We start from the raw sequence: 56,819 nt of genomic DNA, 5'->3' as shown, positions 1-56,819 counted from the left end.
ACCGGGTTCGAGAGCTCCGGCACGAGCAGGCCGATCACGCCGGTGCGTTGCAGCGCCCCGAGTCCGCGCGGGGTGTACGGCATCTCCGCGAGGACCGACAGCACGCGCTGCCGGGTCTCCTCGTTCACACCCGCGCGCCTGTTGAGAACACGGCTCACGGTCGAGATGGACACCCCGGCTGCCCTGGCGATCTCGGACAGTCCGGACACGTTGCCTCCCAGCTCAGATCAGGTTCGGCGCAAGCCTGCCGTGTCCAGAAAAATTTTGCAACGAGCGTTTGCAAGACAGCGCCGTTACGGCTTGGTTACGGTCCATGTCTTGACCTGACCATGGTTCTGGTAGTGAAATCGCCCGCAACATTCTCGCAAAAACTTGCAAGACCCTCGTCTCACTCGGAGATGAGGCCCCAGCTGGAGGGAACGGCAGCAACGATGCGACGGACAACCCTCGTGACCGCCATGGCGACGGGTGTCGCCCTCGTGCTCACCGCCTGCGGAAGCGGTGGATCGAGCAGCAACAGCGGATCCGACTCGGGTGAGGTGACCTTCTGGGACACCAGTGGTCCCAACGAGAGCCCGGTCTTCAAGAAGATCGCGGAAGGCTGTGCCACCAAGGACGGCTACAAGGTCAAGGTTGAGACGCAGGCGTTCGACGGCGCGCTCAACAACTACAAGACCGCTGCTCAGGGCGGTCAGGGGCCCGACGTCTTCCGCTCCGAGGTCGCGTGGGTGCCGCAGCTCGCGAAGCTGGGTTACGTCGCCGACCTGTCGGACACCGACCTCGCCAAGGACACCTCCGACTTCCTGGAGGCCCCGCTCGGCTCCACGAAGTACGAGGGCAAGACCTACGCGGTGCCGCAGGTGACCGACTCGCTCGCGTTGCTCTACAACAAGAAGAAGCTCGCCGACGCCGGTGTCGAGCCGCCGAAGACGTGGGACGAGCTCAAGGCCGCCGCCGCGAAGCTGGGCGGCGAGAAGTCGTTCTTCCTCAACAACGACGCGTACTACGCGCTGCCGTTCATCTACGGCGAGGGAGGCGACCTGGTCGACGCCTCCGCCAAGAAGATCGTCGTGAACTCCGCGCAGAACGTGAAGGCGCTGGAGACCGCGAAGAGCCTGCTCGACGGCAAGGCCGCCACCACGGCTCTCGACGCGACGAACTCGTACTCGAACATGCAGGCCGCGTTCTCGTCCGGTGACGCCGCGATGGTCGTCAACGGTCCGTGGGCCGTCGCCGACTACCTCAAGGGCGCCGCGTTCAGCGACCCGGCGAACCTCGGCATCGCCCCCGTCCCCGGCCCGTCCGCGGGCAAGGGCAGCGCGCCGGTCGGTGGCCACGACTACGTGGTCCGCCAGGGCACCAAGGCGAAGCAGTCGTCCATCAAGTTCATCACCTGCATGGCGTCGGTCGAGTCGCAGGCGACCATCGCCAAGGAGCTGGGCCTGCTGCCGACCCGCAAGTCGGCCTACCAGAACGCCGACGTCAAGGCCAACGCCGTCGTCGCCGCGTTCGAGCCGGTCACCAAGGTCGCGCACGAGCGCCCGTGGATCCCGGAGGGCGGCGAGCTGTTCGACCCGCTGAAGGTCGGTTACGCCGACTTCCTGGCCGGCAAGAAGGACGCCAAGACCGCTCTGGACGACGTCGCGAAGGCGTACAAGGAGAAGGTCGTCACCGAGTACTCGATCGGCTGATCGTGTTGAGCGGCCGGGGTTTCACGACCCCGGCCGTTCGCCGGAAGGGGAGTCTCGGTGCGTCGGTTCCTGGACAGGTACTGGTACGCGTATGCGATGGTGCTGCCGGTCGTGGTGGTCATCGCGGTGTTGGTGCTCTACCCGCTCGCGCAGGGCGTGTTCTTCACCTTCACGAACATCAACGAGGGCAACATCGCCAACCCGATCCTCGAGCGGCCGGCGAGCTACGACGTGGTGGGGTTCAAGAACTACCTCAACGTGCTGTCCGGCGGTGAGTCGTTCGGTGCGTTCTGGGGGACTTTGGTCCGCACGCTGATCTGGACGTTCTCGTGCGTGTTCTTCCACTACACCATCGGTCTCGGCCTGGCGATGCTGTTGAACCGCCAGGTGAAGGGCCGCACGCTCTACCGCGTGCTGCTGATCCTGCCGTGGGCCGTGCCCGGCTTCATCAGCGCGTTCTCGTGGAAGTACATGTTCAACGCGCAGTACGGGATCATCAACCAGCTCCTGCGCGCGGTCGGCCTGCCGGACCCGGTGTGGCTCGGCCAGTCGAACTGGGCGCTGGTGTCGGTGATCATCGTGAACGTCTGGCTGGGTACGCCGTTCATGATGGTGGCGCTCCTCGGTGGCCTGCAGTCGATTCCCGGCGACCTCTACGAGGCGGCCGAGGTGGACGGCGCCACGCCGTGGCAGCGCTTCCGGCACGTCACGCTGCCGGGCCTGCGTTCGGTGTCGTCGACGGTGATCCTGCTGGGCATCATCTGGACGTTCAACATGTTCCCGGTCATCTACCTGATCGCCGGGCCCAACCCGAACGCCCGGATCCTGGTCACCTACGCGTTCGAGCGCTTCTTCTCCGGCGCGTCCCGCGACTACGCCATCGCGTCGACCTACGGCGTGCTGATCCTTTCGGTGTTGTTGGTGTTCGCCACGATCTACCGGCGGGCGCTGCGCAAGCAGGGCGAGGTGTGGTGACGTGACGCTCGACGCTTCGTCTCTGAAGATGGTGCAGGCCGGCGGTGCCCGGCCGCGCAGGACCGACAGGTCCAAGGGCGCCTCGATCGCGTTGCACGCCACGCTGATCGTCGCGTCGGTCATCGCGGTGTTCCCGGTCTTCTGGGTGTTCGTCACGTCCCTGAAGCCGGACGCGCGCGCGGTCGAGCCGACCCCGAAGCTGTTCAACGAGTCCTCTTTGGACAACTACACCCGCGTGCTGTCGGGCGAGAAGGGCGACTTCCTCGCCTGGTTCGGCAACTCCGTGCTGATCGCGCTGATGACGACCGTCGTCGGCGTCTTCATCTCGGCCACCGCCGGGTACGCGGCCTCGCGGTTCCGGTTCCCCGGCAAGCGCGGCCTGATGATGTCGTTCCTGCTGGTGCAGATGTTCCCGTTCGCGGTGCTCATCGTGCCGCTGTACAACATCCTCATCGCGTTGGGGCTCAACGGAAGCTCCATCGGCCTGGTGCTGGTGTACTGCACGACCGCGGTGCCGTTCTGCACGTACATGTTGAAGGGCTACTTCGACACGGTGCCCTCCGACATCGACGAGGCCGGCCGCGTGGACGGGCTGTCGCCGTTCGGCGTGTTCTGGCGGCTGATCATGCCGCTGGCCAAGCCGGGTCTCGCGGTCACGGCGTTCTACGCGTTCCTCACGGCCTGGGGCGAGGTGGCGTTCGCGTCCGCGTTCCTGTCCGCGGCGGACGAGTCGAAGACGCTGGCCGTCGGCCTGCAGGTGTTCGTGCAGCAGAACAGGACGGAGTGGGGGCACCTCGCCGCCGCGTCGATCCTGGTGGCGATCCCGGCGATCGTCGTGTTCTACCTGGTGCAGCGGTTCCTGGTGCAGGGGCTCGCGTCCGGCGCCGTCAAGGGCTGATCTGCGGGGCTGGAGGTGGCTTCAGGGCCGCCTCCAGCCCTGTTCTGTTCTCGGCGACCCACGTCTGTGCGTTCCGCACGGATCGCACGGCGCCTGATTCGCGCAGCCGCGCCAGCGCGGGGTCGTTCTCGATGCCTTCGGCGCAGCGGTCCTGCCACCACAGGATCATCTCCACGACCTGGCTCCTGTCGTCGAGCCCGTAGGCGTCGCACAGCACACGAAGCTGTTCTCCCGTTGCGGCGAGGTCGTCCACCGCCGGTCCGAGGTCCAGGTACTGCCAGCACATGTGCGCCACGTCGTGGATGCGCGCGCCCGGTGCGGCGAGGTCCCAGTCGAGGACCGCGACCGGCACGCCGTCGCGGTACACGGTGTTCCTCGGGGCCAGGTCGTTGTGGCACACGACCTCCTGGTCGCCGGCCAGCGCGGTGCCGGCGGTCAGGTCGTGGAACCGCCGTACCAGCCGCGCCAGTTCGGCCAGGTCCCCGGTGGACCGCGCGGGAACGTGACCTTCGAGGAACGTCAGCACCTCCCGGCCCTGCCCGTCGATGCCGAGGAACCTCGGCGCGCCCGGCCACCCGTGCCGTTCGAGGTGGAGCAGCAGCCGGTGGACGAAGTCGGAGCGCTCCGACGTCCTGCGTCGCACCGTGTCCCCGACGCGGACCACCTCGTTGACGAATCCGCCCGGCAGCGGTTGTTCGTTCACGCTCCTGAACGCCGCGGGGCCAACCCGTCCAGCACGACGCCGACGGCTCCGTCCACAACGGACCGATCGCCGCGGGTGTTCGCCAGCGCCCTGATCAGCACGTAGACCTCGTCCACCGTGGTGTCGGCCCGCACCTCCCCGGCCTCCTGTCCGCGGGACAGCAGCACCTCGACGGCGTCGCGCAACCGGAGGGCCGCGGCCCTCACCTCGTCGGCGGAGTCGTCCGGAGCGCCGGTCCGTTCGCGCAACGCGAGCAGCGCGAGTTTCGCCGGGGCGCCCGAGATCAGCTCCCGGAACGTCGTCCGGAACGCCTCCCCGGCCTCGCCGCCGTCCTCCGCCCGCGCCCGCGCCGTGGCGGTGAGCAGCGCGAGGTGCCGCACGACGGTGGCCTCGACCAGCAGTTGTTTCGTCGGGAAGTGCCGGAACACGGTGCCGATCCCGACGCCGGCGCGACGGGCGATCTCCTCGGTCGACCCGGCTTCGCCCGACTCGCCGAAGACCTCCTCCGCCGCGGCCAGCACCCGGTCCCGATTCGCCTGCGCGTCGCTCCGCATCCCGCCATCCTCGCGCTTGTCATCCGGAGTCTCGACTCCGTATATTCCGGAGTCCAGACTCCGGAAAGGAGAACATCGCTGATGCGCACCGCAGAAGAGACGTTCCGCGCCCTGCTCGACAGCGTCTGCCGCCTGCAGAACGGCGACGGGAGCCAGGTCGACGTGCTGGCCGGGTTCTACGCGGAGGAGACCGACGTCCGGCACCCGATGGCCCCGCTCGGCGACACCCCGCTGCTCGGTCGCGAGGCGCTCCGGCGGCACTTCGGCGCGGCGGGACCGCCGGCTCCGGCCGGGTTCCGCGTCGAGGACGTCCACGTCCACCGGACCGACGACCCCGAGGTGGTCGTCGGCGAGTTCACCTACCGCGGCGACGGCGACTGGGCCGCGTCGAGCGTCATCGTCCTGCGGGTCCGCGACGGGGTGATCGTCGAGTCGCGGGACTACCTCGACCACTTGGGACTCGCGCGGGCCAGGGGGCGGCTCGGCGCCCTCTGCGAAGCGCTCGTGTCACCACGCGCCTGAACGTAAGCGCTTACGTTGCGAACCCGTGCAACGTAAGCGCTTTCGTCTGTTCACGTAAGCGCTTGCAACACCTAACGTCGCGTCCAGACAAGGGTGAAAGGTGCGTCACATGGCAGAGGTGTCCTACGTCAAGGCTTCGCGCGTGTTCTCCGGCAACCCGCCGGTCCGCGCCGTCGACGAGCTGTCCCTGGAGGTCGCGGACGGCGAGTTCCTGGTGCTGGTCGGTCCGTCCGGTTCCGGCAAGTCGACCGCGCTGCGCATGCTCGCGGGCCTGGAGGACATCGACGAGGGCGCCATCCACATCGGTGGCAAGGACGTCACCAACGTGCCGCCGAAGGGCCGGGACATCGCGATGGTGTTCCAGTCCTACGCGCTGTACCCGCACATGACCGTCGCGGAGAACATGGGCTTCGCGCTCAAGCTGCGCGGTGTGGCGAAGACCGAGATCAAGGCGAAGGTCGAAGAGGCCGCCAAGATGCTCGACCTCACCAAGTACCTGGAGCGCAAGCCGAAGGCGCTCTCCGGTGGTCAGCGCCAGCGCGTCGCCATGGGTCGCGCCATCGTCCGCGAGCCCTCCGTGTTCCTCATGGACGAGCCGCTGTCCAACCTGGACGCCAAGCTGCGCGTCGAGACGCGTGCGAACATCGCCGCCCTCCAGCAGCGCCTCGGCACCACCACGATCTACGTCACGCACGACCAGGTCGAGGCCATGACGATGGGCCACCGGGTCGCGGTGCTCAAGGACGGCCTGCTGCAGCAGTGCGACACGCCTCGCGCGCTGTACGACCGCCCGGCCAACGCGTTCGTCGCGGGCTTCATCGGCTCGCCGGCCATGAACCTCAAGACCGTCCCGATCAGCGCGGAGGGCGCCAAGCTCGACGGCATCGTCGTGCCGCTGTCGCGTGCCGCGCTCGACGCCGCCGGTGGTCTGGACGAGGTCACCTTCGGCATTCGCCCCGAGGCGCTCGGCATCGTGCCGTCGGGCGAGGAGGGCATGGAGATGACCGTCGAGCTCGTCGAGGAGCTCGGTGCCGACGCGCTCGTGCACGGCGCCGTGAAGATCGGTGAGTCGTCGCAGCGCTTCGTCGTCCGCGTCGACGGCCGCACGCCTCCGACCCTGGGTCAGCACGTCAAGGTCGCCGTCCGCGACCACAGCGAGATCCACCTGTTCCACCCCGAGTCGGGCGAGCGCCTGGAGTCCTGAGTCACACGTTCGAGCCCCCGGCGTGACCGCCGGGGGCTTTTTCGTGTCGTAATATGAACTCGACAACGGTTTCCATTACCTGATCGAGGGACGGCGTGATGACTCTCCGCAACGCTCTGGTCGGCACTCTCGCCGTCGTGAGCCTGGCTGCCTGTGGCACCTCCACGCCGTCCGCCGACAGCGGCAAGATCCAGGTCGTCGCCTCCACGAACGTCTGGGGCAGCGTCGTCAAGGCCGTCGGCGGCGACGCGGTCGAGGTCAAGGCCCTGCTGGACGACCCGTCGGCCGACCCGCACTCGTACGAGAGCAAGCCCGCGGACGCCGCGCTGGTCAAGGACGCCAAGCTGGTCGTGTTCAACGGCGGCGGCTACGACGACTTCTTCGCCAAGCTGATCACCAGCGACGCCACCAAGAAGGTCGAGGCGTTCCCGCTCGCCGACAACCACGCCGAGCCGTCGACCGGCACGCCCGACGCCGACGGTCACGACCACAGCGTGAACGAGCACGTCTGGTACGACCTGCACACCGTCCAGGCGGTGGCCGAGGCCGCGGCGAACGAGCTCGGCGCCATCGCGCCGGACAAGAAGACGACGTTCGAGAAGAACACCGCCGACTTCTCCGCCAAGCTGGAGGAGCTCGAGAAGAAGATCGCGGGCGTCGGCCAGGGCAAGAAGGTCGTCGCGACCGAGCCCATCGCGCACTACCTGCTTGAGGAGTCCGGCGCGCAGGACGTGACGCCTGAGGCGTTCAGCAAGGCGATCGAGGAGGAGTCGGACGTGCCGGCGGCCGCCCTCGCGGAGATGAACCAGCTGGTCGAGGGCAAGCAGGTCAACGTGCTGGTGGAGAACACCCAGACCGAGAACCAGGTCACGAAGGGCGTCGTCGAGAAGGCTCGCACGGCCGGCGTCGCCGTCGTCGCGGTCACCGAGACGTTGCCCGAGGGCGTGACCGGCTACCTTGACTGGATGAGCAAGCAGGTTGACGCGCTTTCGCAGGCGCTCAAGGCATGACCGCGATCTCGCTGCGCGGGGCACGGCTGTCCTACGGGGACAGAGTGCTGTGGGACGGGCTCGACCTCGACGTCGAGCCCGGTGAGTTCCTGGCGGTCCTGGGGCCCAACGGTTCCGGCAAGACCAGCCTGATGCGCGTGCTGCTCGGCCTGCAGCCGCTGTCGTCCGGCACGGTCAAGATCGCCGGCGGCAACCACGCCATCGGGTACGTCCCGCAGCAGCGAGCGCTGGACCAGTCCATGACGTTGCGCGGCCGCGACCTCGTCGGCCTGGGCCTGGACGGCCACGCGTGGGGCTTCGGCCTGCGCGGCCGCCGCGAACGCCGGATCCGCGTCGACGCGGCCATCGAGGCGGTCGGCGGCACCCGGTACGCGGACTCGCCCATCGGACTGCTGTCCGGCGGTGAACAGCAACGGCTGCGCGTCGCCCAGGCCCTGGTCGGCGACCCCTCCGTGCTGCTGTGCGACGAGCCGTTGCTGTCCCTGGACCTCGCGAACCAGCGCGTCGTGTCCGAGCTGATCGACAAGCGCCGCCGCGAGTCCGACACGGCCGTCCTGTTCGTGACGCACGAGCTGAACCCGGTGCTGCCGCTGGTAGACCGGGTCCTGTACCTGGTCGGCGGCCGGTTCCGGATCGGCACGCCGGAAGAGGTCATGAACTCGCGGACGCTGTCCGAGCTGTACCGGACGCCGGTCGAGGTCGTGCGGGTGCGCGACCAGATCCTGGTGGTCGGCGCGGGCGCCTGCGAGGAGCAGACGCACCACCTGACGGCGGAGGCCGCGTCGTGAGCTTCCTCGACCTGCTGTCGCTCGACTTCGTCCAGACCGCGCTGATCGCGGCCGCCGTGCTGGGACTCGTGGCCGGCGTGCTCGGGCCTTTGGTGGTCACGCGCAAGATGGCCTTCGCGGTGCACGGCACCAGCGAGCTCGCGTTCACCGGTGGTGCGGCGGCGTTGTTGCTGGGCATCGGGATCGGCTACGGCGCACTGGCCGGGTCGATCATCGCCGCGGTGTTGCTCGGCGTGTTGTCGCGGCGGGAGAGCGATCGCGACTCGGTGATCGGGGCGATTCTCGCGTTCGGGCTCGGGCTGGGGATTCTGATGCTCGCCCTGTACAAGGGGCGGGCCAGCAACAAGTTCGGGCTGTTGACCGGGCAGATCGTCGGGGTCGACTCGACCGACCTGAACCTGCTGGTCGTCTCTTCTGTCGTGGTGCTCGTGGTGCTGGCCTTCATCTACCGGCCGTTGTTCTTCGCTTCGGTGGACCCGGATGTCGCTGTGTCGCGCGGGGTTCCGGTGCGGGCGTTGTCGATCGTGTTCGCGGTGCTGGTCGGGATCGCTACCGCGTTGTCGGTTCAGGTCGTTGGGGCGTTGTTGGTGCTGGCGTTGATGATCACGCCTGCTGCTGCGGCCATGCGGGTTACCGCTTCTCCTTTGCGGGCCACGGTTTTGTCCGTGGTGTTCGCTGAGGTTGCTGCTGTGGGTGGGATTTTGCTGTCGTTGCAGCCTGGGTTGCCGGTTTCCGCTCTGGTTACCGCGGTCAGCTTTGTGATCTACCTGGTTTGTCGTGGGGTTGGGGCTGTTCGGCGGCGGGCTGCTTGAAACCCTGGGGCTCCGCCCCAGACCCCGCCAATCTGATCAAAAGCCGGGGCCAGCGCCCTCGGCAGGTAGATGGCACGCCCGTTGCTTTTGGCGGCTGCGCGTTGCGTTGGTTGGTTGCGTTCCGTGGGGTGGCTTCGTCACGAGTCGCACCAAGAGCGGGCCACATCAGAGGAGGGGTGTCAAACCGCCGAAGAGCGTGGCGGTTTGACACCCCTCCTCTGATGCAGCAAGTGCTGTGGCACGACTCGTGACGAAGCCACCCCACCCAGGCATCTTGGTAAGGACGGCTCGCCTGCGGCATCGCGTTCGATCTGCGCTCACCCGGCCGTTGGCGTCCCGCTGCCGCGCCGCCCTCCCCCCGCCCGTCGTCCCGCTGCGCCGTCACCCCAGCCGCGCCGTCACCCCAGCCGCGCCGTGCCGCCACCCCGGACACCACGTCGTCCCCCACCAGGCCCCGTCCCCACCAGGCCCCAGCCCCACCCACCGCGCCGCGATCAAGCCATCCGTCGCGGACTGCTCCCCAACCCGCCTGCCGCGGCGCCGTTCAGCACCGTCCCCTCCGGATAGCCGAGCGGCAGGTACATCCACACGTCGTCCCACCGCTCACCCCCCACCGCGATCGCATTGGGCATCCGCCCGCACTCCCGGAACCCAAGCCCCTCATACAGCTCGATGGCCCCGTGGTTGTTCCCACGCACCCCGAGCATCAAGATCTCAAGACCTGCCGCGCGGGCGTTCGACACCAACCCCTCCACCACGAGCCGCCCGAGCCCCAGCCCGCGTGCCGAAGGGTGCGCCATGATCTGCTGGATCTCGGCCCGGTGCTGGAACACGGCGGTCGAGCCCCGCCGCCACAAACCCACGGCTCGCACCACACCGTCCACACAGGCGACGGCGAAGGCCGCGTCGCCGTCTCGGACCTGCTTCAGCACGCCGTCCAGCCAAGTGGAGATCCGGTCCGGGCCAGGGGGTTCGTGGTAGCCGACCGCGCCGCCCGCCGCCACCACGTCGTGCACCACCGCGTGGATCTCGGTGCGGAGGTGGTCGTCTGCTTCCGAGAGCCAGCGCAAGGTCGTGGACATGCGCTGATCGTAATTGCGTCGAGAATTGTCAGACCCGTTCGTTACCGTCGGGTGGGTGGACAACCTCGTTGAGGCCAAGGCTCTGACCAAGCACTTCGGATCGTTCGAGGCCGTGCGCGGCATCGACGTCGAGGTGCGGCGGGGTGAGGCGTTCGGGTTTCTCGGGCCCAACGGGGCCGGGAAGTCGTCGACCATGCGGATGATCTCGTGCGTGTCCGGGCGGACCGGGGGAGATCTCACGGTTCTCGGCATGGACCCCGCCACGGAGGGGCCGAAGATCCGGGCGCGGCTCGGGGTGGTGCCGCAGCTCGACAACCTCGACACGGAGTTGACGGTCCGGCAGAACCTGCAGATCTACGGGCGGTACTTCGGGATGTCGCGGCAGAAGTGTCGTGAGAAGGCCGAGGAGTTGCTGGAGTTCGCGCAGCTCTCGGACCGGGCCGACCACGAGGTCGAGCCGCTCAGCGGTGGGATGAAGCGGCGGCTCACGATCGCGCGGTCGTTGGTCAACGATCCGGAGCTGCTGTTGCTCGACGAGCCGACGACCGGGTTGGACCCGCAGGCGCGACATCTGTTGTGGGACAGGCTGTTCAGGCTCAAACAAGACGGTGTCACGCTCATCATCACGACCCACTACATGGACGAGGCGGAGCAGCTGTGCGACCGGCTCGTGGTCATGGACGGCGGGCGGATCGCGGCCGAGGGGTCGCCCAGCGAGCTGATCAACCGGTACTCGACGCGGGAGGTGCTGGAGCTGCGGTTCCAGCCGGGGGCCGAGAAGCCTGACCTGGAGAGGTTCGCCGAGCGGGTCGAGGTGTTGCCGGACCGGTTGTTGCTCTACACGCAGGACGGCGAGCACACGCTGAACGTGGTGCACGAGCAAGGGGTGCAGCCGGTGCAGAGCCTGGTGCGGCGCAGTTCGCTGGAGGACGTGTTCCTGAGGCTCACCGGCCGGACGTTGGTGGACTGATGGAGACGTTGAGGGCTTCCTGGTTCGGGTTCGAGAAGACCTGGACGTGGTACCGGCGCAACTGGCGGGCCACGGCGGTGTCGAGCTTCCTGACGCCGGTGCTGTTCCTGCTGGCGCTCGGGCTGGGGTTCGGGTCGCAGGTGCAGTCGACGGCGTTGATCGGGGGCGTGCCGTACCTGCAGTACCTCGCGCCCGCGCTGGTCGTGGTCACGGCGGTGCAGGGGGCGACGTTCGAGTCGACTTTCCCCGTCATGTCGCAGTTCATGTGGCAGAAGTCGTTCATCGCCATGGTGGCCACGCCGATCACGCCTGCGCAGGTGCTCTACTCGCAGGTGATGTGGATCGGCTCGCAACTGTTGCTGCGGTCGATCGTGTTCGTGGGCATCGCCGCTCTCCTCGGTGCGGCGGCCGGGCCGGGGATCCTGCTGGCCATTCCGGTCGCGACGCTGGCGGGGCTGGCGTTCAGTGCGCCGCTCGTGGCGTACAGCGCGACGTTGGACAAACCCGAGGCCTTCAACAACATCTTCCGGTTCGTGCTGATGCCGATGACGTTGTTCACCGGCGCGTTCTTCCCGGTCAGCCAGCTGCCGGACTGGTTGCTGCCGCTGGTGTGGCTCACGCCGGCGTGGCACGGCATCGAGCTCGCGCGCGGCGCGACGTTCGGCACGCTGGACCTCTTACCGGCGTTGGGGCACATCGCGTACCTCGGCGCGTTGGTCGCCGTTGGCGTCGCGCTCGGCGTTCGCTTCTTCCACCGGAGGCTGGCGGTATGACGCAGACACTCGACCGCGCCGATCAGGCGAAACCCGCCAGCGTGGGGCTGTTGTGGCGGGTGATCCCGCCGGGGCTCTACGGCAGGCGCGCGAGCATGCTCGTCGAACGGTCCGCCGTGGTGAACAAACGCGCGTGGTTCGTGCTGGTCGGCGGGGCGTTCGAGCCGATGCTGTTCCTGTGGTCGCTGGGCCTCGGGTTCGGGCAGATGGTGACGGCGGTGGCCGGGCCGGACGGGCGGCCGATCAGCTACGCCGCGTTCGTGGCGCCCGCGTTGCTGGCGGCCAGCGCGATGAACGGGGCCGTGTACGACGCGACGTTCAACGTGTTCTTCAAGTTCAAGTACGCGAAGCTCTACGACGCGATGCTCACGACCCCGATGGGGCCGATGGACATCGCGATCGGCGAGATCTCCTGGGCGTTGCTGCGGGGTGGTCTGTACTCGGCGGGGTTCCTCGGCGTGATGCTCGGGATGGGGCTCATCGCCTCGCCGTGGGCCTTGCTGGCCCTGCCCGCGGCGCTGCTGGTCGCGTTCGCGTTCGCGGCGGTGGGCATGGCGGCGACGACGTTCATGCGCTCGTGGCAGGACTTCGACCTCGTGCAACTCGCGGTGCTGCCGCTGTTCCTGTTCTCGACGACGTTCTACCCGCTGTCGGTTTACCCGGGCTGGCTGCAGACGGTGGTGACGTGGACGCCGCTCTACCACGCCATCGAGCTCATGCGCGGCCTCACGCTGGGCGTGGTCGGCTGGGGCATGCTCGGTCACCTCGCGTACTTCGCGGTGCTGGCGGCCGCCGGAACGGTCGTGGCGGCCCGGCGTTTGGGCAAGTTGTTGCTGGACTGAGGCGCGATTCGGCCCCCGGCTGTGGGGGCCGTTACTCTGGTCGTGTGAGTGTCGAGTCTGTTTTCCCCAGGTTGGAGCCACTGCTGCCGCGGATCTCCAAGCCGGTGCAGTACGTCGGCGGGGAGCTCAACGCGACCGTCAAGGACTGGGACGCGGCGTCCGTGCGCTGGGCTTTGATGTACCCCGACGCGTATGAGGTCGGGCTGCCCAACCAGGGCGTCATGATCCTCTACGAGATCCTCAACGAGCTGCCGGACGTGCTCGCCGAGCGCACGTACGCCGTGTGGCCGGACCTCGAAGCGCTGATGCGCGAGCACGACGTCCCGCAGTTCACGGTCGACGGGCACCGCCCGCTGAAGGCGTTCGACCTGATGGGCATCAGCTTCGCGACGGAGCTGGGCTACACGAACATGCTGACGGCGCTGGACCTCGCGGGCATCCCGTTGCACGCCGAGGACCGCACCGAGGACCACCCCATCGTGGTCGCCGGCGGGCACGCGGCGTTCAACCCCGAGCCGATCGCGGACTTCGTGGACGCGGCGGTGCTCGGCGACGGCGAAGAGGCCGTCCTGGAGATCACCGAGATCGTCCGCGCGTGGAAGGCCGAGGGCAGCCCCGGCGGCCGCGACGAGGTGCTGACCAGGCTCGCCGAGACCGGCGGCGTGTACATCCCGCGCTTCTACGACGTGGAGTACCTGCCGGACGGCCGCATCCAGCGCGTCGTGCCGAACCGCGACCGGGTCCCGTACCGCGTCTTCAAGCGCACCACGATGGACCTCGACGCGTGGCCGTACCCGAAGCAGCCGCTGGTGCCGCTCGCCGAGAGCGTCCACGAGCGGATGAGCGTCGAGATCTTCCGCGGCTGCACCCGAGGCTGCCGCTTCTGCCAGGCGGGCATGATCACCCGCCCGGTGCGCGAGCGGTCCATCGAGGGCATCGGCGCCATGGTCCAGAAGGGCCTGGAGGCGACGGGCTTCGAAGAGGTCGGCCTGCTGTCGTTGTCGAGCGCCGACCACAGCGAGATCGCCGAGATCACCAAGGGCCTCGCCGACCGCTACGAGGGCACGAACACGGGCCTGAGCCTGCCGAGCACCCGCGTGGACGCGTTCAACATCGACCTCGCGAACGAGCTCTCCCGCAACGGAAGGCGCTCGGGCCTCACCTTCGCGCCCGAGGGCGGCAGCGAGCGGATGCGCCGCGTCATCAACAAGATGGTGTCCGAGGAGGACCTCATCCGGACGGTGTCGGCCGCGTTCTCCAACGGCTGGCGGCAGGTGAAGCTCTACTTCATGTGCGGCCTCCCGACCGAGGAGGACGAGGACGTCCTGCAGATCGCGGAGATGGCGAAGAACGTCATCCGAGCCGGCCGTCAGGCCAGCGGCCGCAACGACGTCCGCTGCACCATCTCGATCGGCGGTTTCGTGCCCAAGCCGCACACGCCGTTCCAGTGGGCCCCGCAGTGCGACCCGGACGTCGTCGACGACAGGTTGCGCAAGCTCCGCGAGGCCGTCAACGCCGACCGCAGCCTCGGCCGCAACATCGGCATGCGCTACCACGACGGCAAGCCGAGCCTCATCGAAGGCCTGCTCAGCCGCGGTGACCGCCGCATCGGCAAGGTCATCGAGGCCGTGTGGCGCGACGGCGGCCGGTTCGACGGCTGGAGCGAACACTTCAGCTACGACCGCTGGACCGCCATGGCCGCGCGGGAGCTGGAACCGCTCGGCGTAGACCTGGCCTGGTACACGACCCGCGAGCGCGAGGAGCTGGAGGTCCTGCCCTGGGACCACCTCGACTCGGGCCTCGACAAGGAATGGCTCTGGGCCGACTGGCAGGACGCGCTCGACGAGCGCGAGCAGGACGACTGCCGCTGGACCCCGTGCTTCGACTGCGGCGTCTGCCCGGCCATGGGCACGGACATCGAGGTCGGCCCGACGGGCCGCAAGCTGCTGCCGATCTCGCCGGTGGGCGTCGGTTCGCCGGTGAAGAACCCGGCACTGACGCCGTAACCGGCCTCTGGCGGGGTACGAGCCGACGACAGGGCCCGCGAAAGCGGGCCCTGTTTCGTGTCGGGCGGCTTCGTGATGGTGGCAGGCGCTTCCGCGACCGCGCACACCGCGTTCGCACCGCCCGCGCACGCCGCCCCGGCCGCGCAGCCGCTACGCGCGCATCCGTGCTCTACGCGAGCACGCCGGTGCTACGAGCGCACGCCGGTGCTACGAGCGCAGCCTTGCTACCCGTACAGGTCGCCTGACGCGCGGCGCAGCGCGATCCACGTCCTCATGCGCGCGCAGCCGCTCTACAGCGCACAGCCGCTCTGCGCGCACGGGTCGCCCTTGCGCTACCACCCGTCTGTGTCTCACGCGCGCACGGCCTTCTCACGCGCGCACGGCCGCGCCACCGCCTGTTCGAGGCCCTCACACGCGTGCGGTCGTTTCACGCGCGTACGGCCGCGCCACCGCCCGTGCGCGGCCTCACACGCGTGCGGCGGTCCTCACACGCGCACGGCCGCCCTACGCGCGCACAGCCTCACTCCGCGCCCGATCCCGCCACGTGCCCGTCCGCACCTCAACCGAGCCGCGTGCCCGTCCGCAGCCCAACGCGCGCACAAAAGGACGCCCGCGCCGCCCATCCCAGCCACCAACCGGGCCCTACTTCGTCACCGCGGCCAGAGCGTCCACAAGCCCGTGCCCGTAGAACGAGTTGTACTCCGAGTACCCGGTGCAGAAAGCGTCCTGCACCCCGGTCCCGTTCAAGTCGTAGTCCCCAGGACAAGCCAAAGTCTCAGCCTGAGCGTTCAACATCCGCCCCAACGACACAGCATCCGTCTCGGGGTGCGTAGAAGCGATCAACGCGGCCACCCCGGCCGCGTGCGGCGCCGCCATCGACGTCCCGCACGAGTAGTCGTAGCCGGACGGCACGGTCGACAACACGCACCCGGTCGGCGTCCGCGCGTCACCGCCCGGCGCCGTCACGTCGATCGCGCCCAGCCCGTACGAGCTGTACCCCGCCTTGGTCTTGGTCGACTCCACCGCCGACACGCCGACCACGTTCTTGAGCTGGGCGGGCAGCACCACGCACGTCGAGTCGACCGGCCTCGTCTGCGACTCGCCGTTCGTCGGCGACATCGAGTCGCGTCCGGGGCGGGAGAGGTCCGCGGCGGCGTTGCCCGCGGCGGCGACGGTCAGCACGTTCTGCGAGGTCGCGTAGTCCACGGCGCGGCGCACGGCCTCGTAGATGACGCGCTGGCCCGGCTCGCTCTGGCACGTGAACAGGTACGGGTCGATGAAGTAGCTGTTGTTGGTGATGGTCATGCCCTGCGCGGCGGCCCACATGAAGCCGCACACCGCGTACTCGGGGTAGATGAAGCCCTCGTCGTCGACGACCTTCACGGACGCGATGCGCACGCCCGGTGCGACGCCCGTGGTGCCGCGGCCGTCGTCCGCGGCGGCGATGGTGCCGGCGACGTGCGTGCCGTGGGCCGAGGTCGTCGGGGCCCACGAGGACGGCGACGTGTCGGGCTTGCCGGTCAGGCATCCGGCGGACAGCTCCGGTGCCAGCGCGTCCACCAGGTCCGGGTGGCGGGCGTCGACGCCCGAGTCCAGCACGCCCACGACGACGGACTTGGAACCAGTCGAGATCTCGTGCGCGGCGGAGGTCTTGATGAGATCCATGTCCCATTGCTCGCCCGAGCGCACGCCGGACGGACGGAGCAGTTCCGTGTCGTCCTTCTTGCGCTTCGGCGACCGCTTCACGCTCTCGGCCTGGGCGCTGTACGCGCGCTGCGGGCCGATCAGCTTGAGGAACGACGGGTCCGGCGAGGTCGCGACGGCGACCGAGATCTCGGGGTAGTAGACGGTCGTGGTGCCGCACGCCTCCGTGATCTCCGCGTCCGCCATCTCAGGGGTCGTGAGCTGCGAGAACACCACCAGGTAGCGCAGCAGCGGACCGGGCTGGATGCATTCGGGGGTCACGGGGGAGACCCAGGGCTGCGCGGCCGCGGGCAGGGACGCCGCCAAGCACCCGGCCGCGAGCAGTGCGGTCATCGCCGCCACTCGAGCGCGGTGGAGCAGAGGCACCAGTGACCTCCAGTCAGGCAGGGCGTCCAGTCAGCCGGACCGTAGCCACGCGCAACGATCTAGACAAGCTGAACGTTCTGAATCAGGTTCACGGTACCGTCCTACTGGACGAACAGCCTGCGCCGATGGGACCGCTCACCCGTCGGAACACCACTCGGGAGCACCGCTGAGCCGCAACCTGCCCAACAACCCCTCCGCCGCGGCGGTGCAGAAACTGCGCCTCCGCTACACCAAGCGGGGGAGGTTGCGTTTCACTTCGCACCGCGACATCGCTCGCACGTTCGAACGTGCGCTGCGCAGGGCAGGCGTACCCATGGCCTACTCCCAGGGGTTCAGTCCTCACCCGAAGGTGTCGTGGGTCGGCGCCGCGCCGACCGGTGTCGCCAGCGAGGCGGAGTACGTCGAGGTGTCCGTGGTCGAGAGGCTCGACCCGGTGGCGCTGAGGGCCGCGCTCGACGAGGCGTTGCCACCCGGCATCGACGTCGTCGAGATCGTCCAGGCGCAAGGTGGCAACCTCACCGAGCGCATCGACGCGAGCGAGTGGCGGATCGAGCTCGACGGGGTCGACCCGGACGAGCTCGCGAAGGCGGTGAGCGTCTTCCTCTCGGCGGAGTCCGTCGAGGTCGAACGGCTCACCAAGAACGGCACGAAGATGCTCGACGTGCGGCCCGCCGTCGTGTCGGCGCTGGTCGAACCACGTTCGAGCGACGCCCGACACGATGACACCGCTTTGTCACAACCGTGTGGGATACTCATGACGGTCGTGCGGCAGGTAACGCCTACCGTCCGACCCGACGACGTGCTGAATGCGCTTCGCGTCGTGGCCGATCTCGTGCCGCCGGTACCTGCGAGAGCAACCCGGATGGCGCAGGGAAGGCTCGACGGCGAAGGCGGTCTGGTGGACCCGCTCCAGCAGGACAGAGAGTCCTGACGAGCGAAGACAGTGTCCGATCAACCGCTGTTCGCCGGGACGCGCAAACAGGAGGAGCGGCGCTGACAGCGGCGTCGTCGTGGGACCTGCGCAAGCGTGCGCCCGGTGAGGCGCCACGCCACTGCGCGCGAGGCAAGGATTCCCGCCGCGAGCAGCGGTGGAGAGACAAAAGAGAGGCCCCTGCGCGGCCGCGTCCTCACGGGACGCGCCCGGGGGTGGAGGAGCTGCATGTCGAACAAGGAACAGCCTGCCGGTGGGACCGGCGGGCAGGGTGTCGTTGCCGCGCGCCCTGAACTGGCGGACCTGCCGGACAAGCTGCGGGTCCACGCACTGGCGAAGCTGCTGTCCGTCAGCAGCAAGGACGTGATGACGGCGCTGGCCGACCTCGGTGAGGTCGCCCGCAGCGCGCAGTCGAGCGTCAGCCGCGACGTGGCGCTGAAGGTCGCCGAGACCCTCGTCGACTGGGACGACGTCGTCACCGGTGAGGTCACCGAGGACTACGAGGCCCCCGCGATCCCGGCGTTCGAGGCACCGGCGCTCGCGCCGATCTTCGCCGCGCCGAGCGCGGTCTTCCTGCCGCCGACGCCGGTCGAGCGCCCCAAGGCGCCCGTCTCGCCGTTCGTGGTCGAGGAGGAGCCGGTCGCCGAGGAGAAGTCCGTCGGTGAGATCGCCGCGGACGAGCTCGACGCCGCCGAGGCCGAGACCGAGGCGGACGCCGATGCCGACGCCGACGGTGACGACGAGAGCGACAGCCGCCGTCGCCGCCGCCGGGGCCGTCGTGGCCGCGGCCGCGGCAAGGGCACCGACGCCGAGGCGGGCGACGAGACCGACGAGGCCTCGGCCGAGGAGGCTCCCGAGACCACCGAGTCCGACGACGACGCCGCCGAGGCCGAGGACGAGGGCGACGAGAGCTCGACCCGCCGTCGCCGCCGCCGTCGCCGCCGCAAGACCGGCACCGACGAGGACGTGTCGTCCGAGGACGACCCGCCGAACACGGTCGTGCACGTGCGTGACGCACGCGACGACAAGGCCGACTCCGAGGCCGCGCAGAGCGAGGTGCGCAGCATCCGCGGCTCCACGCGCCTGGAGGCCAAGCGCCAGCGCCGCCGCGACGGTCGCGAGGCCGGCCGCCGCCGTGCCCCGGTGCTGACCGAGGCCGAGTTCCTGGCCCGCCGCGAGGCCGTGGCCCGCACGATGGTCGTCCGCGAGCGCGGCGACCGCACCCAGATCGGCGTGCTGGAAGACGGCGTGCTGGTCGAGCACTTCGTCACGTCGTCGGGCACCGGCTCGATCGTGGGCAACGTCTACCTCGGCCGCGTGCAGAACGTGCTGCCGAGCATGGAGGCCGCGTTCATCGACATCGGCCGCGGCCGCAACGCCGTGCTGTACGCCGGTGAGGTCGACTGGGACGCCGCCGGTCTCGAAGGCAAGTCCCGCAAGATCGAACAGGCGCTGAGCAGCGGCGACTCCGTGCTCGTCCAGGTCACCAAGGACCCGGTCGGCCACAAGGGCGCGCGCCTCACCACCCAGATCAGCCTCCCGGGCCGCTTCCTCGTCTACGTGCCGGGCGGCGGTGCCACGGGCATCAGCCGCAAGCTGCCGGACAACGAGCGCAAGCGCCTCAAGGACATCCTCAAGCGCGTCGTCCCCGAGGACGCCGGCGTGATCATCCGCACCGCCTCGGAGGGCATCTCCGAGGAGGAACTCGGCCGCGACGTCACGCGTCTGCAGGCCCAGTGGAAGGTCATCAAGGAGAAGTCCGACAGCACCTCCACCAAGGCGCCGACGCTGCTCTACGAGGAGCCGGACCTGCTGGTGAAGGTCGTTCGCGACCTGTTCACCGAGGACTTCGCGCAGCTCGTCGTCCAGGGCGACGAGGCGTGGGAGGTCATCGACTCCTACGTCCGCCACGTGGCGCCTGACCTGCAGGACCGCCTGAAGAAGCACGTCGGCAACAGCGACTCCTTCGTGGAGTACCGCATCGACGAGCAGCTGATGAAGGCGCTCGACCGCAAGGTCTGGCTGCCCTCGGGCGGCTACCTGATCATCGACCGCACCGAGGCGATGACGGTCATCGACGTCAACACCGGCAAGTTCACCGGGTCGGGCGGCAACCTCGAGGAGACCGTCACGCGCAACAACCTGGAGTCGGCGGAGGAGATCGTCCGCCAGCTCCGGCTGCGCGACATCGGCGGCATCATCGTCATCGACTTCATCGACATGGTCCTGGAGTCGAACCGCGACCTGGTGCTGCGCCGCCTGACCGAGTGCCTCGGCCGCGACCGCACGCGTCACCAGGTCGCCGAGGTCACCTCGCTGGGCCTCGTGCAGATGACCCGCAAGCGGGTCGGCACCGGCCTGCTGGAGGCGTTCAGCCAGACGTGCGAGCACTGCCGCGGCCGTGGCGTCGTCGTGTCCACCGAGCCCGTGCACTCGCACGGCGGTGGCAACGGAGGCGGCCAGCAGCAGGCCCAGGGCGGTGGCCGCAAGTCGCGCCGCAACAAGGGCGGCGGCGAGCAGGCGGCCGAGACCACCGAGGTCGTCGAGGCGTCGGTCGAAGCCCCCGAGGCCCCGGTCGAGCCCGAGGTCGTCGAGCCGGGCGAGCCCGAGGACACCTCCGAGGACGCCGTCGCGGCCGACCAGGAGCACGAGGCCCACGGGCGCCGTCGCCGTCGCCGCCGTGGTCGTGACAAGGAGCCGCAGGCCGTCGTCGACGCGGTCGTGGTCGAGGAGCAGGCGCTCAACGGCCACGTGCCGCACGAGGTCGCCGAGGACCCGGCACCGGTCGAGGTCGACCCGGTCGTGGTCGCCGAGCCCGAGCCCGTCGTGATCGAGGAGACGGCCGAGGAGCTCGTCGAGCCGGTCGCCCAGGAGCCCGTCGAGCCGCCGGCCGTGACGGGCCGCATCGGCTCGCAGCAGCCTGCCGTGACCGGTCGCATTGGCTCGCAGCAGCCCGCTGTCACCGGTCGTATCGGCTCGCAGCTGCCCCCGCAGGCCGAGGAGCCCGAGCAGGAGCCCGTGGCGGCCCCTGAGCCGGTTGCCGCACCCGAGCCCGTCGCCGAGGCCCCTGCGGCCGTCGTGGAGGCCCCCGCGGCCCGTCCGCGGCGCCGTGCGGCCAAGCGCGCGGCCGGTGCCCCTGCCGCGACCGAGGCGCCCGCCCCGGTCGTCGTGGAGGTGCCCACGCAGCCAGAGGTCCAGATGCCCGCACCGGTGGTCACCACCACCCGCAGGCGCCGCGCCGTGTCGCGGCCCGCGGGACCGCCGGTCCAGGAGGACTGACGCGCGAGAAGTGAGACCGGGGTCGCCTGCTCAGGCGGCCCCGGTTTTGCTTTGTGCCAAGGGGTTGTGAGGGACGGCATAGCCTGCGCGAACGCGATCCGGGCACCCCGGTTTGCTCCCGGCGTACCCACTCCCGTAACCTTGATGACGGCCCGCCATCCGACGGGTCCTGTCGTGTGCCTCCTCTGGTGCCTTTTGGTGGAAACACCTTCCCAGACTGGTTGGCGCATGGCCCGTCACCATCGAGTAGCAGGAGACTTCCGTCCTGATGTACGCGATCGTCAAGACCGGCGGCAAGCAGTACAAGGTCGCTGTCGGCGACATCGTCGAGGTCGAGAAGCTCGAGGGCGAGCCGGGCACCGAAATCTCCCTCCAGGCGCTGCTCGTGGTCGACGGCACTGACGTCACCGCAGACGCGGCGGCCCTGGCGAAGTTCTCGGTTACCGGCAAGCTGGTCGAGCACACCAAGGGCCCGAAGATTCGCATCCACAAGTTCAAGAACAAGACCGGCTACCACAAGCGACAGGGTCACAGGCAGAAGCTGACCCGCGTCGAGGTCACCGGCATCACCGGTAAGTGAGGACCTGACTTCTCATGGCACACAAAAAGGGTGCATCCAGTTCCCGCAACGGCCGTGACTCCAACGCTCAGTACCTGGGCGTGAAGCGGTACGGCGGTCAGGTCGTCAAGGCCGGCGAGATCCTGATCCGCCAGCGCGGCACCAAGTTCCACCCCGGCGTCGGCGTCGGCATCGGCAAGGACGACACGCTGTTCGCCCTGCTGCCGGGTTCGGTGGAGTTCGGTACGAAGCGCGGTCGCAAGACCGTCAACATCGTTCCGGTCGCGGTCTGAGGACCGTTTCCGCAACGTAGTTAGACCTCTGCGAGGGGCGGGACCGGTCAACCGGCTCCGCCCCTCGTTTTTTGTCTCCGTCTTGCTTGCACTCAAGCAAGTGGCTTGAAGGGAAGTAGTTCCGTGGCCCGCTTCGTAGACCGGGTGGTGATCCACGCTGCCGCCGGCAACGGGGGCAACGGGTGTGCTTCAGTGCACCGCGAGAAGTTCAAGCCGCTCGGCGGCCCGGACGGCGGCAACGGGGGCAGTGGCGGCAACGTCATCCTCGTCGTCGACTCGCAGGTGCACACCCTGCTGGACTTCCACTTCCGCCCGCACGCCTCCGCCACCAGCGGCAAGGCCGGTGCCGGTGCGAACCGCGACGGCGCCAACGGCGACGACCTGGTCCTGCGCGTCCCGGACGGCACCGTCGTGCTGACCGAGGCCGGCGAGATCGTCGCGGACCTCGTCGGCGAGGGCACCCAGCTCATCGCCGCCGCCGGTGGCCGTGGCGGTCTGGGCAACGCCTCGCTCGCGTCCAAGGCCCGCAAGGCCCCCGGTTTCGCGCTGCTCGGCGAGCCGGGCGAGACGCGTGACCTGGTGCTGGAGCTCAAGTCCGTCGCGGACGTCGGCCTGCTGGGCTTCCCGTCGGCCGGCAAGTCGTCGCTGATCTCCGTGCTCTCCGCCGCGAAGCCGAAGATCGCCGACTACCCGTTCACGACGCTGGTCCCGAACCTCGGCGTGATCACCGCGGGCGAGACCATCTTCACGATGGCGGACGTCCCCGGCCTGATCCCCGGTGCGTCGCAGGGCAAGGGCCTCGGCCTCGACTTCCTGCGCCACATCGAGCGCACCGCCGTGCTCGCGCACGTCGTCGACTGCGCCACGTACGAGCCGGGCCGCGACCCGATCGCCGACATCGACGCGCTGGAGAAGGAACTCTCCGAGTACACCCCGGCGCTGGGCGGCAACTTCGAGGACCGCCCGCGCGTGGTGATCCTCAACAAGGTCGACATCCCGGACGCCCAGGACCTCGCCGACATCGTCCGCCCGGAGATCGAGGCCCGCGGCCTGCCGGTCTTCGAGGTGTCGACCGTGTCCCGCCAGGGTCTGCGAGAGCTGACGTTCAAGCTGGCCGAGGTCGTGCGCGAGTACCGCGAGGCCCAGCCGAAGAAGGAATCGACCCGAATCGTGTTGCGGCCGACCGCCGTCGACGACCAGGGCTTCACCGTGACCGAGGACACCTCGGTCGAGGGTGGCTTCATCGTGAAGGGCGAACGCCCCGAGCGCTGGATCCGCCAGACCGACTTCTCCAACGACGAAGCCGTCGGTTACCTCGCGGACCGCCTGAACAGGCTGGGCGTCGAGGACAAGCTCGTGAAGATGGGCGCAGTTCCCGGTTGCCAGGTCACCATCGGCGACCTGATCTTCGACTGGGAACCGACCACCCCGGCCGGCATCGCGATGACGATGACCGGACGTGGCACGGACGTCCGTCTTGAGCGCAACGACCGCATCGGCGCCCACGAGCGCAAGGCCCTGAAGAAGGCCCGCCGCGCGCCCGGTGACTACGGCGACGACTTCGACGAGGAGTAAACGGTGACGGCCCCCGTGGTCTCACAGGCTCGGCAGGCGGTCGCCTCGGCGCACCGCATCGTGGTCAAGGTCGGGTCTTCCTCTTTGACCACAGCGGAAGGTGGCCTCGACCCGGCGCGTCTCGACGCGCTGGTCGACGCCCTCGCCGCCCGTTCCGCGGCAGGCAGCCAGGTCGTGCTCGTGTCCTCGGGCGCGATCGCCGCAGGCCTGGCGCCGTTGAAGATCTCCCGCCGCCCGCGCGACCTCGCCACCCAGCAGGCCGCGGCGAGCGTCGGGCAGCTGACACTCGCGCACGCCTACGCGAACTCGTTCGGCCGCTACTCGCTGACCGTCGGCCAGGTCCTGCTGACCGCGGACGACGTGGTGCGCCGCTCGCACTACCGCAATGCCCAGCGCACGTTCGACCGCCTGCTGGCTCTCGGCGCCGTGCCGGTCGTGAACGAGAACGACACCGTTGCCACCGAAGAGATCCGCTTCGGCGACAACGACCGTCTCGCTGCCCTGGTGGCCCACCTGGTCGGCGCGGACGCGTTGTTCCTGCTGTCCGACGTGGACGCCCTCTACTCGGGCGATCCGCGCAAGCCGGGGGCCGTCCGCATCTCCGAGGTGGAGTCGGCGTCCGACGTGGACGGTGTGAAGGCCGGAACCGCCGGCGCCTCGGGTCTCGGCACGGGTGGCATGGCCTCGAAGCTCGCCGCGGCACGCCTGGCGTCGTCCGCGGGCATCCCGGTGCTGCTCACCAGCGCCACCGAAGCGGGCCGCGCCCTGACGTCCGCCGACGTCGGCACCGCTTTCGCCGCAACGGGTTCACGCCTCACCGCCCGCCGGTTCTGGCTCGGGTACGCCACCGACGCCAACGGCCGCCTGCACCTCGACGACGGCGCGGTCGCGGCGGTCGTGGGCAGGCGCCGTTCGCTGCTGGCCGCCGGCATCACCGGCGTGGACGGCGACTTCGAGGCGGGCGACGTGGTCGAGCTGGTCAGCCTCACGGGCGAGGTCGTGGCCCGTGGCGTGGTCGGGTACGACGCGGCCGAGCTGCCGTCGTTGATCGGCCGCAAGACCCACGACCTGGCTCTGGAACACCGCCGCGAGGTCGTGCACGCGGACGATCTGGTGCCGCTGCACCGCTAATGTCGGTGCATGGCCCGGATGCATGACATCGTCATCGACTGCGCCCACCCCGCGTCGCTGGCCCGGTTCTGGGCGCAGGCGCTGGACGACCACGAGATCGCGCCGTACGACGACGGCGAACTGGCCCGGCTGAGCGCCATCGGCGTCGACGACCCGGAGGACGACCCGTCGGTGCTGCTCGACGGGTCGCCGCGGTTCTTCTTCACCCGCGTGCCGGAGCCGAAGACCGTCAAGAACCGCGTGCACGTCGACCTGTTGTGCGACGACGTCGAGGCCGAGGTGGCGCGGCTAGTCGACCTCGGTGCCTCGGTGGTGAGCCGCGACGGCGTCTGGTTCGTGCTGGCCGACCCCGAGGGCAACGAGTTCTGCCTCAGCTCAACCGAACACCCTTCGTCTCCGGAAGAGTGAGCACCACGAGCAGCGTGATCACCGCGCCGACCGTGACGTACCAGAAGAAGACGGTGCCTCCCACGGCCTGGATGACCAGCGGGGCGGTGCCGCCGAACACCGCGACGGTCAGGTTGTACCAAGCCCCGATGCCGAGCCCGCGCAGTTCCGTCGGGAACAGCTCGCTCATGATCGCGGGCGCGATCGCCGTGAACGCGCTGTAGAGCCCGAGGCCGACGGCGAACACGATCACGAGGTTCGCCAGACCGGGTTTGACCAGCGTGGAGAGCGGCACCACCAGCAACGCCATCGCCGCCGACCACACGAGCATCTGCGGTTTGCGGCCGTAGCGGTCCGCCGTCCAGCCCATCGGGTACTGCAACGCGATGAACACCACCGTGCCGATCGACAACGCCAGGAACACGTCGATGTCGTTGGCGCCCTTGGTCTTCACCGCGAACGGCGTCAGTGCGCTGAAGAACGTGTAGAAGCTCAGCGTCGACAGCAGCGTGACGCCGATGATCTGCCCGACGGCCTTCGGGTGCTCCTTCACCGTCGTCAGCAGCGGGTTGCGCAGCTTCTCGGCCTTGGCCTTGTTGTCCTCGAACTGGTCGGTCTCCTTGAGCTCGCGCCGCAGCCACAGCCCGATCAGGCCGAGCACGCCGCCGATCAGGAACGGCACGCGCCAGCCGTAGGAGGCCATCGCGGCCTTGTCGAGGTTGCGGGACAGGAAGAACCCGAGCAGTGATGCGATCAGCACCGCCGCGCCCGTCGAGATGTAGAAGAACGACGAGTAGCGGCCGCGGTGGGAGGCGGGCGCGATCTCCGCTAGGTACGCCGACGCGTTCGAGACCTCGCCGCCGAGTGCCATGCCCTGGGCGATCCTCGCCAGCACCAGCAACGCCGGCGACAGCCAGCCGACCTGCTCGAACGTCGGCAGCAGACCGATCACGACCGACCCGCCGGACATCAGCACGATCGTCAGCAGCATCGCGGTGCGGCGGCCTCTGAGGTCGGCGAACCGGCCCAGCAGATAGCCGCCGAGAGGGCGGAAGAAGAAGGCGAGCGCGAACGTCGCGAACGTGCTCAGCAGCGCCGCGGCCTCGTTGCCGGAGGGGAAGATCTGCGTCGCGAAGTAGATGCTGAAGGCCGTGTAGATGCCCCAGTCGTACCACTCCACGGCGTTGCCGGCGCTGGATGCGACGAGCGTGCGCACGGGCAGTCGATGCTTCTGCGATGTAACCGCCATAGACGCACCCAATCACATACGGCGACGAATCGGTGCGTATGTCTCGACTGGATCGTTGGTCAGGAAGTCGACGATGATCGCGTTGCACAGCGCGGGTTTCTCGTGCAGCAGGCCGTGCGACGTGCCGGGAACGACCGCCAGCTCGGCGTTCGGCAACGCGCGGTACATGGCGGTGGCGTGCTCCAGCGTCACCTCGTCGTCGTCGCCGATCATCACGAGCGTCCGGTTCTCCAGCTTCCCGAGATCTGTCCCGGTCAACGCGGGCGAACGGTGGTGCATCGGCGTCAGTTCCGTGGCCGGGTCCCAGCCGTCGTGGTGGTAGACGCCGCACACGACCACAAGGCGCTGCACGAGGTCTGGCCTGAGCACGGCGGTGAGCAGTGCCACGGTGGCGCCGTCGCTGCAGCCGAGCAGGTGCGCCGGCCCGGTTCGTTCCAGGAACTCGACGGTTTCCTGAGCCATCTCGGTGTGGTCCTGCGTGGCCTGGTCGACGCGATGGGGCGCGTGCAGGGCGAAGTCCGCGAGGGCGTTGAACTGCGGCCCGAACGCGGAGGGGTCCGCGCCGCCGGGGTGCAGGAGCACGAGTGAGTCAGCCATGTGCGTGTGGACCTCTCTCGTCGTTGATACTCATCGCCGTGCGATCAATTGGTTTGGTGACGTTGGTGGTCCGCGACTACGACGAGGCGATCCGCTTCTACGTGGAGGGACTCGGGTTCACGCTGGTCGAGGACCTTCCGCAGGGCGACAAGCGCTGGGTCGTGGTGTCGGCGGGGGAGGGGACGTCGCTGTTGCTGGCACAGGCTGACACAGGACAGCAGCAGGCACGAGTGGGCGACCAGACCGGAGGCCGGGTCGGGTTCTTCCTCAACACCGACGACTTCGACCGCGACCACGCCCGCATGGCCGCGTACGGCGTGTACTTCCGCGAGGAGCCGCGCGACGAGGTCTACGGCCGCGTGGCCGTGTTCGAGGACCTCTACGGCAACCGCTGGGACCTGATTCAGCCCACCCGCGCCTGACCGGGCGAGACACCGACGATCCGCTTGAACGCCCGGCTGAACGCGGCCTCGGACTCGTAGCCGAGGCCGCGGGCGATCTCGCTGACCGTGCTGTCACGGTCCTTGAGGCGGTTCATCGCGACGTGCATGCGCCACCGCGTGACGTAGCGCATAGCCGGTTCGCCCACGAGGTCGGTGAACCGCGCCGCGAACGCCGACCGCGACATGGCGGTCTGGTGCGCGAGGCGTTCGACGGTCCACGGCTGCGCGGGATCGCGGTGGATCAGTGCGAGAGCCTGCCCGATCTGCTCGTCCTGCAACGCGCCCAGCCAGCCGGTGCGCGCGGCCGGGTCGTTGGCGAGCCACGAGCGGATCGTCTGGATCACCAGCACGTCCGCGAGCCTGGTGATGACCGCCTCACCGCCGGGGCGCACGGCCTGCGACTCGATGGCCATCAGGTCGATCGTGGCGCGCATGTCGTCGGCCTGGCGGATGTACAGCACGTTCGGCAGCACGGTCACGAGGTGCCTCGCGGCGGGGTGGTCGAAGCGGACCGCGCCGCACACGAGGTGCGTCACCGCGCCGCCGCCCCCGTGCCGCAGGATCGCGTAGTTCTCCGTCTCGTACTCGTGCGGCAGCGTCGTGACGACCGGCGTCTCCGCCGTCCTGTCGGAGAAGAGCCGATGGCGCTGCCCGCCCGGCACGAGCAGCACGTCGCCGGGTTCGAGCGAGACGACCTGGCCGTCGACCTCGACGTCGCACTGACCGCTGGTCAGGACGTGGAACCACAGGCAGTCCGCCATGTCGGGCATCGTCGCGCCCCACGGAGCCGTGAGCTCGTTGCGGCAGTAGAAGGTGCCGGACATCCTCAACAGGTGCAGCGCCTCGCCCAGTGCGTCCGTCATGCAGGTCATTCTGGACGAACGAGCAAGCCCGCGCGATGAACTGTCATTGAGAGTCCGGCGTGTGGCGGTCAGAGTTAGCCGCATGGGGACACTCACGCTGATCGCGGTCACGGCCACCGGTCTGATGGCCGGAGTCTTCTTCGCCTTCTCCGTCGGGGTCATGCCCGGCCTCGCGGACCTGTCGCCCGCGGACGCCCGCGCCGCCATGCGCCGGATCAACGCGCGCATCCAGAACCCGGTGTTCCTGCTGATGTTCCTCGGCACCGCCGTCGTGTGCGGCATCGAGGTGTTCCAGGGCAGGATCGCCGGCGGCCTGCTCTACGTCGTCGGCTGCTTCCTGCTGACCATGGTCGTCAACGTGCCGATGAACAACCGCCTCGAACGGACCGACGACGCCTACTGGCCCGAGTACCTGAGCAGGTGGACGCTCTGGAACCACGTGCGCGGCGTGGCGTGCCTCGCCTCGACGGTCACCCTGCTGCTCGGATTCTGAGCCCGTTCCTCGGCCGCATCGCGGCGAGACCGGTGGGCGTGAGGCGTTGGGGGAGCAGCTCCGGTTTCTCTTGTTCCAGCAACACTTTCAGCATCACCGTGAGCTCGGTCGTGGCGAGCCCGGCACCGACGCACCGGTGCGGCCCGCCCCCGAACGGCAGGAACTCGTGCGGCGCCGGCTTCGCCTCCCAGCGGTGCGGGTCGAACCTCAGCGGGTCCGGGAAGACCTCGGCCAGCCGATGCGTCACGTACGGGCTGTACAGCAGGAACGCGCCCTGCTTGATCTTCTTCCCGGCGAACTCGAACGGCTGCGCGGCGACCCGCGCCGACACGACCGCCGGCGGGTAGAGCCGCAGCGTCTCGCTGACGACGTTGGCCAGGTAGTCGTCGTCCTGCTGAGCCCGCTCCCAAACTCCGGTGTGCCGCAACAGGTTGAACACCGCCCACGCCATCGCGCCACTGGTCGTCTCGTACCCGGCCGCGATGAGCGTGACGACCTGGTCGCGCACCTCCAGGTCGCTGAGCCCGTCACCCTGCACGAGAGAGGCGAGCACGTCACCGGCCTCCTTGCCCTGACGCGTCTCCTCGATCGCCTGGTACACCTTCGCGTCAACGGCCCTGCGCGCCCTCATCGCGTTGCGCCAGGCAGGCGCCCGCATCACCCTGAGCAACGTGACGACCGCAGGGTTGCGGTCGATCAGGTTGATCAGCACCTGCAGGTGCGCGCCGAAGAAGTCCGCCTCCTTCGCCAACTCCTCGCCGAACAACGCGTGGATCGTGCTGCGCCGAATGGCCCGCCGGAACTCCTGGTAGGCGTCGACCACCTCACCGGCCCGCCACGCGTTCACCGTCGCCTCGGCGTTGGCCCGCATCACCGGCACGTAGCTCGCGATCTGCCGATGCGCCAACGCGGGCTGCACGAACCGGCGGCGCCGCTTGTGGTCCTCACCGTCGCTCACGATCAACGACGTGGGCCCGTCCACCGGCACCAGCGACTGGAACGCCCGCTCGACCTCGAACAGCTCGGAGTGGGCGAACACGAACCGGTTGGCCTCGGGCCCGAGCAGGTAGGTGTACGGCCCGACCCGCACGACCGGCCCGAACCGCCGGTACAGCCCGATCAGAAGATCAGCCTGTCGGTACCGCACGACGTCCGGAATCATGACCAGGACAGTGCCACACCGAGCCGGGGAGTCGTTCCGCGATGACCGACGAGATCTCCAACTCGGTCACCGGCGACGTCCACGGGACCGTCGTGCAGATCGGAACCGTGCAGCAACTGCACTTCCACGGCGGCTACCAGCGGTTGCACGACGTCACCCTCGATCTCGACCTGCTGCCCGCCGAACTGAGGCTGACCGATGCGGAGGGGCCTGTCGGCCTGTTCACCGGGCGCGACTGGCTGATCGAGCAGATCGACGCGTTCATCGCGGGCTGCGTCCGCGACGGGGTCGGCGGCCACCTGGTCGTCGAGGCGGAAGCGGGCATGGGCAAGACGGCGCTCGCGACCTACCTCGCGTTCACCAGGGACTACCCCACGCACGTGACGCGGCTGCCAGGAGGCACCTCGCCGGAGACCGCGCGCACGAACCTCGCCGCGCAGGTCATCGCCCGCTGGGAACTGGACTCCGCACCGGCCGGAGTGCTGCCGTCCGGCCACGACACCACCGGCTGGCTGGCCAAGCAACTCCTCGCCGCCGCACGCCGCCGTGACGAGGTCGCCCCGGACACCCCGGTGGTCCTGCTGGTCGACGGCCTCGACGAGGCACCTCCACCGGCCCCCGGTGAGCTCCCGCTCGGGCTGCCCCGGTCCCTGCCGCCGGGCACCGTCCTGATCGTGACCACCCGGCCCGGCACCCGGCTGCCCCACGGACTGGGCCGGGTCCACCGCATCGAGGTCGAAAGCGCGTCCAACCGCCGCGACCTGGCGTCCTTCCTCGACCGCGTCACCCGCCGCGACCCGCGACTGTCCTCCGCGATCGACGCGGCCGGCTTCGGAGCCGACCAGTTCCGCCGGCTGCTCGCCGAGCGGTCCGGTGGCGTGTGGATCTACGCCACGTACGTGCTGGAGCAGATCCGCGGCGGTGCGTCCGCCGACATCGCCCGCCTGCCTCACGGCCTGGCCGACTACTACGCCGACAACATCGCCCGCTGGAGCGCTTCACCCACCTGGCAGTCGGTCGGCTTGCCGCTGCTCGCCTCTCTCGCGGCCGCCCGTCGCCCGCTGCCGGCCGGCCTCCTCGCGTTGTGGGTCTCGCTCGACCTCGCCGCCGTGAAGTCGTTGCTGCGCGGCCCTTTCAAGCCCTTCCTGGTGACCCGCTCCGGCGGCGACCCGGACACCTACGCGTTGCGGCACCAGAGCTTCCGCGACTTCTGCAACGGTGAGGTGCCCGGCGACCACCTCCGTGAACTGGCCAACGACCTGGCCGCCGCCACGCAGGACGTCCACCGGCGGCTGGTCGACGCGCTGCCCCTCGACTCGGAGTACGCGCGGGAACACCTCGCCCAGCACGCCGCGTTGTCCGGCCGGCTCGACGAGCTGCTCGACCAGCCGGACTTCCTCCTGACCACGTCGGTTCCCGCTCTGCTGCGCCAACGCCGGCACGTCTCCGAGGCTTCGCAGAGCACGCTCGCCGTCGTCGAGATGGCCGCCAACGCGTGGCGCTCCGACACCGACCGCCGCGATGCGATGCTGGTGGCGGCCTTGAAGATCGGCGTGACCACCCTCGCCGATCAGCTCCGTCCGCCGGACGGTTGGCGCGCGCGGCACGCGTTGTGGCGCGGCACGTCCCACAGCCTGCTGGACACGCGGATCAACCATCCCGAAGCCGTGGCCGTCGTTCCTCTTCCTGACGGCAGCACCCTTCTCGCCATCTCCGGGGAGTACAAGGTCGTGCGGCTGATGGACGCCGCCACGGGTGCCCGCCGCGGCGAGTTCGGCACGGCGTCGGCGGTGCAGGCGCTGGCGTTCGTGCCGATGCCGGACGACACGGTGCTTCTCGCGGTGGCCGAGGACGACGAGGTGACCTTGCGCGACCTCACCGGCGAGGTCGTCCGCGCACTGCCCCGCCACGTGACGCATCGCCGGAACACGGTTCAGCGACTGGTCCTGGTGTCCCTGCCCGGCGGTGCGCTGCTCGCGGGGTCCGGCCCCGACCACGTGGTGAGGCTGTGGGACCCCGCGACGGGCGCACTCCGGGGTGAGCTGACCGGCCACCACAGCACCATCTGGGCGTTGTCGGCGCTGCCGCGTCCCGACGGCACCACCCTGCTGGCCAGCGGAGGGGACGACGACCTCCGCGTGTGGGACCCGGTCACGTCCGCCTGTCTGCGCACGATCCCGAGGGTCCACTACAACCGGACGTTCGCGAGCACGCTGGTGCCGATGCCGGACGGCACCGTGTGCCTCGCCGCCTCCGGATGGCGCGACGCCGGCGCGGCCGGCAGCGATCACGTGGTACGGCTGTGGGACATCGCGACAGGCGAACTCCGCCACGAGATTCCCCTGCGCGGCAACGAGATCAGGAGCCTGGTCGTGTGTTCGGCGTCCCTTCTGGCCGGTGCGGGGCAGGACGGCGTCATCCGGTTGTGGGACCTCACTTCCCTCACACCGCACGGCGAACTCGAAGGCCATACCGGCGGTGTGCGCACACTCGTGTCCGTTCCGTCCGACCGCACGATGCTGGCCAGTGCGTGTACGAACCACGAGGTGCGCGTGTGGGACGTCGCCGCGAGCAGGCTGCACGGCACCGTCAAAGGACATGTCGGAGAGGTTCGGGCTCTGACGACGGTGCGACTCGACGACGGCACCACCCTGGTGGCGAGCGGCGGCACCGACCGGGTCATCAGGTTGTGGAACCCGACGACCGGAACCCTGCACCGCGAACTCCACGGCCACAGCAGGACCATCAAGGAACTCGACACCGCGCCGCTGTCGGACGGCACGAACGTCATCGTCAGCGTCGACGAGGAGACGGTGCGCTTCTGGAACCCTGCCACCGGCGAGAGCACCACCGCGGTCCACATCTACCACCGAGACCACGACAACAGCCGGCTCGCCGTGCTGCGCACGCAGGACGGCACCTGCCTCCTGGCACGGACCGCGTCCACGATCAAGGACGGCTACGACTACCTCGACAGCGACTCGCCGATGGAGAAGTACGAGAAGCTCATCAACCTCAGTTCCATCACGCCTTCCGCCACTCGTGTCGCCCAAGCCGGCTACGGAGTTGACCTCAACGGCCACAACGTCATACCGATCACGTGTCTCTCGCCGCTCCGCCTGCCGGACGGAACACAGTTGCTGGCGAGCGCCGAAGACCAGTGCGTGAAGCTCTGGCACCCCATCACCTGCGAGGTCCACGAGGAGATCGACGCCGGCTACGTCTCCGCCATGACCACCGTTCCCACGCCGCGCGGCGACGTGCTCGCGATCGCCGGAGACGAGGCCGTGAGGCTCTGGGACAGCACGACCGGCACCAGTCGCTCGATTCCCGTGGCCGCGGCGATCTGGCGCATGATCGCCGTGCCGACCTCGTCGGGTTTCCTGCTCGCAGGGACCGGCGAGGACCGCGTGGTGCGGCTGTGGGATCCGTTCGACGGGGAACTGGTCCGAGAGCTCGAAGGCCACACCGCCGCCGTGCGGGACCTCGCCACTCTCGCGCTACCCGACGGCACCACCGTCCTGGTGAGCGGCAGCTGGCACGGTGAGATCGTGTTCTGGGAGCTCGCGGACCGGTCGTGATCCTCAGTTCGTCACCGCCAGCGCGAACGGCAGCACGGCGGACACCCCCTCCTTCCTGAGCATCCGAGCCGCTACCGTCATCGTCCACCCGGTGTCGATGTGGTCGTCCACCAACAGCACCGGACCGTCCACATCGGACACCTTCGGCGTCTCGCCCGACCGCACCAGACCGGCGAGGCGCTGCGCGGAGTTGGCCTTGTGCGTCGACTCGCCGAGCCACACGGTGCCGAGGAACGGCAACCGCCCGATCGAGGCGATCTTCTGCCCGAAGCTGCCGACCAGCTGCGGGCGCCGGCGCGAGCCGACCGTCACCACGCCGACCGGCCGTTCGTCCCAGTCCCACGCCGTCAGCACCTTCACGCACGCCGCGAACACGTCGTCCGGGATCTCGCGGTCGCCGCCGTCGGCCAGCAGATCGCGCAACCGGTTGCCCCACCCGATGTCCGTGAGACGGCCGAGCGCCCTGCCCGTGGCCGCCACCTCGGTCGCCGGGATCTTGCCGGACAGCGGGACGCCGATCGCGCCCATGCCCGTCGGCCACATCTTGCGCGGCGCCACGTCCAGGCCGGGGCGCAGCAGCCGTTCCCTGGCAGCGCTCGCCGCGGTGTCGGACACCTCGACGGACAACCGCTCGCCGGTGCAGTTGTCGCAGCGCCCGCACTCGTGCGAGGTCGGATCGTCGAGCTGGTCCTGCAGGAACTTCATCCGGCACGTGCCGGTGCGCAGGTAGTCGACCATGACCTGCTGCTCGGCCCTGCGCGCCTCCGCGATGCGCGCGTACCGCTCGCCGTCGTACTCCCACGGCCGGCCCGTCGACTCCCAGCCGCCCTTCACGCGCCGGACCGCGCCGTCGACGTCCAGCACCTTCAGCACCACCTCCAGCCTGCCGCGCGACAGCTCGACCATCGGCTCCAGCGCCGCCGTCGACAGCGCCCTGCCCGCGCCGTCGAGCGCGGACAGCACCTGCCGCACCACCACCTCGGGCGGGAACGCCAGCGACGCGAAGTACGCCCAGATGTCGCGGTCCTCGTGACCCGGCAGCAGCACCACCTCGGCCCGTTCGACACCACGGCCCGCACGGCCGATCTGCTGGTAGTACGCGATCGGCGAGGACGGAGCGCCGACGTGCACGACGAACCCCAGGTCCGGCTTGTCGAAACCCATGCCCAGCGCGGAGGTGGCGACGAGCGCCTTGACCTTGTTGCCCAGCAGGTCCTCCTCGGCCCGCTCCCGTTCGGCGGGCTCGGTCTTGCCCGAGTACGCGGCCACCGCGAAGCCGCGCGAGGCGAGGAACGCCGCGATGTCGTCCGCCGCCGCCACCGTGAGCGTGTAGATGATCCCGGAACCCGGCAGGCGTTCGAGCTGCTCGGCCAGCCACCCGAGCCGCGACTCCGCGGTCGGCAGCAGCGCGACCGACAGGCGAAGGCTGTCGCGGTCCAGCGGCCCGCGCAGCACCAGCGTGCCCTCCTCGGCCCCGAGCCCCAGCTGCTCGGTGACGTCGTGGACCACCCTGTTGTTGGCCGTGGCCGTCGTCGCCAGCACCGGCACGCCCGGCGGCAGCTCTGTCAGCAACGTCCGCAGCCTGCGGTAGTCGGGCCGGAAGTCGTGCCCCCAGTCCGAGATGCAGTGCGCCTCGTCGACGACGAGCATGCCCGCCGACGCCGTCAGCGAAGGCAGCACCGAGTCGCGGAAGTCGGGGTTGTTCAGCCGCTCCGGACTCACCAGGAGCACGTCGACCTCGCCGGCCGCGACCTGCTCCTGCACGGCGTCCCACTCGCCGGGGTTCGCCGAGTTGATCGTCACCGCGTGCACACCGGCCCGCGCCGCCGCGTCGATCTGGTTGCGCATCAACGCGAGCAACGGCGACACGATGACCGTCGGCCCCTCGCCGAGCTGACGCAACAACGCCGTGGCGATGAAGTACACGGCCGACTTGCCCCAGCCGGTGCGCTGGACGACGAGAGCTCTGCGGCGCTGGGCCACGAGCGTGTGGATCGCGGTCCACTGGTCCTCGCGCAGTGCCGCCTCCGGGCCCGCCAGTGCCCGGAGCCGTTCCTCCGCCAGTTCTCGCAACGCGATGTCGTCCATGGGAGGCAAGCTTGCCAGGCCACTCTGACAATTGTGATTGTCGCAGGTCGTAAGCTGTGTGGCGTGACTGATGACCTGCGCGACCAGGTACACGCGGCAGCTCGCCGCGCCCGTGTCGCCGCCGACGAACTCGTCCTCGCCACCCGCGAGCGCAAGGACACCGCGCTCCTCGGGATGGCCACCGCGCTCCGCAAGCGCGCGCCGGAGATCATCGAGGCCAACCAGAAGGACCTCGACGCCGGCAAGGCAGCAGGTCTCCCGGACAACATCCTTGACCGCCTCACCCTGAACGAGAGCCGCATCGAGGGCGTGGCGACCGGTCTGGAAACCGTTGCGGGACTGGGCGACCCGGTCGGTCAGGTGATCACCGGCGGCATCCTGCCGAACGGTCTCGAACTCAAACAGGTCCGCGTTCCGATGGGCGTCGTCGGCATGGTCTACGAGGGCCGCCCGAACGTCACGGTCGACGCCGCCGGCCTCGCGCTGAAGTCGGGCAACGCCGCTCTGCTGCGGGGCTCCTCGACCGCGGAGAACTCCAACACCAAGCTCGTCGAAGTCCTGCGCGACGCACTCGAAAGCGTGAACCTGCCGGCCGACGCGGTGCAGCTCCTCCCGTGTCACGACCGCGCGTCCGTCACCCACCTCATCACCGCGCGCGGCCTGGTCGACCTGGTGATCCCGCGCGGCGGCTCCGGCCTCATCAACGCCGTCGTCGAGCAGGCCACGGTTCCCACGATCGAGACCGGTGTCGGCAACTGCCACGTCTACGTGGACGCGCACGCCGACCTCGACATGGCCGAGGCGATCGTCCTGAACGCCAAGACGCGGCGCACGAGCGTCTGCAACGCGGCGGAGTCCCTCCTGGTGCACAAGGACGTCGCGCACGAGTTCGTCCCGCGCATCACCAAGGCGCTGCAGCAGGAAAGCGTGACCATCCACGGCGACGAGCAGTTCGCACAGCAGGCGGATGTTGTTGAAGCCAACGACGACGACTGGGGCACCGAGTACCTGAGCCTCGACATCGCGGCGAAGGTCGTCGACTCCCTCGACGACGCGGTGAAGCACATCGCGACGTACGGCTCCGGCCACAGCGAGGCCATCGTCACGAACGACGTGGCGGCGGCGCGCAGGTTCACGGCCCGTGTGGACGCGGCGGCGGTGTTCGTCAACGCCTCCACGGCCTTCACCGACGGCGCGGAGTTCGGCATGGGCGCGGAGATCGGCATCTCCACGCAGAAGCTGCACGCACGCGGTCCGATGGGCCTAACGGAGCTGACGTCCTCTAAATGGGTCGTGTGGGGCGAAGGACACACACGCCCGAAGGCGTAGCTCCTACGTTCGGAGACATGGCTCCCACCTATCCGTTCTCCGAAGCTGACGGCCTGACCCTCGATCCGACCTATGAACGTCTACGGCGTGATGAGCCCGTCTCTCGCGTGACGTACCCGTACGGCGGCGAGGGTTGGCTCGTCACGTCGTACGAAGAGACGAAGTTCGTCCTGGGCGACCCGAGGTTCAGCCGTGCGCTGACGGTCGGCCAGGACGTGCCGCGGATGCAGCCGCTCATCGCGCCGGGCGGGTCGATCCTCACGCACGACGGCGCCGACCACGCGCGCATGCGCCGGCTGGTGTCCAAGGCGTTCACGGTGCGGCGGATCGAGGCACTGCGGCCGCGTGCCCAGCAGATCACCGACGACCTCCTCGACCGCCTGGACAACCCCGGTGACCTGGTCGAAGGCTTCAGCATGCCGTTCCCGATCACGGTCATCTGCGAGCTGCTCGGCGTGCCGTTCGAGGACCGGGACGAGTTCCGCACGTGGTCGAACCAGGTGCTGGCCACGGTCGGCGGTCACACGCCCGAAGAGGCCATGCACGGCATGATGAAGCTGCACGCCTACTTCGTCGAACTCGTAGCGAAGCGCCGTGCGCATCCCACGGACGACCTCATGGGCGCGCTTGTCGCCGCACGCGACAACGACGACCGGCTGTCCGAGGACGAACTCGTCCGGTTCGGCATCACGCTCCTCGTCGCCGGGCACGAGACCACGGCCAACATGCTCGCCAACAGCGTCATCACGCTGTTCGAACACCCGGAGGACATGAAGAGCCTCCGCGAGAACCCCGAGAAGCTGCCCAACGCCATCGAGGAACTGCTGCGGTACATCCCGCTTGGCAGCGGCGCCGGCTTCCCCCGCATCGCGACCGAGGACGTCCAGGTCGGCAACGCGCTCGTGAAGCAAGGTGACGCCTTGCTGGTGGTCGTGTCGTCGGCGAACCGTGACGAGCTGATGTACGCCAGCGGCGCCGAACTGGACCTGGAGCGTGAGGTCGGCCAGCACATGCAGTTCGGCCACGGCATCCACTTCTGCCTCGGCTCCCAGCTCGCACGGATGGAACTGCAGGTCGCGCTGGGCGCGTTGCTGCGCCGCATGCCCGGTCTGCGGCTCGCCGAGCCGGTCGAGTTCCGCAAGGGTTCGCTGGTCAGAGGCCCCTTGAGGCTCGTCGTGGCCTGGTGAGGAAAAATCTTGGGCGAACCGCGTCATGGGGGAGCGGTCCGCGCGTTCCTCCAGTGCGCGCGGCTTTGCTTCGGGGTGAGCCGCGACCCGCACGGCCCGCCCTCCCCCTGGGCCGTTCGGTGTGATCAGCACGACCGGCGTCGGGTCTCGGGAGCGGCCCGCCGCCGGTCTACGCTGTTTTGATGCGCATCGGCGTCATGGGTGGCACGTTCGATCCCATCCACCACGGCCACCTCGTGGCCGCCAGCGAGGTGCAGGCCAGGTTCGACCTGGACCGCGTGATCTTCGTGCCGACGGGTCAGCCCTGGCAGAAGGCGTCGCGGGAGGTCTCCGCCGCCGAGGACCGCTATCTGATGACGGTCATCGCCACGGCCTCCAACCCCCGGTTCTCGGTCAGCAGGGTCGACATCGACCGCGACGGCCCCACGTACACCGTGGACACGCTCACGGACCTCAAGAAGCAGTACCCGGACGCCGACCTGTTCTTCATCACCGGCGCCGACGCGCTGGAGCAGATCCTGTCGTGGAAGCGCGCGGCCGACGCGTTCGACCTGGCCCACTTCATCGGGGTCACCCGTCCGGGCTACACGCTGAACGACCGCCACCTGCCGCCGGGGTCCGTCTCGCTCGTCGAGGTCCCGGCCATGGCGATCTCCTCGACCGGCTGCCGCGCACGTACAGCCTCAGGTCAGCCCGTCTGGTACCTCGTGCCCGACGGAGTAGTCCAGTACATCGCGAAAACAGGCCTGTACTCCGAGTCGTAACCACCTTCGAGTGGATTTTGCGTGCATCCGAGCGCGCGGGGAGCAACAATCAGCGGGTTGTTGCTGGTTCGTGGAAGGCAAGACTTTGGCTACAGGCACCGTGAAGTGGTTCAACGCCGAAAAGGGCTTCGGGTTCATCGCGCCCGACGACGGCTCGGCAGACGTCTTCGTGCACTACTCGGAGATCCAGTCCAAGGGTTTCCGTTCGCTCGAGGAGAACCAGAAGGTCGAGTTCGAGGTCGGCCAGGGCCAGAAGGGGCCGCAGGCCCAGCAGGTCCGCCCGCTCTAAGCTTCGGCGCAGGTGAAGGCCACCTCAGGGCGCTGAGGTGGCCTTCGTCATGCCTGGGCGTGAAGTACCCGTTTGGCGCTCGCCGGTACCCTCAGTAACTCGTGTGGGCGTATCGACGCCCGCCGGAAGTCAGAGGAGTGACGTGGCAGCCACCGACGAGGCACGACGGCTGGCGCTGGTCGCGGCGAACGCAGCGGCAGACAAGAAGGCGCACGACGTGACGGTGCTCGACGTCTCCGACCAGCTCGTGATCACGGACGTGTTCGTGATCGCGTCCGCTCCCAACGAGCGGCAGGTCGGCGCGATCGTCGACAACATCGAGGACAAGCTGCGGGAGGCCGGCAAGAAGCCGGTGCGCCGCGAAGGGGCCCGCGAGGGCCGGTGGGTGCTGCTGGACTTCGTCGACGTCGTGGTGCACGTGCAGCACGTCGAGGAGCGCAGCTTCTACGGCCTGGAGCGGCTGTGGAAGGACTGCCCGCGCATCGAGTTCGAAGCGGACGTTCCCGCCGAATCCACGGCTGAATGAGGTAGCTGATGGCCCTGAGCCGGCTCGTGCTGTGGCGGCACGGTGAGACCGACTACAACGCGACCGGTCGTCTGCAGGGTCATCTGGACTCGGCGCTCACCGAGACCGGCTTGAACCAGGCCAGGTTCGCCGTCCCGGTGCTCGCCGGGTTCGAACCGGAGATCGTCGTGGCCTCCGACCTGCAACGCGCGCGCAACACCGCAGGGGTGTTCACGTCGTCCGCGGACGTTCCGCTGCGGATCGACGAACGGCTGCGCGAGACCCATCTGGGCAAGTGGCAGGGCCTGACCATCGCCGAGGTGGAGCAGGAGTGGCCGGGTGCCGTCGCCGTGTGGCGCACCGACCCGACCTACACGCCGCCCGACGGCGAGTCCCGCGTCGACGTGGCCGAGCGGGCCATCCAGGTCGTGCGGGAGGTCGACGCGGAGTTCTCCGAGACCGTCCTGCTGTGCGCGCACGGTGGCCTGATCAGCGCGTTGACCGGGCGGTTGCTCGACCTGCCGGTGGAGAACTGGTCGCAGCTCGGTGGCATCTCGAACTGCCACTGGACCGTGTTCACCCGCCGCAACGACCGGTGGCGGCTGTCGTCGTACAACGCGGGCACCACGCGTTGAGACTGCTCGTCCTCGGGGACTCGCTGTCGTTCTTCGGGCCTTCCGGGCCGCTGCCCGCTGATCATCCGCAGCTGTGGCACAACGTCTGTGCCTCGGCTCTGGGTGGTTCGGCGGAGCTCGCGGCCGGGTTCGGGTGGACGGCGCGGGACGCCTGGTGGGCGCTGACCGGGGATCCGCGGATCTGGTCGTTGCTGCCCCGTACGGACGTGCTGGTGTTCGCGGTGGGAAGCATGGACACGCTGCCCTCGCCGTTGCCCACGTACCTGCGCGAGGGGCTGCGTTATGTGCGGCCGGACTGGTTGCGTCGGTGGGTGCGTGCGCGTTATCAGTTCGTGCAGCCGCGGCTGGCGCCTTACACGCGCGCGTCGCTGCCTCCCGCGCTGACGGCGCGCTACCTGCGGGACATGCTGCAGTCCGTTCGGAATCTTCAGTACACGATGCCGGCGGTCGGGATCGTGCCGTCGGTGCACCGCGCGGCCACGTACGCGTACGCGCATCAGGGGCACGCGGCTGCGGTCGCGGCCGTGCGCGGGTGGGCCTCAGGTGCGGGGGTGCCGTTGCTGGATCTCCCCGCGGTGATCGGGGAGCACGTGCGCTCCGGTGCCGGGAACCCGGACGGGATGCACTGGGGCTGGGAAGGGCACGAGCTCGTGGGCAAGGCGATGGCCGAACTCATCTCGTCCGTGGCGTTGAGTCCCTCGGAGGAGTGAGCCACGTAGGCTCGTCGCTCGTGCGCATCTCCATCGTCACCGACTCCACGGCATATCTGCCCGAGGGGTTCGCGAAGCGCCATGCGATCACCGTGGTGCCGCTGCACGTGGCGGTGGACGGTGCCGGACGCCTCGACGGCGTCGACTTCGGTCCCTTCGAGTTGGCCGGCGCTCTCGCCGAGCACCGCCGGGTGACCACGTCGCGGCCTACTCCCAGTGAGATGGCCGACGTCTACCGCGAGGCGTTGTCCACGTCGGACGAGGTCGTGTCCGTGCATCTCTCCCGTGAGCTGTCCGGGACGTGGGAGGCCGCACGGCTGGCGGCCGAGGAGGTCGATCCGTCCCGGATCCGCGTGGTCGACTCGCGGTCGACGGGGATGGGGCTCGGCTTCTCGGTGTTGCGCGCCTGCGCGGCCGTGACCGCAGGACACTCCTCCGCCGAGGTGGAAGCCGCCGCCGCGGCAGCCGCTGCCGAGACGCGGATGTTCTTCTGCCTCGAAACGCTGGAGCACCTGCGCCGAGGCGGCCGGATCGGCACGGCGGCGGCGCTGGTGGGGACCGCGCTGGCCGTGAAACCGTTGCTGCACATGGACGACGGCCGGATCGTGCCGCTGGAGAAGGTCCGCACGATGGGCCGCGCGGTGGGCCGTCTGGTCGACCTGGCGGCGGCCGCGGCGGGCGACGGTCCCGTCGGACTGGCCGTGCACCACCTGGCCGCCCCCGAACGCGCCGCGGAACTGGCGACCCGCCTGGACGAACGCCTGCCGGGCTCGACGGGATGCGTGATCTCGGAGGTGGGCGCGGTGATCGGCGCGCACACGGGCCCAGGCGTGCTGGGCGTCGTGGTGCTGCCAGGAGGACCGGACAGCCTCCCACACACCCCCGACAATTCCCCGCCCCAGAACGCCGAGTGATCGCGACCTGTCCACAACCCGCGAGTAATCCACAGACCCGGAGCCGACCCCACCTCCCCACCCACCCCGCTCCGTAACGTCGCTCGCATGTTCCCCCGCCCCCAGCCGGACCCCCTCCCGACCGAACGCCTGGCAGCCCTGGCCGACAAGGTGCGAGCCGACCCGACCCTGGTCTACGCGCGGTCGGAGGACTCGGACGAACACGGCCCACCCCGCCGCCGCTTCTCCCTGCCGCGCCTCCCACGCCGAGGCCTGCTAGCACTGGGCGTGGCCGTGGCGTGCGCGGTGATAGGCCTGGGCAGCTGGTGGCAGAGCCCCGCCGCCGAACCCGCCCCGGACCTGGCGCTGGTGAGCACCTCGGCCCCGGCCCCAGAACTGGTCGTGAACGTCATCGGCGAAGTGGCCACCCCAGGCCTGGTCACGGCAACGTCCGGCGCCAGGGTGGCCGACGCCATCACCCTGGCAGGCGGCATGAAGCCGGGCACGGACCTCCACAACCTGAACCTGGCCCGCAAACTAACCGACGGCGAGCAGATAGCGGTGGGCATCCCACCCCCACCACAGATGGGCGCGGCCCAACCAGGCGCCCCCCAGCCGAAGCTGAACCTGAACTCCGCCACCCCGACAGAGCTGGACGCCCTCCCAGGCGTGGGCCCGGTGACGGCTCAGCGAATCGTCGACCACCGCACCCGCAAGGGCCCCTTCACCTCGGTGGACCAACTCCGAGACGTGGAAGGCATAGGCGAGTCGAAACTCGCCCGCCTGGCCGACCTGGTCCACACATGACAGCCGCCGCCACCACAAGAGCCGCAGCCCTCTACCACCGAACCAGGGCCCAGTACCGCCTCTTGACTCGCAACACCCAGCTCCCAGCCGACCACAACAACCTAACCCGCCCCCTAACCCTCACCTTCGCGCTACACCACCCCCAAACCAGCCCCCGCCGCACGCGCCGCCGCCCACTGACCAGGGCCCTCCGCCACCTCCTGGCCGCAGCCTTCCCACCACCCCCAACGACACCACCGCACCCCACCCCAGCGCCTCCGCTGGCGCCACCGCACCCAGCCTCACCACCCTCGGCGGCGCCACAGCACCCAGCCCCGCTGCTCCTCACACAGCGCCCCTGCCGCTTCTGCCAAGCAACAGAACCGCACGGCACCCACGCTTCTCACCACTAGCCCGGCCGCCGATTAACCTCCGCCCGCCCTCCCGCCGCTGCGCCACATCCCTGCCTCCCCAGCCAACCCACCCACCCACCCACCTGCCAGTTCGCCCGTCCACCCACCCACTCAGACGCCTCCAGGCAGCTCACCTAACCCCTGCCTCCACCCCTGCCCCCGCCCACACCACTGCTCCCTCTCAGCCCGGCTGCCCCGCGCTCTCCTCCCGGCTCCATCCCTCCCAGCCCGCCTCGCGGCTCTGCCCCAGCCGCCCACCCACCCTGCAACTCCCCGCCTCGCTCTGCCCGCGCCCAGCCCTGCCCCCGCGCCCCTGCCCCGCGCCCCGCCCTGCCCCCCGCGGCCCTTCCCGCCCCGCCGCTCCCCGCCCTGCCCCAGTGGCCCGCTGCACCCCGCAACTCCCGCCCCGCAACCTCCCGCCCCTCTCACCGATCGGACCCACCCATGCCGTCCGTCCGCATCACCACCACACCCCGCCACCCCCGCATCGACACCACCTGGCACCACCCATCAGCCAGGCGCCCCCAAATCCAGCCACCCCCACACCGCCCCCACCGCCCGAAGCTGCCCCAACCCCGCCAAGGCAGCCCCACCCCTGACCCAAGCCCTACCCGTGACCCAAGCCCTACCCGTGACCCGAGCCCCACCACCCCAAGCAGGCCCGGATGCCCCGCAAACACCCGATAGCCCACGACTACCGCCTGGTCCCAGCAGCCGCCGCAGTCTGGACGACAGCCGTGGCAGGCCTCTTCCTGAACTGGCAGGCGGCAGCGATCACCGGCCTCGCAGCAGGACTGATCGGCCTGACAGCCTGGCGAAAGGCCTGGTGGACCAGGACCTGCGCGATAGCCCTCCTGATCTCCGGCCCGGTGGCGGCGGCCTGGGTGGGCGGCCACGTCCTGAGGGCCGAATCCCACCCGCTCCGCCTCGCCGCGAACGAAGGCCGCAGCACCACCCTCACCGTCGAACTCACCACAAGACCGAAAGGAATCCGCGCCGCCGGCTTCGGCGGCACCCAGGCGGGTGTGGAGAACGTCGTGATCAGAGCGACGGCGGACGGCGCCCAACTGGTGCTCCTGACCCCGGCGGACAAGTGGCGGGATCTGTTGCCAGGCCAGAAGGTCACGGTCAAGGGCACCCTCGCCCCACCGAGGGGCGGAGACCTGGCGTCGGCGTTGCTCCGAGTTCGGGGTCCGCCGCAGAACCCACAGCCGCCACCGGTCTGGCAGACCTGGGCCGACAAGCACCGCGACGGCCTCAGACAAGCCAGTGCGGTGCTGGACGACGAAGAAGCCGGACTCCTGCCCGCACTGGTGGTGGGCGACACCGAGCAGATGGTGCCGCGCATCGTCGAGGAGTTCCGGACGGCCGGGCTTGCTCACCTGCTTGCGGTGAGCGGCGCGAATCTAGCCATCGTGTGTGGCGCGGTCTACCTCCTGACGAGGCGTCTCGGGCCACGTCCGGCGGCCGGTGCGGCACTTCTCGCGCTGATCGGGTTCGTCGTTCTGGCCGGGCCTGAGCCGAGCGTGCTCAGGGCGGCGGTCATGGGCGCCGTCGCGTTGCTGGCGTTGGTGGTGGGGCGGCAGCGGTCCGCGGTGCCGAGTCTTGCGACTGCGGTGCTCGTCCTGGTGCTGCACGATCCGGCGCTGGGTGGTGATCCCGGGTTCGCGTTGTCCGTGGTGGCGACGGCCGCGTTGGTGCTCGTTGCGCCGAAGTGGGCGCGGGCGCTGAAGAAACGTGGTGTGCCGAACGGGGTTGCCGAGGCGATCGTCGTGCCGATGGCCGCGAGTCTGGCCACGGCGCCGGTGGTGGCCGGGTTGTCCGGGCAGGTGAGCCTCGTGTCGGTGGTGGCGAACCTGGTCGCCGGGCCTGTGGTCGCGCCGGCGACGGTGCTGGGTGTGGTGGCGGCTGCTGTCGCGCCGATCTCGCCTCAGGTGGCCGAGGTCGTCACCCACGTCGCCGGGCCCGCGGTGGGCTGGCTGGTCGTGGTCGGGCGGCAGGCGTCGGCCGTGCCCGGTGCGGCGGTCGGCTGGCCGGACGGCTGGGTCGGGGCGATCGCGCTGACCGCGGTCACCGTCCTGATCGTGTTGTTGTTGCGGTTCAAGAAGACGCGCACGTTGGTCGTCGCGGTGCTCGTCGGCGGGTTCGTGGTGCTGGTGCCGCTGAGAGTGGTGTCGCCGGTGTGGCCGCCCGACGGGTGGAAGGTCGTCAGCTGTGACGTGGGGCAGGGCGATGCCCTGGTCCTCGCGACCGACGATGCCGAGACGGCGGTGCTGGTCGACACCGGGCCCGATCCCGGTGCCGTTGACCGGTGCCTGAAGACGTTGGGAATCAAGAGGATTCCGCTGGTGGTGCTGACGCATCTGCACGCGGATCACGTCGGCGGGCTCGACGCCGTGCTCACCGGGCGTGCGGTGGGGGCGGTCGCGGTCGGGCCGCTCAAGGAGCCCGCGTGGGCGTGGAGGGAGGTCAGCAGACGGGCGCGCGCCCACGGCGTGCGGGTCGTGGAGCCGAAGGCGGGCGAGCGGTTCGCCTTGCCAGGACTGGAATTGGAGGTGATGGGACCGAGGCGGCCGCCGGTCGCCGAGGACGAGAACACGACGGTGAACGACTACTCGCTCGTGCTCAGAGCGCACACGAGGGCAGGCCGGGTGTTGCTCACCGGCGACGTCGAACTGGCCGGCCAGGCGGCGTTGCTGGGGGAGCGGGACCTGAAGGCCGAGGTGCTCAAAGTGCCGCACCACGGGTCGCGGTACTCGTTGCCCGCGTTTCTCGAGGCCGTGCGGCCGCGGGTGGCGCTGGTGAGCGTCGGCACGGGCAACAGGTACGGGCACCCGAGCCAGCACGTCATCGACGTGTTGCGGGCGGGAGGCGCGTTGGTGTTGCGCACGGACAAGGACGGCGACCTGGCGGTCCTGCCGGGAAACCGAATCGTACGAAGGAGAAGAGATGGTCTGGGTCAGGTTGTTCAACGCGCGCTACCCGATCGCCGGCGGTACGCCAGGTCTCGCGTGGGCGTTGTGGCAGACGAACTACTCGGCGACGCCGTGGCCGCACGACGAGCTCAAACCCGATTTCGGTTACTACATCTGCGAAACGCTCGACGACGGCACCCGAGCCGTCACGTACAGGGCGACGACCACGCACGTACTGCCGCCGACGAAGGCCGAGTCGCCGGAGGAGGCGTACGACCTCGCCGCGGAGCACGTGTTCGACGACGGCCTGAGGATCGCGCCGGACGTCTGGCACGACTACCACTACAACGCGCTCAAGGCGGAAGCCCCGTGGCCGCAACGGATCGTGGCGTGGCGCGCGACCGTGGAGCAGGTCGGGCCGCACGTGGTCGATGGCCTGCTGCGCTTCCCGCGCACCGGCTGGCTCAAGACGGACGCGATCGCCTTGTGAGGCAACGCGTTCAGGGCCGACACGACGCGGCTCGGGGACGCGCGTGCGTCCCCGAGCCGGAAGGAGGAGGTGGTGCCGTGATCTAGCCCAGCGCTGATCTAGCCCAGTGCCTATCTAGCCCAGAGCCTTGATGACGGCCTCGGCCGACGGCGGGACCGTCGCGCGCGGGCCGACCGTGTCGCCGAGTGCGTCGAGGGTCTTGAGGCCGTCGCCGGTGATGAGCAGCACGGTCTCGCCGTCGGGGTCGAGCTGGCCCGTCTCGATCAGCTTCTTCGCCGTCGCGACGGTCACGCCGCCGGCGGTCTCGGCGAAGATGCCCTCGGTGCGGGCGAGGAGCTTGATGCCCTCGACGACCTCTTCGTCGGTGACGTCCTCGATGGCGCCGTTGGTGCGGCGCACCGCGTCGAGCACGTACGGGCCGTCGGCCGGGGCGCCGATCGCCAGCGAACGGGCGATCGTGTCAGGGCGGACCGGGCGGATGACGTCGTGGCCCGCCTTGAAGGCGGCCGAGATCGGGGAGCAGCCGGTGGCCTGCGCGCCGAACACCTTGTACGGCGAGGCTTCCACGAGGTCGAGCTGGCCGAGTTCGCGGAACGCCTTGTCGACCTTGGTGAGCTGCGAGCCGGACGCGATCGGCACGACGATCTGGTCGGGCAGGCGCCAGCCGAGCTGCTCGGCGACCTCGTAGCCGAGGGTCTTGGAGCCTTCCGCGTAGTACGGGCGGACGTTGACGTTCACGAACGCCCAGTCCTCGTTCTCCGCGGCGAGCTCCTGGGCGAGGCGGTTGACGTCGTCGTAGTTGCCGTCGACGGCGATCAGGGCGCCTTCGTACACCGCGCTCATGAGGATCTTGGCGCGTTCGAGGTTGGAGGGGACGAGCACGACGGACTTCCAGCCGGCGCGGGCTGCGGCCGCGGCGACGGCGTTGGCCAGGTTGCCGGTGGACGGGCAGGCCAGCACCTTGAAGCCGAGTTCGCGGGCGGCGGCGAGCGCCACGCCGACCACGCGGTCCTTGAAGGAGTGCGTGGGGTTGCCGGTGTCGTCCTTCACCCAGACCTTGCGGACACCCAGGGCCTTGGCGAGGTTGTGGGCCTCGACCAGGCGGGTGCCGCCGGGGTCTGTGTTCGGGTGCTGTTCCACAGTGGACGGAACGGGGAGCAGGCCGCGGTAGCGCCAGATGGACCGGGGGCCGGCTTCGATGTCCTCGCGCCGGATCTTCCCGAAGTCGTAGGCCACTTCCAGCGGCCCGAAACACTCGAGACAGGCGTATTCAGGAGCGAGAGGGGTTTCATTGCCACACTCACGGCACAACAGCGCGCGGGCCGGGCCGAGGTCGAACTGGGTGCTCGTGGGCACAGTGACAGCAGTCATCGCGAGGTATCTCCTCATCTTTCCCGCGAAATCGAACGGGTCGGAATTGGCACCGTGATCGTCTGCGCTCAGATGCGTCCACAGGTATGTGCACACAGCGCTGACGCCGGTTGCCGGGGCTTCTTCGGGCCGATCCCTCTGCCCCTCTGGATGAGCGGTGTTCAGTTGTGGCCACCAACCTACGGCATCTGTCGGTTGCAGAGCCACAGACGCCCACGATCCGAGACGTGGGAGGATGCCGTTCGTGAGCGCACCGGAGTCACTGCACCTCGTCGTCGGTGAAGAGGAACTGCTGGTCGAACGGGCTGTTCGAGCGGCTCTGGAGGCCGCGCGGAAGGTCGATCCGACCGCCGACCTGACCCGCGTCCCGGTGACTGATCTCACCCCTCCCGAGCTCGCCGAACTGGTGAGTCCGTCGCTGTTCGCGGAGGGTCGCGTGATCGTCCTGCAGAACGGGCAGGACATCGGCAAGGAGGTCGCCGACACGGTGCTCTCCTACGTCAAGGCGCCCGCGGACGGGGTCACGCTCGTCGTCCTGCACACGGGCGGTGGGCGCAGCAAGGCGGCGAAGGACCTGCCGGGGCAGCTGAAGAAGGCCGGTGCCGCGGTCACCGAGTGCGCCAAGGTCACCAAGCCAGCCGAGCGCGAGGCGTTCGTGCGCAACGAGGTTCGGCAGGCGGGCGGGAAGATCGACCCGGAGGCCGTCGCCACGCTCATCGACGCCGTCGGCACGAACCTGCGCGAGCTCTCCGCGGCGGCGTCGCAGCTCGTGTCCGACACCGATGGCAAGGTGACGGTCGAGGAGATCCGCCGCTACCACCAGGGCAAGGCGGAGGTGACGGGGTTCGCCGTGGCGGAGAAGGCCGTCGTCGGGGACAGGGCGGGCGCCATGGAGGCGTTGCGCTGGGCCATGCAGCTCGGCGTGCCGCACGTGCTGGTCGCGGACGCGCTGGCGGACGCGGTGCGCACGATCGCACGGGTGTCCGCCGTTGGCCGTGCCGATCCGTTCAGCCTGGCAGGGCCGCTCGGCATGCCGCCGTGGAAGATCAAGAAGGCGCAGGCGCAGGCCCGCGGCTGGGACCAGTCGGGTCTCGCCGACGCGATGCAGGTGGTCGCGGGGCTCAACGCGGACGTGAAGGGCGTGGCGGCCGACGCCGACTACGCGCTGGAACGCGCCGTGCTCCGGATCGTGGCCGCGCACAGCCGTCGTTAGGTCATGGCCTGGGAATCCCGATCAGGTACTGGGCGCCCGTGAAGCCGCGTTCGACACCGATGGTCCAGGTGAACGTGTCGGTGTCGGTCAGGCCGTCCACGAGCTGTTGCAGTTCCGCGCGCCCGTACATGCGCAGGAACGACACGACGCTGTCCCAGAACATCATGAACGGCAGCACCGGCACGAGGTACGTCAGCGCGAGCCGCAGCAGGTAGCGGGGGAGCGGGTTGCGCTGGAACGGTGCGGCCAGCAGCACGGCGAGCGTGAGGAAGAACGGGAAGACCAGCACGTAGAGCCACGACCGTTTGGTGTCCACGACCACGAGAGGCTGCCGGGTGTCGACGGCGTTCTGCAGCATGCGCGTGGCCAGCGCGGGCGGGAAGTGGTGGAAGGCGCCGTAGATCGTCCGCGTTCCCTCCACCCGGCAGTCCGTGGCGTCGACCGGCGACGGCACGTGGTCCACCGAACAGCAGGAGGGCAGCCGCCGCCTGTTGGAAGCGGCGACGCGGTCGAACGCGTGCACGTTCGGCACCAGGTCCGTCAGCGTGACCTGGGTGTGGACGCCCGAGGCGTGCAGCCGTCGCTGGATCAGCGGCACCGGGCCGCCCGAGCCCGAGCAGAGGTCGACGATCCGGTGGTCCGCGCCTGATCGCAGTGCCAGCTCCAACGGGCGCGCGTACTCGCGGGCGGCGTCGGTGAGCCGGTAGATGGTCAGGATCGACTCGGTGTGCAGGGTCCGCAGCACGGGCGGGGTGCCGTCGAGGTCGTGCAGCTCGAAGAAGTCGAGGCGCGGCAGCGATTCCATGAGGTCTACGCCTACACCAGAGACGCGAAAAGGGCCCCACCTCCCGGAGGAAGTGGAGCCCTTTCGCAGAAGTGCAGAAGCTCGAAGCTCCGCGTGCGAGATCAGCCCTCGAGGGAGTTCGCGCGCAGCGCCATCGCCGACTTCTTGTTGGCGGCCTGGTTGGCGTGGATGACGCCCTTGCTGGCGGCCTTGTCGAGCTTGCGGGACGCGTCCTGCAGCAGCTCCAGGGCCTTCGCCTTGTCGCCGGCCTCGGCAGCCTCGCGGAACTTGCGGATGGCCGTCTTCAGGGACGACTTGACCGACTTGTTGCGAAGGCGGGCCTTCTCGTTGGTCTTGATCCGCTTGAGCTGGGACTTGATGTTCGCCATGCGACATCACCCTTCTTGTCGAAACCGGGGTTCGTGACGCGCTTGGTCGGCGCCGGCCACGAGGGCCGGGTCTCCTCCACGGCGGAGAGCCGCGCGTTCACGACGACGAAGGATATCAGGCCAGCTCAGCGCACCGTGAAGGCGGCCTTGTCGGCACCCACCACGGCCTCGTAGCCGCCACGGGTGACCTCGCGGCGTCCGTCCCCGTCCACGTCGCCGACGGTCAGGGCCAGCTGCGAGAGCTTGAACGACACCTCGACCTGCTTCGACTGTCCCGCAGCGAGTTCCACGCGGGTGAAGCCCACCAGACGGGCGTCCGGGGTCAGCACCGGCGAGGCCGGCTGACGCACGTAGACCGGCACCACGGCCGTGCCCGTACGCCCTCCGGTGTTCGCCACGGTGAACTTCACCACCCCGTTCGAACGGTCCACCGACACCGACGGTCCCGAGGTCGTGAACGACGTGTAGGACAGCCCGTGCCCGAACGCGTAGAGCGGGTCGTACTTCGCTCCGGCCGAGGTGTTCGCGCCCGGCAGTTGGTCGTAGGTCAGCGTTGGGTCGCCCAGCGCCCGTGGCCACGAGATCGGCAGCTTGCCGCTCGGGTTCACCGCACCGAACAGCACGTCGGCGATCGCCCTGCCGCCCTCGCTGCCCGGCAACCAGCCCGCGACCAGCGCGTTCGCGTCCGCCGCAGCACCGAGCACCTGCGGACGCGCGGTCAGCAGCACCACGACCACCGGCTTGCCGGTCGCCTGCACCGCGTCCACCCACGCCTGCTGCTCGGCCGTCAGCACCGGGTTCTCCGTGTCCGCGGGACCCTCCGCACCGGGCTTCTCGCCCAGCACGACGACCACAGCGTCCGCACCCGCCGCCTCGGACACCGCCGCGGCCTGGGTCGGAGCGTGCACCACGGACGCACCAGGAACGGCCTCGCGCACCCCCGTCAGCACGGTCGCGGTGGGCGGCAACGGCGAGTCGTCCGGCACGCCCTGCCACTCGACGGTCCAGCCGCCGAGCTGACGACGCACGTCGTCCGCCGTCTCACCGGTCACGACGATCTTCTTGGCACCGGCCGACAACGGCAGCACACCGTCGTTCTTCAGCAGCACGGTTCCTTCGGCCGCCGCCTGACGCGCCAGGTCCCGGTCCACGCCCACCACGTTGCCGTCGGCCTTCGCCGGGTCCACGTACGGCTTCTCGAACAGCCCGAGGTCGAACTTGAGCGTCAGCACCCGCCGCACGGCCTGGTCGATCCGCCCGCGCGACACCGAGCCGTCACGCACGTTCGCCAGCAACAGGGACGTGAACTCGGCCGCGTTCGACGGCTCCATCGCCATGTCCACACCGGCGTTGACGCTCATCGCGATCGCCGTCTTGTAGTCGGGCGCGACCTTGTGCCGGTCCACCAGGTACCGCATGTCCTGCCAGTCCGAGACCGCCACGCCTTTGAACCCCATGCGGTCGCGCAACTGCGTCTGCAGCATGTACTTCGACGCGTGCACCGGCACGCCGTTCAAAGAGCCGGAATTGATCATCACCGTGCGCACGCCCGCGTCGAACTGCGCCTGGAACGACGGCAGCACGAGGTCCTGCAGCTGCCGGATCGGGATCTGCGCCGCCGCCCGGTCGTGCCCGTTCGAAGGCGCCGAGTACCCCGCGAAGTGCTTGGCGGTCGCGGTCAGCTGCGCCGTGTCGTCCACCTTGGACTGCTGCCCGCGCACGTTCGCCGCCGCCAGCTGCCCGGACAGGAACGGGTCCTCGCTGTAGGTCTCGTAGTAACGGCCCCACCGCGTGTCCCGCGCTATGTCCGAGACGGGTGCGAAATTCCAAAAGACACCTGTAGCGCGCAACGCCTTCGACGCGGACACCCCGATCTTCTCCTGCAACGAGGGGTCCCACGTCGCACCGAGCCCGATCTGGTGCGGGAACATCGTCGCGGAGATGACGTTGTTGTGCCCGTGCACGCCGTCCGACCCGTAGATGATCGGGATCTTCAACCTGTTCTTCTCCAACGCATAGCGCTGGATGGCGTTGTTCATCTCGGCCCACGCCCTGGGCGTGTTCTCGACCGGTGAGTCACCACCGCCGGACAGGATCGAACCGACAAAAGCGTCCGAGAGGACGGCCTTCAGACACGAGTCCACCAACGGCCCGTTGACGTTGTTGCAGTCACCGCGCAGCTTCCCCACGCGGATCTGGGCCATCTGCCCGACCTTCTCCTCGACCGTCATCCGCCGGAGCAGGTCCTCGACCCGCCGTTCCGTCGACGCCCGGCTGTCCAGGTAGAGCTCCTTGCCGGCCGCCAGACCACCGGCCGGTGTCAGCGACGCGATCACCACAGCGACGCCCAGCACGCCGAGACCGGCGCGTTTGCGGGAGAACAAAGACAAGACTCCTCCACGTTCCCGGTGCGCCCGCCGCACACCATCGCGTGGGGGAGTGAGAAGAGCACACCTCCGAACGGAGGAACTCACTGCAAGCGTTTTCATGCTGGTGAAACGCCTGATCAGCCACCTGCGCCGAAAGGAGGAAAAATGGCCGGCATGACACTGCCCGCCCTACCCGAGGAGTCGTTCACACGGGTGCTCTGCGTCGTCGCGCACCCCGACGACATGGAGTACGGCTCGTCCGCTGCGGTCGCCCGCTGGACCGCCAAAGGCATCGAGGTCGGCTATCTCCTGCTGACCCGAGGCGAGGCCGGGATGCCGAACCCGCCGGAGGAGACCGCCCGGCTGCGCGTCGCCGAGCAACAGGCAGCGTGCGCCGTCGTCGGCGTCGAGCACCTGACCGTTCTCGAACACCCTGACGGAGTCCTGGTCTACGGCCTCGACCTGCGCCGCGACATCTGCCGCGAGATCCGCCGGTTCAGGCCCGACGTCGTGCTCGGCGGCGCGTTCCAGGTCGAGACGCCCTGGGGCTTCGACCAGGCCGACCACCGCGCGGCCGGCCTCGCGACCCTCGACGCGCTGCGCGACGCGGGCAACCGCTGGGTCTTCCCCGAGCAGGTCGACGAGGGTCTCGAACCGCACTCCCCGCGCTGGTACCTCACGACCGCGATGGGCTCGGGCGCGACCCACGGCGTCGACGTGACGGGGGAGCCGCTGAGGCGTGGCGTGGCCTCGCTCGAAGCGCACGCCGCGTACCTCGCCGCGTTGCCGGGGCATCCCGCGCCCGCGGACTTCATCCCGAAGTTCACCGCCATGAGCGGCGAGGCCATGGGGGTCGAGCACGCCGTGCTCTTCCGCGCCCACGACCTCCAGGCACCACCGGAGCTCTAGGACTGGTCGCCGTCGGGGTTCTTCGGCGGTCTGCCGCGGCGAGGCATCTTCTTCGCCTCGCCGGGCAGCCGGCCCGCCTCCGCCAGCGCACGCCGCAGCAGGAACTCGATCTGCGCGTTGGTGCTGCGCAGCTCGTCGTTCGCCCACCTGCTCAACGCGTCGTGCACCGCCGGATCAAGCCTGAGCAGAACGCTTTTGCGATCAGCCATCAGGTGTACAGCGAACCGGTGTTCACCACGGGCTGAGTGGAACGGTCACCGCACAGGACGACGAGCAGGTTCGAGACCATCGCCGCCTTGCGCTCCTCGTCGAGCTCGACGACCTCGTGCGCGGCGAGCCGCTCCAGTGCGAGCTCGACCATGCCGACGGCACCCTCGACGATCCGGGTCCGCGCCGCCACGACCGCGCCCGCCTGCTGCCGCTGCAACATGGCGTGGGCGATCTCCGGCGCGTATGCGAGGTGCGTGAGCCGTGACTCGATCACCTTCACGCCCGCGGACTGCACGCGTGCCGCGATCTCGATCGCCAGCGTCTCGGTGATCTCGTCCGCGTTCTCCCGCAGCGACAGGCCGGTCTCGGCGTGGTTGTCGTACGGGTAGCTGTTCGCGATGTGCCGCACGGCCGTCTCGGTCTGGATGCCGACGAACCGCACGAAGTCGTCGACCTCGAACCGTGCGCGCGCAGTGTCCTCGACCTGCCACACGACCACCGCGGCGATCTCGATCGGGTTGCCGTCGGCGTCGTTGACCTTCAGCGTCGCCGTCTCGTGGTTGCGGATGCGGACGGAGATCTTCTGCCTCGTGGTGAGCGGGTTCGCCCACCGCAGACCGTCCGTGCGCGACGTGCCCACGTAACGGCCGAGGAACTGCAGCACCCGCACCTCGCCGGGCGCGACGGTGAAGAGTCCCTTCCAGATCAGCGCCGCCGCCAGGAACAGCAGGACGCTGGTGATCAGCGACCCCACCGGCGCCTCTTCGGTCGCGACGGCGGAGTCGATTCCCGTGATGATCGTCCACACAGCCACCGCGAACACCGCCAACCCCAGGAAGAACATCGGCAGACCCGGCAGCTCCCGTGCGTGCTTCTCACGGACGACTGGTGCGGGCATGTGCACTGTCGCCTCGATCGTCGCGCTCATTCGGACCCCCTATCGAAGTAGTAGCTAAGTGATATCACTTTTCTCGCCGTGATCGCAAGTTACGCTGCGTCGCATGAGGGCGAAGAAGCAGCGCGTGGCCGCGTACGGGGTGTGCATCAACGAGGACGACGAGATCCTGCTCGCGCGCTGGACTGGCCCGAAGGGCAAACGTTGGATCCTCCCCGGCGGAGGCATCGACCACGGCGAGCACCCGTACGACGGGGTCGTCCGCGAGGTCGAGGAGGAGACCGGGTACGTCGCCGAGGTCGTCCGCCTGCTCGGCATCGACTCCGAGTTCCGCGAGGAGCCCGACCGCGACTACCACGCGCTTCGGATCATGTACGAGGTGCGGATCGTGGGCGGCGAGCTGCGCAACGAGGTGAACGGCTCGACCGACCTCGCCCAGTGGTTCCCGCTCGCAGACATCGGACAACTGGAGCGAGTGCCGTCGCTGGACACCGCCCTTGGTCTGTATCGGACTACCCCACCCGCCGGAATCTTGCGGTAGCTTCCCTCTTACCGCCGCCGACGACCCAACACCGGAGTTGGCGAATGATCCGATCACTGGCCGCAGTCGGCGCGGCCGCACTGCTGTCGTCCTTCGTTCACGTGCCTGCTTTCGCTGCCGTCGTCGGCGTGTCCAGCGTGTCCTCCCTGCAGGCCGCTCTCGACACCGCACGACCTGGTCAGCGCATCGTCCTCGCGAAGGGTGTGCACGCCACCGACCAGCCCGTCAAGATCACGAAGTCCGGGATCACCGTCGCCGCCGCGCACGCCGGCCGCACGGTCTTCACGCGCGGAGGCCTCGAACTGGGGGCCGTCCGAGACGTGACGATCGAGGGGTTCGTGTTCGACGGGACCAGCACGATGTCCGTCCCGGTGGAAGCGCAGGCCACGCGCATCACCCGCAACACCTACAACGGGAACAAGGACGGCGCCTCGCTCACCGTCAGCGCGGACGACGTCCAGGTCGACCACAACACGTTCTCGAACCGCAGCAACGAGGGCGTCTACCTGCAGATCACGGGTCCCGGCAGCGAGATCGCCAAGAGGACGTGGATCCACCACAACTACTTCTACAACCACAGCTTCTCCGGAGCGAACGGCGGCGAGTCGATCCGGCTCGGTTACAGCCACAAGCAGTCGAAGTCGGCGAACGCGGTCGTGGAGTTCAACCTCTTCGAGAAGGCGAACGGCGACCCGGAGGCAATCTCCGTGAAGTCCTCGGACAACACGGTCCGCTTCAACACGATCCGCGACAGCAAGGGCTACATCGTCCTGCGTCACGGCAACCGCACCACCGTCGAGGGCAACCTGCTGTTCGGCAGCGGCATCCGGTTCCACGGGAACGACCACAAGGTCTTCAACAACTACGTGCAGAACTCCGGGGACCGCGCCATCGTGTTCGGGAAGGGCTCGGAGACGGACAGCGGGCCGACCTCCACGTCGCACGACCGCCCCGACCGCGTGACGGTCGCGTTCAACACCCTCGTCGGCACGGGCGCCGTGGTCGACAGCGACACCGGTACTTACGCACCCAAGGACTGCGTGCTCGCGAACAACGTCATCCAGGGCTCGTCCTCGAAGCTCGTCGACCTGATGTCCGGCTCGACGGTCAAGTACGAGGGCAACATCGCGTGGGGCGGCACCGCCGGCATGCCGAACGGCTACCGGACCGTCGACCCGAAGCTCGTGCGTGACGCGAACGGTCTGCTGCGTCTCGCGTCGGGAAGCCCGGCGATCGACTCTTCCGCGGGCACGTACTCGTACGTGACGCGTGACTTCGACCCGCAGTCGCGTTCCGGCAAGTCTGATGTCGGAGCGGATGAGTACAGCTCTTCGTCGGTTCGGAAGCCGCTGACGAAGGCCGATGTCGGGGTCTCCGCACCCTGATGAACGCATTTGTCCTGGTAGCCGCCCATGTGGCGGCTACCAGGACCCCCCGATTTGGAGATCGAAACAGGCCCGTGTAATGTTCTCCATGTCAGAGCGAAGCGGGCCGGAAATACAGACCGGAACGGGCCTGGCCAAAAAACCGGAAGAGAAAGAGCCTCCGAGAGGCCGATTTGACACCGGGAAGCAAGACCAAATAAGCTTCAAACACAGCCCCGAGAGAAAGCCTCCGGAAACGGAGACTGGAACCGGTGAGCGCGTGTTCTTTGAGAACTCAACAGCGTGCCGAAACACAGCCAGTAATAT

52 protein-coding genes and 1 riboswitch (1 of these 53 running past the window's edge) are annotated in these 56,819 nt (G+C 69.3%); of the genes, 36 read left to right on the top strand and 16 right to left on the bottom strand.

Going from position 1 to position 56,819, the window contains the following annotated elements; genetic code table 11:
• Positions 1-209: the start of a LacI family DNA-binding transcriptional regulator gene (locus tag ACFWN2_RS43420; RefSeq protein ID WP_382436525.1), read on the bottom strand. The gene continues 829 nt to the left of window position 1, outside the view; the window shows 209 of its 1,038 coding nt (coding positions 1-209); it begins with the start codon at positions 207-209; its stop codon lies beyond the left edge, outside the window.
• Between the two features lie 222 nt (positions 210-431).
• Here ACFWN2_RS43420 and ACFWN2_RS43415 point away from each other — a divergent pair, with 222 nt between their 5' ends.
• From ACFWN2_RS43415 to ACFWN2_RS43405, 3 genes are read left to right on the top strand one after another with little or no spacing between them, the layout of a single operon-like run.
• Complete coding sequence (locus ACFWN2_RS43415; protein WP_382436524.1) at positions 432-1,691, top strand: extracellular solute-binding protein; 1,260 nt, start codon at positions 432-434, stop codon at positions 1,689-1,691.
• A gap of 57 nt (positions 1,692-1,748) precedes the next feature.
• Positions 1,749-2,666, top strand: a complete 918-nt coding sequence (locus tag ACFWN2_RS43410) for a carbohydrate ABC transporter permease (protein ID WP_382436523.1) — start codon at positions 1,749-1,751, stop codon at positions 2,664-2,666.
• A 28-nt stretch (positions 2,667-2,694) separates the two neighbouring features.
• On the top strand, positions 2,695-3,564 hold the full coding sequence (locus ACFWN2_RS43405) for a sugar ABC transporter permease (protein ID WP_382436547.1): 870 nt from the start codon (positions 2,695-2,697) through the stop codon (positions 3,562-3,564).
• Here the strand turns inward: ACFWN2_RS43405 and ACFWN2_RS43400 are convergent.
• Together ACFWN2_RS43400 and ACFWN2_RS43395 are read right to left on the bottom strand one after the other, a co-directional pair.
• Complete coding sequence (locus ACFWN2_RS43400; RefSeq protein WP_382436522.1) at positions 3,554-4,267, bottom strand: phosphotransferase; 714 nt, start codon at positions 4,265-4,267, stop codon at positions 3,554-3,556. The two genes, ACFWN2_RS43405 and ACFWN2_RS43400, sit on opposite strands and share 11 nt — an antisense overlap.
• Complete coding sequence (locus ACFWN2_RS43395) at positions 4,264-4,821, bottom strand: TetR/AcrR family transcriptional regulator (protein WP_382436521.1); 558 nt, start codon at positions 4,819-4,821, stop codon at positions 4,264-4,266. Before ACFWN2_RS43395 ends, ACFWN2_RS43400 begins: the two co-directional genes overlap by 4 nt.
• A gap of 81 nt (positions 4,822-4,902) precedes the next feature.
• Here ACFWN2_RS43395 and ACFWN2_RS43390 point away from each other — a divergent pair, with 81 nt between their 5' ends.
• The 5 genes from ACFWN2_RS43390 to ACFWN2_RS43370 all read left to right on the top strand — a co-directional run bounded on the left by ACFWN2_RS43390 (position 4,903) and on the right by ACFWN2_RS43370 (position 9,157).
• On the top strand, positions 4,903-5,343 hold the full coding sequence (locus ACFWN2_RS43390) for a nuclear transport factor 2 family protein (RefSeq protein ID WP_382436520.1): 441 nt from the start codon (positions 4,903-4,905) through the stop codon (positions 5,341-5,343).
• Between the two features lie 109 nt (positions 5,344-5,452).
• Complete coding sequence (locus ACFWN2_RS43385) at positions 5,453-6,547, top strand: ABC transporter ATP-binding protein (protein ID WP_382436519.1); 1,095 nt, start codon at positions 5,453-5,455, stop codon at positions 6,545-6,547.
• 98 nt (positions 6,548-6,645) lie between these two features.
• Positions 6,646-7,557 (top strand): metal ABC transporter solute-binding protein, Zn/Mn family, encoded by a 912-nt coding sequence (locus tag ACFWN2_RS43380; protein ID WP_382436518.1) that lies wholly within the window; start codon positions 6,646-6,648, stop codon positions 7,555-7,557.
• Positions 7,554-8,345 (top strand): metal ABC transporter ATP-binding protein, encoded by a 792-nt coding sequence (locus ACFWN2_RS43375; protein WP_382436517.1) that lies wholly within the window; start codon positions 7,554-7,556, stop codon positions 8,343-8,345. Before ACFWN2_RS43380 ends, ACFWN2_RS43375 begins: the two co-directional genes overlap by 4 nt.
• Entirely contained in the window at positions 8,342-9,157 is an 816-nt protein-coding gene (locus ACFWN2_RS43370; RefSeq protein WP_382436516.1) for a metal ABC transporter permease, read from the top strand. Before ACFWN2_RS43375 ends, ACFWN2_RS43370 begins: the two co-directional genes overlap by 4 nt.
• Positions 9,158-9,651: 494 nt before the next feature.
• Here ACFWN2_RS43370 and ACFWN2_RS43365 read toward each other — a convergent pair whose 3' ends face one another.
• Positions 9,652-10,239, bottom strand: a complete 588-nt coding sequence (locus ACFWN2_RS43365) for a GNAT family N-acetyltransferase (RefSeq protein WP_382436515.1) — start codon at positions 10,237-10,239, stop codon at positions 9,652-9,654.
• Between the two features lie 55 nt (positions 10,240-10,294).
• Between ACFWN2_RS43365 and ACFWN2_RS43360 the strand changes: the two genes are divergently transcribed.
• Genes ACFWN2_RS43360 through ACFWN2_RS43345 form a run of 4 tightly spaced genes read left to right on the top strand, consistent with a single transcriptional unit; the run spans position 10,295 to position 14,830 of the window.
• Positions 10,295-11,209, top strand: coding sequence for an ABC transporter ATP-binding protein (locus ACFWN2_RS43360; protein ID WP_382436514.1), 915 nt, complete (start codon positions 10,295-10,297; stop codon positions 11,207-11,209).
• Positions 11,209-11,982, top strand: coding sequence for an ABC transporter permease (locus ACFWN2_RS43355; protein WP_382436512.1), 774 nt, complete (start codon positions 11,209-11,211; stop codon positions 11,980-11,982). Before ACFWN2_RS43360 ends, ACFWN2_RS43355 begins: the two co-directional genes overlap by 1 nt.
• Positions 11,979-12,824 (top strand): ABC transporter permease, encoded by an 846-nt coding sequence (locus tag ACFWN2_RS43350; RefSeq protein ID WP_382436511.1) that lies wholly within the window; start codon positions 11,979-11,981, stop codon positions 12,822-12,824. The genes ACFWN2_RS43355 and ACFWN2_RS43350 overlap by 4 nt, the downstream gene beginning before the upstream one ends.
• 44 nt (positions 12,825-12,868) lie before the next feature.
• A complete protein-coding gene (locus ACFWN2_RS43345) occupies positions 12,869-14,830 on the top strand; it encodes a TIGR03960 family B12-binding radical SAM protein (protein WP_382436509.1) in 1,962 nt (653 codons plus the stop codon).
• 642 nt (positions 14,831-15,472) lie between these two features.
• Here the strand turns inward: ACFWN2_RS43345 and ACFWN2_RS43340 are convergent.
• Positions 15,473-16,867: a S8 family serine peptidase gene (locus ACFWN2_RS43340; RefSeq protein ID WP_382436507.1), complete on the bottom strand. Its 1,395-nt coding sequence runs from the start codon at positions 16,865-16,867 to the stop codon at positions 15,473-15,475.
• 238 nt (positions 16,868-17,105) lie between these two features.
• On the opposite strand from ACFWN2_RS43340, the gene ACFWN2_RS43335 reads away from it, so the two are divergent.
• The 7 genes from ACFWN2_RS43335 (at position 17,106) to ACFWN2_RS43305 (ending at position 25,076) form a co-directional block, all read left to right on the top strand.
• Positions 17,106-17,831: a TIGR03936 family radical SAM-associated protein gene (locus ACFWN2_RS43335; RefSeq protein ID WP_382436506.1), complete on the top strand. Its 726-nt coding sequence runs from the start codon at positions 17,106-17,108 to the stop codon at positions 17,829-17,831.
• Positions 17,832-18,059: 228 nt separating this feature from the next.
• Positions 18,060-21,110: a translation initiation factor IF-2 N-terminal domain-containing protein gene (locus ACFWN2_RS43330; RefSeq protein ID WP_382436505.1), complete on the top strand. Its 3,051-nt coding sequence runs from the start codon at positions 18,060-18,062 to the stop codon at positions 21,108-21,110.
• Positions 21,111-21,378: 268 nt separating this feature from the next.
• On the top strand, positions 21,379-21,690 hold the full coding sequence (rplU, locus tag ACFWN2_RS43325; RefSeq protein WP_030479431.1) for a 50S ribosomal protein L21: 312 nt from the start codon (positions 21,379-21,381) through the stop codon (positions 21,688-21,690).
• 14 nt (positions 21,691-21,704) lie between these two features.
• Positions 21,705-21,962, top strand: a complete 258-nt coding sequence (gene rpmA, locus ACFWN2_RS43320) for a 50S ribosomal protein L27 (RefSeq protein WP_382436504.1) — start codon at positions 21,705-21,707, stop codon at positions 21,960-21,962.
• Between the two features lie 123 nt (positions 21,963-22,085).
• Positions 22,086-23,537, top strand: a complete 1,452-nt coding sequence (gene obgE / locus ACFWN2_RS43315) for a GTPase ObgE (RefSeq protein ID WP_382436503.1) — start codon at positions 22,086-22,088, stop codon at positions 23,535-23,537.
• A 3-nt stretch (positions 23,538-23,540) separates the two neighbouring features.
• Positions 23,541-24,668: a glutamate 5-kinase gene (proB, locus tag ACFWN2_RS43310; protein WP_382436501.1), complete on the top strand. Its 1,128-nt coding sequence runs from the start codon at positions 23,541-23,543 to the stop codon at positions 24,666-24,668.
• A 9-nt stretch (positions 24,669-24,677) separates the two neighbouring features.
• Entirely contained in the window at positions 24,678-25,076 is a 399-nt protein-coding gene (locus ACFWN2_RS43305) for a VOC family protein (protein WP_382436500.1), read from the top strand.
• On the opposite strand, the gene ACFWN2_RS43300 is transcribed toward ACFWN2_RS43305, so the two are convergent.
• Together ACFWN2_RS43300 and ACFWN2_RS43295 are read right to left on the bottom strand one after the other, a co-directional pair.
• Entirely contained in the window at positions 25,039-26,304 is a 1,266-nt protein-coding gene (locus ACFWN2_RS43300) for an MFS transporter (RefSeq protein WP_382436499.1), read from the bottom strand. The two genes, ACFWN2_RS43305 and ACFWN2_RS43300, sit on opposite strands and share 38 nt — an antisense overlap.
• 12 nt (positions 26,305-26,316) lie before the next feature.
• Positions 26,317-26,901 (bottom strand): alpha/beta fold hydrolase, encoded by a 585-nt coding sequence (locus ACFWN2_RS43295; protein ID WP_382436497.1) that lies wholly within the window; start codon positions 26,899-26,901, stop codon positions 26,317-26,319.
• A 38-nt stretch (positions 26,902-26,939) separates the two neighbouring features.
• Between ACFWN2_RS43295 and ACFWN2_RS43290 the strand changes: the two genes are divergently transcribed.
• Positions 26,940-27,323, top strand: coding sequence for a VOC family protein (locus tag ACFWN2_RS43290; RefSeq protein ID WP_382436496.1), 384 nt, complete (start codon positions 26,940-26,942; stop codon positions 27,321-27,323).
• Here ACFWN2_RS43290 and ACFWN2_RS43285 read toward each other — a convergent pair.
• On the bottom strand, positions 27,305-28,207 hold the full coding sequence (locus ACFWN2_RS43285) for an AraC family transcriptional regulator (RefSeq protein WP_382436495.1): 903 nt from the start codon (positions 28,205-28,207) through the stop codon (positions 27,305-27,307). The two genes, ACFWN2_RS43290 and ACFWN2_RS43285, sit on opposite strands and share 19 nt — an antisense overlap.
• Positions 28,208-28,289: 82 nt before the next feature.
• Here ACFWN2_RS43285 and ACFWN2_RS43280 point away from each other — a divergent pair, with 82 nt between their 5' ends.
• Positions 28,290-28,700, top strand: a complete 411-nt coding sequence (locus ACFWN2_RS43280; protein ID WP_382436494.1) for a DUF1772 domain-containing protein — start codon at positions 28,290-28,292, stop codon at positions 28,698-28,700.
• Here the strand turns inward: ACFWN2_RS43280 and ACFWN2_RS43275 are convergent.
• A complete protein-coding gene (locus ACFWN2_RS43275; protein WP_382436493.1) occupies positions 28,678-29,862 on the bottom strand; it encodes a cytochrome P450 in 1,185 nt (394 codons plus the stop codon). The genes ACFWN2_RS43280 and ACFWN2_RS43275 overlap by 23 nt on opposite strands.
• Positions 29,863-29,903: 41 nt before the next feature.
• Here ACFWN2_RS43275 and ACFWN2_RS43270 point away from each other — a divergent pair, with 41 nt between their 5' ends.
• Positions 29,904-33,443: a hypothetical protein gene (locus ACFWN2_RS43270; protein WP_382436492.1), complete on the top strand. Its 3,540-nt coding sequence runs from the start codon at positions 29,904-29,906 to the stop codon at positions 33,441-33,443.
• A gap of 3 nt (positions 33,444-33,446) precedes the next feature.
• Here the strand turns inward: ACFWN2_RS43270 and ACFWN2_RS43265 are convergent, their stop codons facing one another.
• A complete protein-coding gene (locus ACFWN2_RS43265) occupies positions 33,447-35,531 on the bottom strand; it encodes a RecQ family ATP-dependent DNA helicase (protein WP_382436491.1) in 2,085 nt (694 codons plus the stop codon).
• 30 nt (positions 35,532-35,561) lie between these two features.
• Here ACFWN2_RS43265 and ACFWN2_RS43260 point away from each other — a divergent pair, with 30 nt between their 5' ends.
• The 10 genes from ACFWN2_RS43260 to ACFWN2_RS43215 all read left to right on the top strand — a co-directional run bounded on the left by ACFWN2_RS43260 (position 35,562) and on the right by ACFWN2_RS43215 (position 46,533).
• On the top strand, positions 35,562-36,860 hold the full coding sequence (locus ACFWN2_RS43260; protein WP_382436546.1) for a glutamate-5-semialdehyde dehydrogenase: 1,299 nt from the start codon (positions 35,562-35,564) through the stop codon (positions 36,858-36,860).
• Positions 36,861-36,877: 17 nt separating this feature from the next.
• The gene (locus ACFWN2_RS43255) at positions 36,878-38,047 is read left to right on the top strand and encodes a cytochrome P450 (protein ID WP_382436490.1); all 1,170 of its coding nucleotides are present in this window, start codon (positions 36,878-36,880) and stop codon (positions 38,045-38,047) included.
• Positions 38,048-38,229: 182 nt separating this feature from the next.
• Entirely contained in the window at positions 38,230-38,811 is a 582-nt protein-coding gene (gene nadD, locus ACFWN2_RS43250) for a nicotinate-nucleotide adenylyltransferase (protein WP_382436489.1), read from the top strand.
• An 85-nt stretch (positions 38,812-38,896) separates the two neighbouring features.
• Complete coding sequence (locus ACFWN2_RS43245; protein WP_030468099.1) at positions 38,897-39,100, top strand: cold-shock protein; 204 nt, start codon at positions 38,897-38,899, stop codon at positions 39,098-39,100.
• Between the two features lie 142 nt (positions 39,101-39,242).
• The gene (gene rsfS / locus ACFWN2_RS43240; protein ID WP_382436488.1) at positions 39,243-39,626 is read left to right on the top strand and encodes a ribosome silencing factor; all 384 of its coding nucleotides are present in this window, start codon (positions 39,243-39,245) and stop codon (positions 39,624-39,626) included.
• A gap of 8 nt (positions 39,627-39,634) precedes the next feature.
• Complete coding sequence (locus tag ACFWN2_RS43235) at positions 39,635-40,240, top strand: histidine phosphatase family protein (protein ID WP_382436487.1); 606 nt, start codon at positions 39,635-39,637, stop codon at positions 40,238-40,240.
• Positions 40,237-40,950, top strand: coding sequence for a diglucosylglycerate octanoyltransferase (gene octT, locus ACFWN2_RS43230; protein ID WP_382436485.1), 714 nt, complete (start codon positions 40,237-40,239; stop codon positions 40,948-40,950). The genes ACFWN2_RS43235 and octT overlap by 4 nt, the downstream gene beginning before the upstream one ends.
• A gap of 20 nt (positions 40,951-40,970) precedes the next feature.
• Positions 40,971-41,864: a DegV family protein gene (locus ACFWN2_RS43225; protein WP_382436483.1), complete on the top strand. Its 894-nt coding sequence runs from the start codon at positions 40,971-40,973 to the stop codon at positions 41,862-41,864.
• An 87-nt stretch (positions 41,865-41,951) separates the two neighbouring features.
• Positions 41,952-42,650, top strand: a complete 699-nt coding sequence (locus ACFWN2_RS43220) for a helix-hairpin-helix domain-containing protein (protein WP_382436481.1) — start codon at positions 41,952-41,954, stop codon at positions 42,648-42,650.
• A gap of 1,057 nt (positions 42,651-43,707) precedes the next feature.
• Positions 43,708-46,533: a DNA internalization-related competence protein ComEC/Rec2 gene (locus tag ACFWN2_RS43215; RefSeq protein WP_382436480.1), complete on the top strand. Its 2,826-nt coding sequence runs from the start codon at positions 43,708-43,710 to the stop codon at positions 46,531-46,533.
• A 28-nt stretch (positions 46,534-46,561) separates the two neighbouring features.
• Here the strand turns inward: ACFWN2_RS43215 and thrC are convergent, their stop codons facing one another.
• Positions 46,562-47,818, bottom strand: coding sequence for a threonine synthase (thrC, locus tag ACFWN2_RS43210; protein WP_382436479.1), 1,257 nt, complete (start codon positions 47,816-47,818; stop codon positions 46,562-46,564).
• An 11-nt stretch (positions 47,819-47,829) separates the two neighbouring features.
• Positions 47,830-47,975: riboswitch (SAM riboswitch) on the bottom strand.
• 87 nt (positions 47,976-48,062) lie between these two features.
• Between thrC and holA the strand changes: the two genes are divergently transcribed.
• Positions 48,063-49,031: a DNA polymerase III subunit delta gene (gene holA / locus ACFWN2_RS43205; RefSeq protein WP_382436478.1), complete on the top strand. Its 969-nt coding sequence runs from the start codon at positions 48,063-48,065 to the stop codon at positions 49,029-49,031.
• Between the two features lies 1 nt (position 49,032).
• On the opposite strand, the gene ACFWN2_RS43200 is transcribed toward holA, so the two are convergent.
• From ACFWN2_RS43200 to ACFWN2_RS43190, 3 genes are all read right to left on the bottom strand, one after another.
• A complete protein-coding gene (locus ACFWN2_RS43200) occupies positions 49,033-49,836 on the bottom strand; it encodes a hypothetical protein (protein ID WP_382436477.1) in 804 nt (267 codons plus the stop codon).
• Positions 49,837-49,937: 101 nt separating this feature from the next.
• Positions 49,938-50,204, bottom strand: coding sequence for a 30S ribosomal protein S20 (gene rpsT, locus ACFWN2_RS43195; protein ID WP_089928157.1), 267 nt, complete (start codon positions 50,202-50,204; stop codon positions 49,938-49,940).
• Between the two features lie 125 nt (positions 50,205-50,329).
• Positions 50,330-52,594: a glycoside hydrolase family 3 N-terminal domain-containing protein gene (locus ACFWN2_RS43190; RefSeq protein WP_382436475.1), complete on the bottom strand. Its 2,265-nt coding sequence runs from the start codon at positions 52,592-52,594 to the stop codon at positions 50,330-50,332.
• A gap of 144 nt (positions 52,595-52,738) precedes the next feature.
• Between ACFWN2_RS43190 and ACFWN2_RS43185 the strand changes: the two genes are divergently transcribed.
• Positions 52,739-53,482, top strand: coding sequence for a PIG-L deacetylase family protein (locus ACFWN2_RS43185; protein WP_382436474.1), 744 nt, complete (start codon positions 52,739-52,741; stop codon positions 53,480-53,482).
• Here the strand turns inward: ACFWN2_RS43185 and ACFWN2_RS43180 are convergent.
• Together ACFWN2_RS43180 and ACFWN2_RS43175 are read right to left on the bottom strand one after the other, a co-directional pair.
• On the bottom strand, positions 53,479-53,691 hold the full coding sequence (locus ACFWN2_RS43180; protein ID WP_382436473.1) for a hypothetical protein: 213 nt from the start codon (positions 53,689-53,691) through the stop codon (positions 53,479-53,481). The genes ACFWN2_RS43185 and ACFWN2_RS43180 overlap by 4 nt on opposite strands.
• Positions 53,691-54,620 carry an SPFH domain-containing protein gene (locus ACFWN2_RS43175; RefSeq protein WP_382436472.1) on the bottom strand — a complete coding sequence of 310 codons (930 nt, stop codon included), beginning with the start codon at positions 54,618-54,620 and terminating at the stop codon, positions 53,691-53,693. Before ACFWN2_RS43175 ends, ACFWN2_RS43180 begins: the two co-directional genes overlap by 1 nt.
• Before the next feature lie 73 nt (positions 54,621-54,693).
• On the opposite strand from ACFWN2_RS43175, the gene ACFWN2_RS43170 reads away from it, so the two are divergent.
• Positions 54,694-55,128 carry an NUDIX hydrolase gene (locus tag ACFWN2_RS43170; RefSeq protein ID WP_382436471.1) on the top strand — a complete coding sequence of 145 codons (435 nt, stop codon included), beginning with the start codon at positions 54,694-54,696 and terminating at the stop codon, positions 55,126-55,128.
• A 44-nt stretch (positions 55,129-55,172) separates the two neighbouring features.
• Entirely contained in the window at positions 55,173-56,513 is a 1,341-nt protein-coding gene (locus ACFWN2_RS43165; RefSeq protein WP_382436470.1) for a polysaccharide lyase 6 family protein, read from the top strand.
• Positions 56,514-56,819 lie beyond the last annotated feature (306 nt).

The organism is Lentzea sp. NPDC058436 (genome assembly GCF_042721515.1).
Classification (GTDB): Bacteria; Actinomycetota; Actinomycetes; order Mycobacteriales; family Pseudonocardiaceae; genus Lentzea.
The sequence above is the reverse complement of the archived record's forward strand: the minus strand, read 5'-3'. Positions and strand labels throughout refer to the sequence as shown.

Bases quoted from the DNA above. Each gene is read 5' to 3' on its own strand.
- ACFWN2_RS43415 (WP_382436524.1), top strand. From the start codon at position 432: ATGCGACGGACAACCCTCGTGACCGCCATGGCGACGGGTGTCGCCCTC.
- ACFWN2_RS43405 (WP_382436547.1), top strand. From the start codon at position 2,695: ATGGTGCAGGCCGGCGGTGCCCGGCCGCGCAGGACCGACAGGTCCAAG.
- ACFWN2_RS43395 (WP_382436521.1), bottom strand. From the start codon at position 4,821: ATGCGGAGCGACGCGCAGGCGAATCGGGACCGGGTGCTGGCCGCGGCG.
- ACFWN2_RS43390 (WP_382436520.1), top strand. From the start codon at position 4,903: ATGCGCACCGCAGAAGAGACGTTCCGCGCCCTGCTCGACAGCGTCTGC.
- ACFWN2_RS43385 (WP_382436519.1), top strand. From the start codon at position 5,453: ATGGCAGAGGTGTCCTACGTCAAGGCTTCGCGCGTGTTCTCCGGCAAC.
- ACFWN2_RS43380 (WP_382436518.1), top strand. From the start codon at position 6,646: ATGACTCTCCGCAACGCTCTGGTCGGCACTCTCGCCGTCGTGAGCCTG.
- ACFWN2_RS43375 (WP_382436517.1), top strand. From the start codon at position 7,554: ATGACCGCGATCTCGCTGCGCGGGGCACGGCTGTCCTACGGGGACAGA.
- ACFWN2_RS43365 (WP_382436515.1), bottom strand. From the start codon at position 10,239: ATGTCCACGACCTTGCGCTGGCTCTCGGAAGCAGACGACCACCTCCGC.
- ACFWN2_RS43355 (WP_382436512.1), top strand. From the start codon at position 11,209: ATGGAGACGTTGAGGGCTTCCTGGTTCGGGTTCGAGAAGACCTGGACG.
- ACFWN2_RS43350 (WP_382436511.1), top strand. From the start codon at position 11,979: ATGACGCAGACACTCGACCGCGCCGATCAGGCGAAACCCGCCAGCGTG.
- ACFWN2_RS43340 (WP_382436507.1), bottom strand. From the start codon at position 16,867: ATGACCGCACTGCTCGCGGCCGGGTGCTTGGCGGCGTCCCTGCCCGCG.
- ACFWN2_RS43330 (WP_382436505.1), top strand. From the start codon at position 18,060: ATGTCGAACAAGGAACAGCCTGCCGGTGGGACCGGCGGGCAGGGTGTC.
- rplU (WP_030479431.1), top strand. From the start codon at position 21,379: ATGTACGCGATCGTCAAGACCGGCGGCAAGCAGTACAAGGTCGCTGTC.
- rpmA (WP_382436504.1), top strand. From the start codon at position 21,705: ATGGCACACAAAAAGGGTGCATCCAGTTCCCGCAACGGCCGTGACTCC.
- ACFWN2_RS43305 (WP_382436500.1), top strand. From the start codon at position 24,678: ATGGCCCGGATGCATGACATCGTCATCGACTGCGCCCACCCCGCGTCG.
- ACFWN2_RS43300 (WP_382436499.1), bottom strand. From the start codon at position 26,304: ATGGCGGTTACATCGCAGAAGCATCGACTGCCCGTGCGCACGCTCGTC.
- ACFWN2_RS43295 (WP_382436497.1), bottom strand. From the start codon at position 26,901: ATGGCTGACTCACTCGTGCTCCTGCACCCCGGCGGCGCGGACCCCTCC.
- ACFWN2_RS43285 (WP_382436495.1), bottom strand. From the start codon at position 28,207: ATGACGGACGCACTGGGCGAGGCGCTGCACCTGTTGAGGATGTCCGGC.
- ACFWN2_RS43280 (WP_382436494.1), top strand. From the start codon at position 28,290: ATGGGGACACTCACGCTGATCGCGGTCACGGCCACCGGTCTGATGGCC.
- ACFWN2_RS43275 (WP_382436493.1), bottom strand. From the start codon at position 29,862: ATGATTCCGGACGTCGTGCGGTACCGACAGGCTGATCTTCTGATCGGG.
- ACFWN2_RS43270 (WP_382436492.1), top strand. From the start codon at position 29,904: ATGACCGACGAGATCTCCAACTCGGTCACCGGCGACGTCCACGGGACC.
- ACFWN2_RS43265 (WP_382436491.1), bottom strand. From the start codon at position 35,531: ATGGACGACATCGCGTTGCGAGAACTGGCGGAGGAACGGCTCCGGGCA.
- ACFWN2_RS43255 (WP_382436490.1), top strand. From the start codon at position 36,878: ATGGCTCCCACCTATCCGTTCTCCGAAGCTGACGGCCTGACCCTCGAT.
- nadD (WP_382436489.1), top strand. From the start codon at position 38,230: ATGCGCATCGGCGTCATGGGTGGCACGTTCGATCCCATCCACCACGGC.
- ACFWN2_RS43235 (WP_382436487.1), top strand. From the start codon at position 39,635: ATGGCCCTGAGCCGGCTCGTGCTGTGGCGGCACGGTGAGACCGACTAC.
- ACFWN2_RS43220 (WP_382436481.1), top strand. From the start codon at position 41,952: ATGTTCCCCCGCCCCCAGCCGGACCCCCTCCCGACCGAACGCCTGGCA.
- ACFWN2_RS43215 (WP_382436480.1), top strand. From the start codon at position 43,708: ATGCCCCGCAAACACCCGATAGCCCACGACTACCGCCTGGTCCCAGCA.
- thrC (WP_382436479.1), bottom strand. From the start codon at position 47,818: ATGACTGCTGTCACTGTGCCCACGAGCACCCAGTTCGACCTCGGCCCG.
- ACFWN2_RS43200 (WP_382436477.1), bottom strand. From the start codon at position 49,836: ATGGAATCGCTGCCGCGCCTCGACTTCTTCGAGCTGCACGACCTCGAC.
- rpsT (WP_089928157.1), bottom strand. From the start codon at position 50,204: ATGGCGAACATCAAGTCCCAGCTCAAGCGGATCAAGACCAACGAGAAG.
- ACFWN2_RS43185 (WP_382436474.1), top strand. From the start codon at position 52,739: ATGGCCGGCATGACACTGCCCGCCCTACCCGAGGAGTCGTTCACACGG.
- ACFWN2_RS43180 (WP_382436473.1), bottom strand. From the start codon at position 53,691: ATGGCTGATCGCAAAAGCGTTCTGCTCAGGCTTGATCCGGCGGTGCAC.
- ACFWN2_RS43175 (WP_382436472.1), bottom strand. From the start codon at position 54,620: ATGAGCGCGACGATCGAGGCGACAGTGCACATGCCCGCACCAGTCGTC.
- ACFWN2_RS43170 (WP_382436471.1), top strand. From the start codon at position 54,694: ATGAGGGCGAAGAAGCAGCGCGTGGCCGCGTACGGGGTGTGCATCAAC.
- ACFWN2_RS43165 (WP_382436470.1), top strand. From the start codon at position 55,173: ATGATCCGATCACTGGCCGCAGTCGGCGCGGCCGCACTGCTGTCGTCC.